The sequence below is a fragment of the Binatus sp. (SeqCode) genome (assembly GCF_050013435.1).
Lineage (GTDB): Bacteria > Desulfobacterota > Binatia > Binatales > Binataceae > Binatus.
In genome coordinates this window covers 1-57671 of record NZ_JBEKFG010000005.1, presented here as the reverse complement: position 1 = coordinate 57671, position 57671 = coordinate 1, and the positions used below count along the sequence as shown (strand labels likewise).

General features: G+C 61.0%; 56 protein-coding genes and 1 tRNA gene (1 of these 57 running past the window's edge). 30 read left to right on the top strand and 27 right to left on the bottom strand.

What is annotated here, in order from left to right; genetic code table 11:
- Together ABSB13_RS01890 and larC are read right to left on the bottom strand one after the other, a co-directional pair.
- A protein-coding gene (locus ABSB13_RS01890; RefSeq protein WP_428105035.1) for a radical SAM protein crosses the window boundary here: on the bottom strand, positions 1-164 show its start. The gene continues 490 nt to the left of window position 1, outside the view; 164 of the gene's 654 nt are visible here — the first part of the coding sequence; it begins with the start codon at positions 162-164; its stop codon lies off the left edge, out of view.
- Complete coding sequence (gene larC, locus ABSB13_RS01885) at positions 161-1354, bottom strand: nickel pincer cofactor biosynthesis protein LarC (RefSeq protein WP_428105033.1); 1194 nt, start codon at positions 1352-1354, stop codon at positions 161-163. The genes ABSB13_RS01890 and larC overlap by 4 nt, the downstream gene beginning before the upstream one ends.
- A gap of 70 nt (positions 1355-1424) precedes the next feature.
- Here larC and dksA point away from each other — a divergent pair, with 70 nt between their 5' ends.
- The 4 genes from dksA to ABSB13_RS01865 all read left to right on the top strand — a co-directional run bounded on the left by dksA (position 1425) and on the right by ABSB13_RS01865 (position 5797).
- The gene (gene dksA, locus ABSB13_RS01880; protein ID WP_428105031.1) at positions 1425-1784 is read left to right on the top strand and encodes an RNA polymerase-binding protein DksA; all 360 of its coding nucleotides are present in this window, start codon (positions 1425-1427) and stop codon (positions 1782-1784) included.
- Between the two features lie 31 nt (positions 1785-1815).
- Positions 1816-2682 carry a UTP--glucose-1-phosphate uridylyltransferase gene (locus ABSB13_RS01875; protein WP_428105029.1) on the top strand — a complete coding sequence of 289 codons (867 nt, stop codon included), beginning with the start codon at positions 1816-1818 and terminating at the stop codon, positions 2680-2682.
- Between the two features lie 22 nt (positions 2683-2704).
- Positions 2705-2777: transfer RNA gene (locus tag ABSB13_RS01870), tRNA-Ala, on the top strand.
- A 269-nt stretch (positions 2778-3046) separates the two neighbouring features.
- Positions 3047-5797, top strand: a complete 2751-nt coding sequence (locus ABSB13_RS01865) for a protease pro-enzyme activation domain-containing protein (protein WP_428105027.1) — start codon at positions 3047-3049, stop codon at positions 5795-5797.
- A gap of 433 nt (positions 5798-6230) precedes the next feature.
- Here the strand turns inward: ABSB13_RS01865 and ABSB13_RS01860 are convergent, their stop codons facing one another.
- Positions 6231-7715 carry an outer membrane protein assembly factor BamB family protein gene (locus tag ABSB13_RS01860; protein WP_428105025.1) on the bottom strand — a complete coding sequence of 495 codons (1485 nt, stop codon included), beginning with the start codon at positions 7713-7715 and terminating at the stop codon, positions 6231-6233.
- A 706-nt stretch (positions 7716-8421) separates the two neighbouring features.
- Positions 8422-9075: a Crp/Fnr family transcriptional regulator gene (locus tag ABSB13_RS01855; protein WP_428105023.1), complete on the bottom strand. Its 654-nt coding sequence runs from the start codon at positions 9073-9075 to the stop codon at positions 8422-8424.
- 429 nt (positions 9076-9504) lie between these two features.
- Here ABSB13_RS01855 and ABSB13_RS01850 point away from each other — a divergent pair, with 429 nt between their 5' ends.
- A complete protein-coding gene (locus ABSB13_RS01850) occupies positions 9505-10161 on the top strand; it encodes a Crp/Fnr family transcriptional regulator (RefSeq protein WP_428105021.1) in 657 nt (218 codons plus the stop codon).
- 483 nt (positions 10162-10644) lie between these two features.
- Entirely contained in the window at positions 10645-11109 is a 465-nt protein-coding gene (locus tag ABSB13_RS01845; protein ID WP_428105019.1) for a c-type cytochrome, read from the top strand.
- 68 nt (positions 11110-11177) lie between these two features.
- Here the strand turns inward: ABSB13_RS01845 and ABSB13_RS01840 are convergent, their stop codons facing one another.
- Positions 11178-11615 (bottom strand): hypothetical protein, encoded by a 438-nt coding sequence (locus tag ABSB13_RS01840; protein ID WP_428105017.1) that lies wholly within the window; start codon positions 11613-11615, stop codon positions 11178-11180.
- Positions 11616-11865: 250 nt separating this feature from the next.
- On the opposite strand from ABSB13_RS01840, the gene ABSB13_RS01835 reads away from it, so the two are divergent.
- Positions 11866-13368, top strand: coding sequence for a sigma-54 interaction domain-containing protein (locus tag ABSB13_RS01835; protein ID WP_428105015.1), 1503 nt, complete (start codon positions 11866-11868; stop codon positions 13366-13368).
- A gap of 21 nt (positions 13369-13389) precedes the next feature.
- Here the strand turns inward: ABSB13_RS01835 and ABSB13_RS01830 are convergent, their stop codons facing one another.
- The 3 genes from ABSB13_RS01830 to ABSB13_RS01820 all read right to left on the bottom strand — a co-directional run bounded on the left by ABSB13_RS01830 (position 13390) and on the right by ABSB13_RS01820 (position 14899).
- Positions 13390-13917, bottom strand: coding sequence for a hypothetical protein (locus ABSB13_RS01830; RefSeq protein WP_428105013.1), 528 nt, complete (start codon positions 13915-13917; stop codon positions 13390-13392).
- A 38-nt stretch (positions 13918-13955) separates the two neighbouring features.
- Positions 13956-14348: a CBS domain-containing protein gene (locus tag ABSB13_RS01825; protein WP_428105011.1), complete on the bottom strand. Its 393-nt coding sequence runs from the start codon at positions 14346-14348 to the stop codon at positions 13956-13958.
- Between the two features lie 254 nt (positions 14349-14602).
- Positions 14603-14899 carry a hypothetical protein gene (locus ABSB13_RS01820; RefSeq protein ID WP_428105009.1) on the bottom strand — a complete coding sequence of 99 codons (297 nt, stop codon included), beginning with the start codon at positions 14897-14899 and terminating at the stop codon, positions 14603-14605.
- A gap of 22 nt (positions 14900-14921) precedes the next feature.
- On the opposite strand from ABSB13_RS01820, the gene ABSB13_RS01815 reads away from it, so the two are divergent.
- The 5 genes from ABSB13_RS01815 to ABSB13_RS01795 all read left to right on the top strand — a co-directional run bounded on the left by ABSB13_RS01815 (position 14922) and on the right by ABSB13_RS01795 (position 18724).
- Positions 14922-15128, top strand: a complete 207-nt coding sequence (locus tag ABSB13_RS01815) for a hypothetical protein (protein WP_428105007.1) — start codon at positions 14922-14924, stop codon at positions 15126-15128.
- 38 nt (positions 15129-15166) lie between these two features.
- A complete protein-coding gene (locus ABSB13_RS01810) occupies positions 15167-15973 on the top strand; it encodes a universal stress protein (RefSeq protein WP_428105005.1) in 807 nt (268 codons plus the stop codon).
- Between the two features lie 44 nt (positions 15974-16017).
- On the top strand, positions 16018-17685 hold the full coding sequence (locus ABSB13_RS01805) for a bifunctional aminoglycoside phosphotransferase/ATP-binding protein (RefSeq protein ID WP_428105004.1): 1668 nt from the start codon (positions 16018-16020) through the stop codon (positions 17683-17685).
- Positions 17686-18017: 332 nt separating this feature from the next.
- On the top strand, positions 18018-18317 hold the full coding sequence (locus ABSB13_RS01800) for a type II toxin-antitoxin system HigB family toxin (protein WP_428105002.1): 300 nt from the start codon (positions 18018-18020) through the stop codon (positions 18315-18317).
- Entirely contained in the window at positions 18314-18724 is a 411-nt protein-coding gene (locus tag ABSB13_RS01795) for a helix-turn-helix domain-containing protein (RefSeq protein WP_428105000.1), read from the top strand. Before ABSB13_RS01800 ends, ABSB13_RS01795 begins: the two co-directional genes overlap by 4 nt.
- Positions 18725-18937: 213 nt before the next feature.
- Here the strand turns inward: ABSB13_RS01795 and ABSB13_RS01790 are convergent, their stop codons facing one another.
- Genes ABSB13_RS01790 through ABSB13_RS01755 form a run of 8 tightly spaced genes read right to left on the bottom strand, consistent with a single transcriptional unit; the run spans position 18938 to position 26305 of the window.
- Positions 18938-19363, bottom strand: coding sequence for a c-type cytochrome (locus ABSB13_RS01790; protein ID WP_428104999.1), 426 nt, complete (start codon positions 19361-19363; stop codon positions 18938-18940).
- 32 nt (positions 19364-19395) lie between these two features.
- Entirely contained in the window at positions 19396-20355 is a 960-nt protein-coding gene (locus ABSB13_RS01785) for a c-type cytochrome (RefSeq protein WP_428104997.1), read from the bottom strand.
- Position 20356: 1 nt separating this feature from the next.
- Complete coding sequence (locus ABSB13_RS01780) at positions 20357-21658, bottom strand: cytochrome b (RefSeq protein WP_428104995.1); 1302 nt, start codon at positions 21656-21658, stop codon at positions 20357-20359.
- 3 nt (positions 21659-21661) lie between these two features.
- The gene (locus tag ABSB13_RS01775; RefSeq protein ID WP_428104993.1) at positions 21662-22123 is read right to left on the bottom strand and encodes a QcrA and Rieske domain-containing protein; all 462 of its coding nucleotides are present in this window, start codon (positions 22121-22123) and stop codon (positions 21662-21664) included.
- Positions 22123-24042, bottom strand: coding sequence for an FAD-dependent oxidoreductase (locus ABSB13_RS01770; RefSeq protein WP_428104991.1), 1920 nt, complete (start codon positions 24040-24042; stop codon positions 22123-22125). Before ABSB13_RS01770 ends, ABSB13_RS01775 begins: the two co-directional genes overlap by 1 nt.
- Positions 24043-24053: 11 nt before the next feature.
- Positions 24054-24410, bottom strand: coding sequence for a c-type cytochrome (locus tag ABSB13_RS01765; protein ID WP_428104989.1), 357 nt, complete (start codon positions 24408-24410; stop codon positions 24054-24056).
- A 39-nt stretch (positions 24411-24449) separates the two neighbouring features.
- Complete coding sequence (locus ABSB13_RS01760) at positions 24450-24731, bottom strand: hypothetical protein (protein ID WP_428104987.1); 282 nt, start codon at positions 24729-24731, stop codon at positions 24450-24452.
- 14 nt (positions 24732-24745) lie between these two features.
- Positions 24746-26305, bottom strand: a complete 1560-nt coding sequence (locus tag ABSB13_RS01755; protein ID WP_428104985.1) for a hypothetical protein — start codon at positions 26303-26305, stop codon at positions 24746-24748.
- Positions 26306-26737: 432 nt separating this feature from the next.
- Between ABSB13_RS01755 and ABSB13_RS01750 the strand changes: the two genes are divergently transcribed.
- Positions 26738-27238: a hemerythrin domain-containing protein gene (locus ABSB13_RS01750; protein WP_428104984.1), complete on the top strand. Its 501-nt coding sequence runs from the start codon at positions 26738-26740 to the stop codon at positions 27236-27238.
- A 44-nt stretch (positions 27239-27282) separates the two neighbouring features.
- Complete coding sequence (locus ABSB13_RS01745) at positions 27283-28497, top strand: acyl-CoA dehydrogenase family protein (protein WP_428104982.1); 1215 nt, start codon at positions 27283-27285, stop codon at positions 28495-28497.
- 85 nt (positions 28498-28582) lie between these two features.
- Here ABSB13_RS01745 and ABSB13_RS01740 read toward each other — a convergent pair whose 3' ends face one another.
- The 3 genes from ABSB13_RS01740 to ABSB13_RS01730 all read right to left on the bottom strand — a co-directional run bounded on the left by ABSB13_RS01740 (position 28583) and on the right by ABSB13_RS01730 (position 33853).
- Positions 28583-29851 carry an arsenic transporter gene (locus ABSB13_RS01740; RefSeq protein ID WP_428104980.1) on the bottom strand — a complete coding sequence of 423 codons (1269 nt, stop codon included), beginning with the start codon at positions 29849-29851 and terminating at the stop codon, positions 28583-28585.
- Positions 29848-31161, bottom strand: coding sequence for an MFS transporter (locus tag ABSB13_RS01735; protein ID WP_428104978.1), 1314 nt, complete (start codon positions 31159-31161; stop codon positions 29848-29850). The genes ABSB13_RS01740 and ABSB13_RS01735 overlap by 4 nt, the downstream gene beginning before the upstream one ends.
- Before the next feature lie 190 nt (positions 31162-31351).
- A complete protein-coding gene (locus tag ABSB13_RS01730; protein ID WP_428104976.1) occupies positions 31352-33853 on the bottom strand; it encodes a cation-translocating P-type ATPase in 2502 nt (833 codons plus the stop codon).
- 301 nt (positions 33854-34154) lie between these two features.
- Here ABSB13_RS01730 and ABSB13_RS01725 point away from each other — a divergent pair, with 301 nt between their 5' ends.
- From ABSB13_RS01725 to ABSB13_RS01715, 3 genes are read left to right on the top strand one after another with little or no spacing between them, the layout of a single operon-like run.
- Positions 34155-34694 carry a pyridoxamine 5'-phosphate oxidase family protein gene (locus ABSB13_RS01725; protein ID WP_428104974.1) on the top strand — a complete coding sequence of 180 codons (540 nt, stop codon included), beginning with the start codon at positions 34155-34157 and terminating at the stop codon, positions 34692-34694.
- Between the two features lie 60 nt (positions 34695-34754).
- On the top strand, positions 34755-35045 hold the full coding sequence (locus tag ABSB13_RS01720; RefSeq protein ID WP_428104972.1) for a type II toxin-antitoxin system Phd/YefM family antitoxin: 291 nt from the start codon (positions 34755-34757) through the stop codon (positions 35043-35045).
- On the top strand, positions 35042-35473 hold the full coding sequence (locus tag ABSB13_RS01715) for a type II toxin-antitoxin system VapC family toxin (RefSeq protein ID WP_428104971.1): 432 nt from the start codon (positions 35042-35044) through the stop codon (positions 35471-35473). Before ABSB13_RS01720 ends, ABSB13_RS01715 begins: the two co-directional genes overlap by 4 nt.
- Before the next feature lie 40 nt (positions 35474-35513).
- Here ABSB13_RS01715 and ABSB13_RS01710 read toward each other — a convergent pair whose 3' ends face one another.
- The 3 genes from ABSB13_RS01710 to ABSB13_RS01700 form a co-directional block, all read right to left on the bottom strand.
- The gene (locus ABSB13_RS01710) at positions 35514-37961 is read right to left on the bottom strand and encodes a glycogen/starch/alpha-glucan phosphorylase (RefSeq protein WP_428104969.1); all 2448 of its coding nucleotides are present in this window, start codon (positions 37959-37961) and stop codon (positions 35514-35516) included.
- A gap of 188 nt (positions 37962-38149) precedes the next feature.
- Entirely contained in the window at positions 38150-38911 is a 762-nt protein-coding gene (locus tag ABSB13_RS01705; protein WP_428104967.1) for an alpha/beta fold hydrolase, read from the bottom strand.
- A gap of 91 nt (positions 38912-39002) precedes the next feature.
- On the bottom strand, positions 39003-39656 hold the full coding sequence (locus ABSB13_RS01700; RefSeq protein ID WP_428104965.1) for a glutathione S-transferase family protein: 654 nt from the start codon (positions 39654-39656) through the stop codon (positions 39003-39005).
- Positions 39657-39827: 171 nt separating this feature from the next.
- On the opposite strand from ABSB13_RS01700, the gene ABSB13_RS01695 reads away from it, so the two are divergent.
- On the top strand, positions 39828-41342 hold the full coding sequence (locus ABSB13_RS01695) for a carboxylesterase/lipase family protein (RefSeq protein WP_428104963.1): 1515 nt from the start codon (positions 39828-39830) through the stop codon (positions 41340-41342).
- Between the two features lie 133 nt (positions 41343-41475).
- A complete protein-coding gene (locus tag ABSB13_RS01690; protein WP_428104961.1) occupies positions 41476-42051 on the top strand; it encodes a hypothetical protein in 576 nt (191 codons plus the stop codon).
- 196 nt (positions 42052-42247) lie between these two features.
- Here the strand turns inward: ABSB13_RS01690 and ABSB13_RS01685 are convergent, their stop codons facing one another.
- From ABSB13_RS01685 to ABSB13_RS01665, 5 genes are all read right to left on the bottom strand, one after another.
- On the bottom strand, positions 42248-43276 hold the full coding sequence (locus ABSB13_RS01685) for a hypothetical protein (protein ID WP_428104959.1): 1029 nt from the start codon (positions 43274-43276) through the stop codon (positions 42248-42250).
- A 162-nt stretch (positions 43277-43438) separates the two neighbouring features.
- Positions 43439-44458 (bottom strand): alpha/beta fold hydrolase, encoded by a 1020-nt coding sequence (locus tag ABSB13_RS01680; protein ID WP_428104957.1) that lies wholly within the window; start codon positions 44456-44458, stop codon positions 43439-43441.
- A 19-nt stretch (positions 44459-44477) separates the two neighbouring features.
- Positions 44478-44966 carry a hypothetical protein gene (locus tag ABSB13_RS01675; protein WP_428104955.1) on the bottom strand — a complete coding sequence of 163 codons (489 nt, stop codon included), beginning with the start codon at positions 44964-44966 and terminating at the stop codon, positions 44478-44480.
- A 12-nt stretch (positions 44967-44978) separates the two neighbouring features.
- Entirely contained in the window at positions 44979-45854 is an 876-nt protein-coding gene (locus ABSB13_RS01670; RefSeq protein ID WP_428104953.1) for a TIGR03620 family F420-dependent LLM class oxidoreductase, read from the bottom strand.
- Between the two features lie 355 nt (positions 45855-46209).
- On the bottom strand, positions 46210-46662 hold the full coding sequence (locus ABSB13_RS01665; RefSeq protein ID WP_428104951.1) for a GNAT family N-acetyltransferase: 453 nt from the start codon (positions 46660-46662) through the stop codon (positions 46210-46212).
- 26 nt (positions 46663-46688) lie between these two features.
- On the opposite strand from ABSB13_RS01665, the gene ABSB13_RS01660 reads away from it, so the two are divergent.
- From ABSB13_RS01660 to ABSB13_RS01610, 11 genes are all read left to right on the top strand, one after another.
- Entirely contained in the window at positions 46689-47489 is an 801-nt protein-coding gene (locus ABSB13_RS01660) for an enoyl-CoA hydratase (protein ID WP_428104949.1), read from the top strand.
- A 47-nt stretch (positions 47490-47536) separates the two neighbouring features.
- Positions 47537-48757 (top strand): cytochrome P450, encoded by a 1221-nt coding sequence (locus tag ABSB13_RS01655; RefSeq protein WP_428104947.1) that lies wholly within the window; start codon positions 47537-47539, stop codon positions 48755-48757.
- Positions 48758-48789: 32 nt separating this feature from the next.
- Entirely contained in the window at positions 48790-50088 is a 1299-nt protein-coding gene (locus ABSB13_RS01650) for an MFS transporter (protein WP_428104945.1), read from the top strand.
- Between the two features lie 40 nt (positions 50089-50128).
- The gene (locus tag ABSB13_RS01645; RefSeq protein WP_428104943.1) at positions 50129-50611 is read left to right on the top strand and encodes a DUF192 domain-containing protein; all 483 of its coding nucleotides are present in this window, start codon (positions 50129-50131) and stop codon (positions 50609-50611) included.
- Between the two features lie 64 nt (positions 50612-50675).
- Positions 50676-51032: a hypothetical protein gene (locus ABSB13_RS01640; protein WP_428104941.1), complete on the top strand. Its 357-nt coding sequence runs from the start codon at positions 50676-50678 to the stop codon at positions 51030-51032.
- Positions 51029-51736, top strand: a complete 708-nt coding sequence (locus ABSB13_RS01635; RefSeq protein WP_428104940.1) for a hypothetical protein — start codon at positions 51029-51031, stop codon at positions 51734-51736. Before ABSB13_RS01640 ends, ABSB13_RS01635 begins: the two co-directional genes overlap by 4 nt.
- 107 nt (positions 51737-51843) lie before the next feature.
- Positions 51844-53394: an acyl-CoA carboxylase subunit beta gene (locus ABSB13_RS01630; protein ID WP_428104938.1), complete on the top strand. Its 1551-nt coding sequence runs from the start codon at positions 51844-51846 to the stop codon at positions 53392-53394.
- A gap of 168 nt (positions 53395-53562) precedes the next feature.
- A complete protein-coding gene (gene accC, locus ABSB13_RS01625) occupies positions 53563-55077 on the top strand; it encodes an acetyl-CoA carboxylase biotin carboxylase subunit (protein WP_428104936.1) in 1515 nt (504 codons plus the stop codon).
- 15 nt (positions 55078-55092) lie between these two features.
- Positions 55093-55596: a biotin/lipoyl-containing protein gene (locus ABSB13_RS01620; RefSeq protein ID WP_428104934.1), complete on the top strand. Its 504-nt coding sequence runs from the start codon at positions 55093-55095 to the stop codon at positions 55594-55596.
- A gap of 38 nt (positions 55597-55634) precedes the next feature.
- Positions 55635-57308 carry an acyl-CoA mutase large subunit family protein gene (locus ABSB13_RS01615; RefSeq protein WP_428104932.1) on the top strand — a complete coding sequence of 558 codons (1674 nt, stop codon included), beginning with the start codon at positions 55635-55637 and terminating at the stop codon, positions 57306-57308.
- Positions 57309-57453: 145 nt separating this feature from the next.
- Positions 57454-57671: pyruvoyl-dependent arginine decarboxylase (locus ABSB13_RS01610; RefSeq protein ID WP_428104930.1), on the top strand; the 218-nt coding region annotated here is incomplete at its 3' end.

The following is a 57671-nucleotide window of genomic DNA, read 5'->3' as shown; positions in this document are numbered from 1 at the left end:
ATCGGCATCTGGCGGCCTTCGTAGAATGCGTACTCGGTGTCGCACCATTTGCATCGCAGGTTGCATCCGGTTAGCCGCACGAACACGCATGGACGGCCCGCGTGCGTGGATTCGCCCTGGATGCTGTAAAAGATTTCGTTGATATGCAGGCGTTCGGAGCTCATTTTTCGCCGCGATGCGCCGGTCCGCGTGCTCGTGCGGCGTCCCGCGCTTCCTCGATCACGACGCGCAGCGCTACCTTGTGCTCCGCGGCGATTCGCCGGCAGTCATCGTACTCCGGCGAAATCGTAGTCGGCTCGCGGCCATGCGCGCCCGATGTCTTGACGCGAACCTTGCCCCATCGCGTCTCGACCTCGTGAATCTCGCGATGTAATTTCAGCCGCTCGACGCCGTGGAACCGCAGTCCGATCGTCGAGGTCTCCGCAAAGATAATCTCCGCGATCGCGTCTCGGCGCGCGGCCTCGGCGATCACGCCCAGGGTTACCGCCGGGCGGCTCTTCTTCATCATCGTGGGCGTAATCGTCACGTCGCGCGCGCCTGCGGCGAACAGGCGACTCATCACATGGTCGTAAATCTGCGGGCTGAGATCGTCGATATTTGCGGAGATCTCGATCATCTCGTCGCTGTCGAACGCGGCCCGCTCGCGCCCTAGCATCAGGCGCAACACATTGGGCCGATCTTCCAGCTCGCGCGCGCCCGCGCCGTAGCCGATTTTCTCGACTTCGAACCCAAGCGGGATTGCCGCCGGACGCGCCAGCGCGCGGACCACCGCCGCGCCGGTCGGCGTGACCATCTCGCGCGCACCATCGCCGATTTTCACCGGGAATCCCGACAGCAGCTCCATCGTCGCCGGCGCCGGCACGGGAATGACTCCGTGCTGCGTGCGCGCGAATCCGCCGCCCATCGGGAGCACCGACACGATCACGTCGCCGACGCCGAGATGCTCGAGTCCCCATGCCGCGGCGACAATGTCGATGATCGAATCAACCGCGCCGACTTCGTGAAAATGAACGCGGTCGGGTGTGATGTTGTGAATCTTCGCCTCGGCCTGGGCAAGCACTTCGAAGATCGAGATCGCGCGATGCCTGACGGTCGCGGCGAGGGTAGATGCCTCGATCAGCGCGCGAATCTCGCCGAAATGACGCTGCGGCTGCGGCTCCGTCACGGCGACATCGAACTTGAGCGCCGAGATGCCGCTTGAGATTATCCGCCGGGTCGAGAGCCGATAACCTGCGATCGGCACCGACTTGATCGCGCGCTCGAACTGGTCAAAATCCGCGCCGCAATCGAGGATTGCGCCGACAATCATGTCGCCGCTGAGACCGGAGAACGCGTCGAGATAAGCCGTTTTCATCCCGCAACCTTTACATGGTAGCAGGGCGTCGATAGAATCAAAAACTCGGCTCGTGACGGACAATTCAACCGTGAGGCAAAGAGACCTCAAGCTCTTCAGAAAATTGCTCGAAGGCCGCAAACGCGACATTCTCCAGGAATCGGAGCGCGCGGTCGGCGCCATGAACAATGAGTCGGAAGAGGCCTGCGCAGACCCGACCGATCGGGCCGCGCTCGAATCGGATCGCAATTTCCTGCTGCGGATGCGCGATCGCGAGCGCAAGTTGCTCAGCAAAATCAGCGAGGCGTTCGCGCGACTCGAAGACGGTTCGTACGGGCGATGCGAGGAATGCGGCGGCGAAATAGGGTTCGAGCGGCTCAAGGCGCGCCCCGTCACCACGCGTTGCATCGCATGCAAATCCGCACAGGAAGAGCGCGAGCAGAAGATCTGAGCACGCCTCCAACCCGGAAAATCCCACTGCTATGAAAGTAAAAAAGGCGGTTATCCTTGCGGCCGGAATGGGCACGCGGATGCTTCCGTCGTCGAAGGTGATCGCCAAGGAACTTTTGCCGGTGGTCGATACGCCGGCGATCCAGGTCGTCGTCGAGGAGGCGGTCGCCTCCGGCATCACGGAAGTCATTCTCGTCATCAGCCCCGGCAAGACCACCGTCGCCGATCACTTCGAGCCCAACGCGGAACTCGAGCGCTATCTCGAAGCCCGCGACAAACGCGACATCCTCGAACTGGTCCGGCGCAGCAACCGTCCGGCCAGGATTACGATCGCCGAACAGCAGCGTCCGCTCGGGCTGGGCCATGCGGTGCTGCAAGCGCGCGAGGCGGTCGGCGACGAACCGTTTGCCGTGATGCTCCCCGACGACATTTTCGATTGCCCGCGGCCGTGCCTGCGCCAGCTCCTCGATGTGGCCGAGACCCGTGACGCGCCGGTGGTCGCGCTGCTCAAGGTCGCACGCAGCGAGCTCTCGAAGTACGGCATCGTCGATCTGAAAGCCGTCGGCGAGCGGACTTACGAACTGCGTGGGATGGTCGAGAAACCGGCGCCCGAAAAAGCGCCGAGCGAATTCGCAATCATGGGCCGCTACGTGCTGACGCCCGATATCTTCGAACTGCTGGCCGCGGGCAAGCCGGGCGCTGGCGGCGAAATTCAGTTGACCGACGCGCTGATGGCGCTGACGGGGCGCCGCAAGATTTACGGCTACCAGTTCGAGGGCGTCCGCTATGACCTGGGCGATCGCGTGGGGTTCATCTCGGCGCAAATCGGCTTCGGATTGAAACGCGCCGATCTGGCCGAGAGGTTGCGAGCTTACTTGAAGTCAGTTATCTCACAATAGTAATTGCGTCTCGATCTTGGATGGGGCAGTAGCTCAGCTGGGAGAGCACTACGTTCGCAACGTAGGGGTCGAGGGTTCAAATCCCTTCTGCTCCACATTTCAGTCTCCAGATTTCTGGAGATGCCAGAGAATCGATCGAAAAGCGCGCGTGTGCGCGCGATTCGCGATCACGCGCGGACCCAGAGAGCGCCTTGGTCGGCGCAAATCGGCAGAATCGGGCAAAACCTATCCGGGCGCGATTTGGCTGGGTCCGCGGATCCTCGCTTTAGATTCGCTATTATTCCGGGCATGCATTTCATAGCCTAAACGCCCGCGGGGGACGTTGGACGTGGAGATGCGGGACTCCGCGGCCGGGGGGAACGAGATGAAATCATCCAGAGTTCGTTCAACCTATCGTATGCGCGTGGTGTTGGGATGCGGGATTCTCCTCGCTGCGATGGCGGGCTACTGGCAGGTTGTCGGCGCGCAATCACAACCCCGAGCTTTGATTACTGAACCGGTCAGCGACACCAAGCTGGTCACGCTCACGGGTAATGCGCGTCCAGAAGCGAATGCGCGCTACGATCGCGGGCCGGTCGCTGACACCTTTCGGATGGACCACATGTTCCTGGAGTTGCGACGCTCTCCGCAAGCGGAGCAGGCCCTTCGGCAGTACATGGAACAGCAGAGCGACTCCAAGTCACCAAACTATCACCACTGGTTGACCCCGCAGAAAATCGGACAGCGTTACGGTTTGGCGCCTGAAGATATGGCGACGATTACGGGTTGGCTGCGATCGCATGGCTTCACCGTCAATCTCGTTTATCCCAATGGCATCGTGATCGACTTCTTGGGTACGGCGGGCGAGGTGCGCAAGGCTTTCCACACCTCGATTCATCGCCTTGACGTGGATGGTAGGCAACATATCGCCAACATGAGCGATCCGCGGATTCCGGCCGCGCTGGCGCCGGCAGTGGTCGGCATCGTCTCGCTGAATGACTTCAGGCCGCATCCGATGCATACGAAGACGAAAACCGACTTCTCACCGGGCGGCGCTTGCGGTCCGTTAGGCGCTCCGTGCGAAGAGGTCGTACCCGCGGACCTGGCAACCATCTACAACTTGAATCCGCTCTTTTCCGGCGGCATCACCGGACAGGGCGAGACGATCGTGGTGGTCGAAGACAGCGACGTCTTTAATGCTGAGGATTGGAACACCTTTCGCAATGCGTTTGGTCTTAGCAGCTCCTTCCCGAACGGGAGCTTCCGCGAGTTCCAGCCGCAACCACCCAGCGGCCCGGACAATTGTAGCGATCCGGGCGCCGTCCCAGACGTTGATGTCGAGGCGATCATCGATGCGGAATGGGCCAGCGCTTCGGCGCCCAACGCGACCATTGTCGTGGGCTCGTGCGCGGACGTCTCTACCGGCCCTTTTGGGACGACGTTGGCTTCGGGAGTTTTTGTCGCACTTCAGAACATTCTCAACGGCGCGCTTAGCCCCAAGCCGGATGTTGTGAGCGTCAGCTACGCTGAATCGGAGGTAGTTAACGGCGCAGCCTCCAACGCCGCCATCGACTCGCTGTATCAGACGGGAGTTGCGGGAGGCACCTCAATTTTCGTTGCCGCGGGCGATTCCGGCGCTGATGCCAATGACTTAGATAGGCAGCCTCCTCCCTGGGCGGGGGAGTACGGAATCAGCGTCAGCGGATTTGCGTCCAGCCCGAATGACGTGGCGGTGGGTGGCACCGATTTCGCTGACTTTTTAACCAGCACAAGCTCCACTTACTGGAATGCGTCGAACGGCACCAACGGCGGCTCGGCGACGTCCTATTTGCCGGAAATCCCGTGGAACGATTCCTGCGCGAGCGACCTCTTGTCTGGCTTTATTGGCACGGTTTCAACCTATGGCCCAAGCGGCTTGTGCGAACTTGCTTTGTTGGGACCCGGTATCTGCACGGCTAACCAGGAGCCCTATGGGTGTTGTGATGGGCTGGGGAGCGGCATTTGTCCCCAACCCGAGTTTTCACTGGAAGTCGTAGGCGGCGGCGGTGGCCCAAGCTCCTGTGCGAGCGGAGCGCCGTCCACGACCGGCGTGGTAAGTGGGAGTTGTACAGGATGGACCAAGCCTGGTTACCAATCGGTTTTTGGCAATCCGAGCGACGGCGTCCGCGATCTTCCCGACGTCGCCTTGTTCGCCGCCGACGGATTGTGGGGACACTGCTACGTGTTTTGCAATTCCAACCCTGCAGACCTGAATTCATGCGCGGGCGACACCGACACGTGGCCCTGCGCGGGCGGGACGTCGTTTGCTTCGCCGATAATGGCCGGCATCCAGGCTCTGGCCAATCAGAAGGCTGGCGGCGATCAAGGCAACCCGAATACCACCTACTATTCGCTCGCGCGCGCTGAGTATGGCTCGAGTGGCAACGCCAGTTGCGAGTCGAGCCTGGGCAACGAAGTTTCAAGTTCGTGCATCTTCTACGACATAACCCAAGGCGATAACGACCAACCATGCTTTGTAGGCGACCCAGACTGCTTCGCTGGCGGATTACCTACCTACGAAGTCGGAGTCGGCGTGCTGTCCACCTCGAACTCATCGTTCCAGGATGCATTTGCAGCGAACGCCGGATGGGACTTCGATACCGGCATCGGGACCGTCAATGCCACCAATCTCGTGATGGCATTTGCCTCAAGTAGCGGCACGCCGACGGCAACCTCAACTAGCGGCACGCCGACGCCAACTGCGACGCCAACTGCGACTCCGTCGGCAACAATGACTGCAACTGAGACCCCAACGCCGACGGCGACTGCGACGCCTGGTGGCGGGCGCATCTCGGTGAACCCGAAGAAGGTCAAACTCAACGCGTCGCCAGCGGCTACGGCGTCCGCGATTATCACTATTGGCAACACCGGGACTGGCCCACTGACGGCCAAGGTAACCGCACCGAAACACGCCCCACCATTCACAGAGGTTGAGGGAGGAAGCGGGATCCTGATCGGGCCGGGTTTGAACCACCAGGTGATAATCGTGTACACGCCGATGAAGGAAGGATCGAGGACCGATCAGATCTCGATCACGAGCGATGATCCCACGCATAAGAAAGCGATCAAGGTGAAAATCACGGGCAAGTCGAAATAGGGGCCGTTTGATACGCGCGCGACGAAGTGCTTGAGGCGAGCCGATAAGACCGAAATGTACTTGAGCCAATCATCGCTCTCGATGGGGCCTTAGCCTTGGATCACGGTCGGCCCTTCGTGCGCTTTAGATTGGCGAGGCCTCGACCAGCTATCTCTGTGCGGCTTCCGCCCTCCAAAGAAAGATTCCGAAGTTCAGTTGAGCACTCATTTGATAACCAGGGCAATGCCGAATGCTCCACGCCCGCCATTTGGGGCTGGAAACGTGATCTGACCGTAGCCGTCGCCTCTGGCTCAAGAGGCCTGGATACCCTTGTCCCGCGATCACAGTGACCGGCAGCGTCAGGTTGCTCAAGCTTCCGCTCAGCATTGCGGACGGAAATTTCAAGAGAGTGAAGCCCGCTAAAGTAGCCCGATCGTGGAGACTCGATCCGTGCCTATCTGTTCTTCGGCGCTTGCCCCTTTCCCGACAGGTCCACCGACTGCTGCTCCGCATTGTCGATGATCATCAGGGTGGCAGTAGACGATACGGCGGCGGTCGGCGCGAACGTAACTTCGAAGGAGCACCCATCGCCTGGGGACAGGTCCGATACACTGCAGCCATTCGTCACGCTGAACGGACTGCCCCCTCCACTGAGCCCTAAAATCGTCACCGTAATACCGGGCGTCTTCTTGCCCCCTTTGGGATTGCGCACGATGACATGTTTGGGTCCCTTATGCTTCCCGACCTCCACGGTGCCGAAATTTAGCGACTTCGGTCTGATCTCGAGTTTGACCGGCACCGGCGTGGGCGTTGGTGTGGGCGTTGGCGGAACGCCGTGGCCTATTGCGTAAAGACGATTTGGGCCAAAAGGACACACGTTGATGTAGACCGTTCCGTCAGCGCCGATCGCCGGCGCTCCCTCAACAAGCGAAAGGCCGACGGGGAACTTCCACTTAACCGACCCATCGGGATTTACCGCATAGATCTTTCCGTCGTTGGTCCCGACATAAACAGCGCCATCGGCTCCGATCGCGGGCGAGGAGATTACCGCTTGGTTGAAGCCCCCAGTATCGTCGGGAATGACTTGCCACCGGAGACTGCCGTCGGGGTGTAACGCCCACAAGCTGAGTCCGTCTCCAAAATAGATTGTGCCATCGGTCCCAATTGCCGGCGAGGACAGCACCCAGTAATTCGGTGACTGGAACCGCCACTTCAAGGAACCGTCCGGATTGATGGCGAACAGGTAGGCGATACTATGTGGATAGCCATTGGTGTATTCGGAACCGACATAGATGGTACCATCTGGCCCTACTGCCGGAGAGGACTCCACGTCGCCAGGCGTCTGAAACGCCCATTTCAACGTGCCGTCTGGGTTTACCGCGTAGAGGTTGTAGTTAGCGGAACCGAAGTAAATCGTTCCGTCGGCACCGATCGCCGGAGAGGACATCTCATTGGTTCCATCAAATCCTTCCGCCAGCACCCACTTCGTCGTGCCATCGGGGTTGATCGCATACAGCTTGCCGTCATCGCAGTAAATGTAGATTGTCCCATCGGAACCGATGGCAGGAGAAGACTCGCATGAAAAGCTGGTTTGGAAAGTCCACTTCAGCGTCCCATCGGGGTTAACGGCGTACAGATAACCGTCTCGAATATCGCCCTGTGAAGGAGCGTAGATGGTTCCATCGGCTCCGACCACGGGTGAAGAGTCCATTGGCCAGGGGGTTACAAAAGTCCACTTCAGCGTCCCGTCCGGATTAAATGCGTAGAGGTTGTCGTCTCCGGGAGTTGAATAGATCGTTCCATCTGCGCCAAGTGTGGGCGACGATAGCGGCGCAAAAAAAGTGCCTCCCGGGTAGACAAACAACCATGTCTGGACGCCGTTGTTAGTGCTGGTATCGACCTGGCTTTGGCCGGTGTGCGCGGAATCGTGCCGAAACACAGGCCAAGGGGAAGACGCCAGTTGTGCACGTGGCGCGCTCGTCGACACTATGAGCAAAGCGCAAGCGGCCAAACTCAAGGATACGATAACGCCAATCCGTCCTATTTTTTGTTGGCGTTTAATTGGATTTCCCCGCCTGCGCGGTTGGAGCCTGCGGTCGTCGCAAGCGCAGCTTACTCTCGACTCTGCAATCAAACCGTCAGTTCATAATCAGTCTGTTGTCCACAGAAATAGCGCGGCGCCAGAGGCTAAGCAATCCAATGGCGGAGGAACGGCGGGTGGCCACTACGTAAGACGAGATCATAGCCGCGTATAGAAAAGATGCTGAGGAAGATGGCCAAAAATCACGCCCTGGCTGCGACCTTGGGAGAGAAACATTCAAGGCGAACGCGTGGCGATAATGCTCTCTCCAGCAGCGCTGTTTTAATCTTTTGCAAATTAGTCGCCAACTCCGCGGACAATTTTGCGATGAGAAGGCGAAGTGGGGGTCGCCAGTTCAAATCCACTCTGCTCCACCATTCAATCTCTGGATTTTCGGACGTGTCGGAGAATCGCGCGAAAAGCGCGCGTGTGCGCGCGATTCCAGATCGTGCGCGGACCCGGAGAACGCCTCCGACGGCGCAAATCGCAAGAACCCCGCAAAACCTATCCGCTCGCGATTTTGCTAGGTCCATCCTAAGACTGACCTCGCGCCGAACCGCTCGCCTTATTCACGTCGCGGATCGACCCGCAAAACATGCGGCCCGGCCTGAGCATTCATGGAATCGAGAAGCTTGGCGACCTGCACGACCATCTGTCGTCCCTGGCGAATGACGAACTTTTCGCGCTCCAATCGCGCCAGATGCTCGGTCACTCTGGGCCGCGAGGCGCCGACCAGGTTGGCGATGTCCTTATGGCTGAAAGATACGCGCAGCAGCGTGCCGCGCGATTCCTCGACTCCAAAGTCCGAGCACAGCTCCAACAGCGCAACGGCGATTCGTTCGTGCAGGCCAAGGTTCAGGAAACTCGAGCTGCGCAGCAGGAGGCGGTACCACTGCTTCAAATCGTTGCTGTGAAATTGCTTGAAGGCGGACTCGGGAGCATTTGGGGTAATGCCGCCGAAGTCAGCCCAGCTCACAGTTCCAACGCGGCAATCGTTGTAAGCCTCGCATTGAAAACCAGACTGACTGAGCGGCAGCGCTGGGAATTCCGGAATCGGTCCCGGCGCCAGCATCGCCACCGTGACACGCTCGTCGCGCGCGTTGCGGCAGGTGATGCGCGCAATTCCTGCCAACAGAATGTGGGCACTTTGCGCCTGCGCAACGTCGCGCAGAATTAACGCGTGTCGTTTGTAGTCGGAAAGCGACAGCGCACTTGCCAAAAGTTTGAGCTCAGACGGAGAAAGCCACGACAAAACCTTGAGCCGGCTTAGTCTGTCGAGGTCTGTTTCGCGGGAAGCTCTTTTCTCATTCAAAATCGCACCGCCCAGATCGGGCGTATACACCGTTGGCGCTTACAACGGATAAGCCTGAATTTGGAGCATGTTCTAGGCCAAATAAAGTTACGTTCAAGGCCGATTCTGTTACAAAAGGAACGACTCCTCCGTTGTTTTCTCGCACCGATTGTCGTTACATCCGGCGACTGCGCTCGACGGCTGCGATTCGACGGACGCAAGTTAGACTTAAGGGACACCGAGATCGCTTCAATTTTTCCACCCATGGCACCACGCTCGTCACGCGGCAGATACATCAGGCAAAGGGGGGCCAGGCCTCCTCAACCTCGCGCAGTCAGCGCTCAAGATTTAGGGAAATTGAAAGGGCTGGCGGGTCTTTCCTTACGCAAATTGGAAGCCTTGCGTGCCAGGATGAGGATTCGGCAGTTTTCCAGACACTCGATCGTCTATAAGGAGGGGGAATCAGATGAAGCCGTGTACATCGTGCTCTCGGGAATCGCCCGGCTTATCTGCCTCAATCGAAAAGGGGAACGCAATCTGCTCGAGGTGCTGGGACCCGGCGACGTGATCGAGATTCCGTCATTATTGCCCGATATCCATCATAAACTCACCTGCGAGACGTTCACGGATTGTCAAATCGGTTTAATAAGCCCAACCGCGCTCGTGGAGGGCATCGTTGGCATTCCATTCCGCGAGTTTAACGAGGCGCTCAATTTGACGGTCGGCCGATGGTGGACGCTTCTGGAGCGCCATTCAAACTTTCTCAGTCAAACCGTTCGAGAGAAAATCATGCTCGCCTTGCTCGACCTCGGCCGCAAGTTCGGTCAGCGAGACGACCACGCGATGATCATAGATCTGGGTCTAAGCGGTCAGGACATAGCGGACCTGGTGGAGTCCTCGCGGCCGAAAGTGAGCGAGTGCCTCAAGAGTCTCGTTGCTGAAGGCGTGGTGACGCGCGAACACCGCCGTTTCATCATCGACTCGGTAAAAATTCAGGCTAGCCTGCGATCCTGACGTTTGTCGCTACCAAAAAGAGGATCTGAACCGCGGCGGTCGGCCTTCGACAATCGCCTGGAGGAGTCTGGTTCGACAGATCGCTAAGCCGAATCAGCCGTCCGACCGTTAGGGTGAAAATGCGAGGCGAATTCTCGACAAGAAGATTCTCTCCAGCACTGCTGCTTTTATTTTGGTCCGAATACCTCGCCAGATTCGCAGACGATTTCCCCGATCAAAACTGAATGAGGGTCGGCAGTTAAAATCCAGCTTGGGCCACATTTCTTCCGCTCATAAACAAGATGTTTCCGGGCTTTTGGGGTCGGCGGGCAAGCATAGATCGAGGAATCATGCCGCCGATCGCGTCACCTGGTGGTGCCGTTGGCGTCATGATTCGTGGGCGTCTCTCGCGTGGCGTCGTAAGGTTGCTGAATAGACGCAAAGCGCGCCTAATGAGCTGCGTGTAATGGCGATTTCAAATGACCACAGAAAGGACCCCGCACCATGACGGGCCGATATAATCGCATCGCGATTGCGCTCCCAGGCAGAGTACTCACGGCATTGGCGCAGGCGTCGGCCGGGTTCCTGTTGCTGACGCTGGTGCTCGCGACTAGCGCCCGGACCGCCGCCGCGCAGTCCGGAATCCGGGATTACCAAAATTACTGCGCCGAGTGCCATGGGCTTACCGGTAAGGGCGACGGCCCCTCCCGCTTGAGCATTCCGATGAACCCGCCGCCGAACGACCTCACTCAGATGGCAAGGAAAAATGGCGGGAAATTTCCCTTCGATGAGGTCGTGGACTCAATCGACGGCCGCAAGAATATACCGTCGCACGCGCGGCTCCAGATGCCCTTTTGGGGGACAACCCTTCAGAAGCCGGGCCAGGAGTTCACGCCCGAAAGCGATGCCGAGGTGAAGAGAAGAATCGAAGCGATGGCGCGATTCGTCGAGAGCATCCAGCAGAAGTGACGCGAGCCGCGAGTGCTTATCCATTAGCGCCGTCGCGCGCAGCGCCAGGCCGGCGCTTATTTGGCGGCCTAATGAACCGCGTGCTCGAACGAATGCAAAACCCTGAGCGTGCGTTCTCGATCCATCGGCTTCGAGGTGTAGTACTGGACGCTATATGCACGCGCTTGCCGTTCGGTCTCGGGACTGTGATTCGCGGCGATGTAGGCAACGAGTGCATGGAGGGCGTGTTTGCGCACTTGGTCAAGCAGCCAGGCGCGGGTCGATTCCTCGAGAGCTTCGTCGTCGATTACCACCATCTTGACGTCCGGCTTGAGCAGGAACGCGTGCCCGTCATGCGGATCGGCAAATTTCGCAATGACCCAGGCATCGCTCACGCCCTCGGCGATTATCTGCACGACCGATTCGTCGCGCGAGAAAACTGCTATCGCCCCGCGCTTTCCGCCCGTGGTTCCTGCCGGGTCCGCCTGTGAGGCAAGCGCAAGCCGGGGTCCAGACTTGCGGCTCACTTTGCCCTCCGAGGAGCTCGATGCGAGCTTCAGTCGTTTGTGCTGCTGGAGCATTGATTTGTCACGCTGGCAACCTGACATCTCTGCTCTTGCTTGAAACATGCCAACGCGACTGCCCGGGCAAAACGCCGCTGAAATCCGACGATTTTGGTTTTTGAGGCAACATATGTTAAAAAAGAATTGTCCCCGCTGAGTGCAGTTTTTAATCGGATTGACGCCTTTCGAGCCATTTGACCCGGAAACCTGACGAATGAAGACAAACACCAACGCACCGGCTCCTGCTGCTCTGCCCAGCGGCGGGCCGCGCTATTTTCACCTGCTGTGGGACACGGAACTCGACGAGCTGCGTCCGGTCCTGGAGTCCGTCCAGAAGCATCGCAACCGCGTGCTGGACCACTGGTATCAGCTCTACGTGCTGCACTTTGCCGACAGCCGCGCGCTGACGAAGACGGAATTCATGGAGATTTACGGCAGCGAACTCGATGCCACGCTGAAGGATTTACTCGGCAAAGACATGGACGGCTTCGCCGCCAACGTCGCACGAATCGGGGAACAGCTCGCCGAACGCGGGGTGCCATTCCAGGAATTGATCGTCTCGATCCACCTTTTCGAGGAGAGCGCGGCCACCGCGTTTCCTACCTTCCCGCCATTAACGGGGCGGACCTACCAGGCGTTCGACAAGCTAAGTCACATCCGGATCGTCGTGCTCGCCGATACCTACTTCCGCTCGAAGACCGCCGTCTCCGGAGCGCGAATAATGGCGCTCGAGCGCGAAGCCGCGACGCTTCCAAATCATTCTCGCAGCCGGTTCCACGGGATGGTCGGCGCCAGTGCGGCGATGCGCCAGCTGTACGACCGGGTGGAGGCGGCCGGCGTCACGCGCGGCACGATCCTAATCGTCGGCGAGAGCGGCACGGGCAAGGAGCTGGTAGCGCACGCCATTCATGAATGCGGCCCGCAGCCGGGGGCGCCGTTCGTCGCGCTCAACTGCGCGGCGGTACCCAAGGACCTGATCGAAAGCGAGCTATTTGGATACAAGCGCGGCGCGTTCAGCGGAGCGAACGCCGAGTACCTGGGGCTGTTCCGCGCGGCTGACGGCGGAACTCTGTTCCTGGACGAGGTCACGGAGATGAGCGCCGACACGCAGAGCAAGCTGCTGCGCGCGATTCAGGAGCGCTCGGTGCGTCCGGTAGGCTCGACCAGAGAGATTGCAGTGGACGTGCGCCTGATCGCCTCGACCAACCGCGATCCCCAGGAGGAGGTGAAGGCCGGCCGCCTTCGAGACGACCTCTACTACCGTCTGCAGGCGGGCGTCATTCATATACCGCCGCTGCGGGCGCGGCTTGAGGATGTGGCGCTGCTGGTCGAACATTTCATCGAGCTCTTCAACGCACGGCAGATGCGGGGAGTTCCGGTCACGGGGGCAGAGGACGAAGCGATCGAGGCCATGCGACGGTATTCGTGGCCGGGCAACGTGCGCGAACTTGCCAACGCGATCGAGAGCGCATTCACGTTCAGCCGCTCGCCCGTGATCCGATTGCAGGACCTGCCGGCATCGATCGCCGGTTCGCACGCCGCCGAACGCGAACCCGTCGCCAGGGTAAATCCGGTCGGCAGTTTCGCCGATGCCGAGCACGCCCTTATCCGCCGCGCGCTCGATGCGACTGAAGGCAACAAGGTGCAGGCTGCCAAGCTGCTGAAGATCTCCCGCAAGAAGCTCTACGCCAAGATCGTGAAGTACGGAATCGAGTGATCAGGCGCGCGACGCACGCGTTTACGCTTCCCAGACGGCCGTAAGGGCGCCGTCCTGGTCAGACCAGTTGTAACGCGCGCGTCCGCCGAAAGCTTTCTGCAGTTCGCGGGCGATACGATGCGCCAGCTTTTGCGACGTGGTCAGGACCTCGAGCGTCGCGCCATTCCATTTGCTGGAGACAATCCGCCGCTCGGGTTGAGTGAATTCGGCGCGCCGTTCGACGTTGGCGATCCGCGCGCGGATCGCCTCCAGGTTTGAGCTTGCGTTCGAGCCGCGCACCAGCACCCGCCCGAAGTATTCGCCGCTTTTCGCCTGCTTGCACCCCGGGCAGATAGTCCATGCCGCCGCGTTGATCAGTTTGGCGGGGAGCGTCCGATTGCGCCGCCAGGTTTTGGCCGTATAAATGCTCCCACAGACGTCGCAAACCGAGGGATCTTTGGGTGGGCGCTGCTTCTGCGCGACAGGCGGGCTCATGTCGGAGCGCGTGCCGCGGCGGTCGAGGCTGCGGGTGAGTCCCTTGCGGGGAGTGTTACCGGTGGTCTGCTTCATTCGATGCCTCTTTGCGATTCGCTGCTCCTTGCGTGCCCTTAGCCGTTCATGATCTTGCTGGTTCCCGCAACCACCAGCAGGAACGCCCTCAGCAAATCGCTCGTGGTGACGATGCCGACCAGCTTGCCGTCGGCGACGATCGGCAGTCCACCGATCTTGTGCTTCAGCATCAGCCGGGCCGCGTCTTCCACCGTACTATGCGGCGCGACGGTGATGAGCTCGGTGCGCATCGCCGCATTCACCCGCGTCGATCCCAGGTAGCCCATGTGCTCGCGTATATCGCGCTCGGTGAGGATCCCGACCAGCCGCCCGCCCTCCACCACCGGCAATCGCCTGAACCGGCCGTCGTCCATGACGGCCTTGGCGTTCGCCAATGTGTCATCAGGATTGATTACGATGGGGTCCGGGGTCATCAAGTTGACAATCTGCATCCTTGTCCTCCGAAGAGTCAGTTGATGAGCGTGCAATTCGCTTGCCATCGGCGGCTAGGCGTCGATGCTATGGTCTGCAATGAAGGTGCGGGCTTTTGTGAGCTGGACAGTAAACGCTCCCCGTCTCATCCTGCCCATCAGCCGCATCGACGTTTGCGAAATGACGCGAAGCGATACATCTTCGCGATCGATGCTGCGCTTCCGCAGGCTGAGTATCTGCGAGAGCAACGCGGCTCTTGAGGGACGATCAGGAGCTATTGCGGTTTTGGTTGTTGTTTCGAGCCGAGCAGCTTTTGAACTTGCTGCTCTGCCTTGTCACGCATCTTATGCATGAAAGAGGTCTTTTTCTTCTTGGGATGAGCGGCCTTGTGAGCCGCCGGCTTCCCGGTCTCGGCCACTGCCGGTTTATTCGTCTCGCCACCGGACGGAGCGCTCTGGCTTGCGCCGTTAGCGGACGGGATTACTACTGAATTCGGCTGAGCCTGCGCCGACAGGGCGGGCGCTAGCATTAACAGGGCCGCGGCAAACGATATTGAAGCGATGAGTTTCATAAATTGACCGTAAGATACCGTCGTGAACAGCAAGACGCTCGGAACCGATAAAGGTTACGGAGTGGCGAGAGCATCTCTTGACGGCTATAAGCTCGCTGAAGAATGCTTTAGCATGGAAGTGTCTGAGTGCTGCGATCGGATGCAGGTCATCGCGGTGCGCGATCGAATCGTCATTGCGAGCCGCGAAAATCCAAAACCGGGGATGGCACGGCATTCGCTAGTCCACTGAGTATCGCGCCGCGCCTGACCTCGAAGGAGCATATTTTCATGGCATACCCATTCCGCAGAATTCTTTGCCCGGTGGACTTCGACGATAACTCGATGCAGGCGCTCGATACTGCCGCGGATTTCGCCCGCGAGAGCGACGGCACCGTGTTTGTCTTGCACGTGGTTCCGATGATCCTCGCGCCGACGGGGATGCCGATCTATGTCGACCTCTACAAGGGGCAGGAAGAGACTGCCCGCGCCAAGCTGCTCGAGATCGCACACAAGCGACTGGACGGACTCAAGTACGAAGTTCTGACCCATACCGGCGAGCCGGCCGGTGCCATCTTAAACGCCGAAAAGAAAACCAGCGCCGACGTAATCGTAATGGCCACGCACGGGCGCCGTGGCTTCAAGCGCTTTTTCCTTGGCAGCATCGCCGAGGTCGTCTTGCGCGAATCCATGTGCCCGGTGGTGACCGTGCGCTGCACGCCCGCGCAAAGCGACCTGGTCGGCACCTGGATGACGAAAAATCCGATCACCGCGACTCCGCACGAGAAGCTTGCCTCCATCGCAACCAAGATGCACGCGGGAGGCTTTCGATGCGTGCCGATCCTCAATGAAGGCGTCCCGGTCGGAATTGTGACCGACCGCGACATCCGCCAGCACACCGGCCTTTTGGATCAAACCGAGGCGTGCAAGGCGATGAGCGAAACGCTGATAACTGTCACGCCATCGACCGATATTCGAGAGGCTGCGCGCTTGCTGCGCGACCGGAAGATCGGAGGGCTGCCAGTGCTGGAAGACGGCAAGCTCGCCGGCGTGATAACCACGGGCGACGTGCTAGAGGCGCTGACCGCGCGAGTCTGAGCACGGCGGGCAGGCGGGAGCGATGCGCGGACCCGGGTGAAATGATGGAACCATGCGGGACGCCGAGGCCTGGCGGAGATCGCGCGGGCGGTGTCGCGGCGCTGGTCGAGGCAATGATGCGGCCGGAGTTCTACCCGGACTCGCCCGCTCGCGTCGAACTCAAGCAGACGCACATATCTTACGTCTTTGTCGCCGGAGAAACGGTTTTCAAGGTCAAGAAGCCGGTTCATTTTGCATTCCTGGATTGTTCCAGGCTCGCGCGCCGGTTCCACTATTGCATCGAGGAGGTGCGCCTCAACGCGCGTCTTTCGCCAAGTGTGTACCTCGGCGTGTTCGCGATTCTTAAGCGTGCGGACTGCTTCGTGCTCGGACCCGAGGTTCGCGTCGAGCATCCCGAAGCCGTCGAGTACGCGGTCAAGATGCGCCGGCTGCCCGAAGACCGCATGCTCGATCGGCTGCTCGCCGCGGGCCAGGTGGATAGCCGCACGATTCGCGCTATTGCGGCGCGTATGGCGCAGTTTCATGCGAGCGCGCCGTCGAATCGTGGATGGGCCTACGGTTCAGCCGCGGCAATCTGGCGCGGCGTGATCGGGGACATCGCGCAGAGCCGGGATTTTATCGGTCGCACGCTTCGCCAAGACCAATTCACCGCGATCGACGCCTTCTGCCGCGCCTTTATCACGGCTCATTGGCGGCCATTGAATGAGCGGGCGCGCGAGGGCCGGGTGCGCGAAGGCCACGGCGATTTGCGCGCCGAGCATATCTGCCTTGTGGGCAACGAAAACGAAATCGATGTGATCGATTGCGTCGAGTTCAGCGAGCAGTTGCGCTACGGCGACGTCGCTTCGGAGATCGCATTCCTGGCGATGGACCTCGAGCGGCTCGGCGCGCCTGGGTTCGCCGAAGAGTTGGTCGAGGACTACGCGGAGATCACCGGCGACGAAGAGCTTGCGCTGTTCGTTCCGTTCTACAAGTGCTATCGCGCATGCGTGCGCGGCAAGGTCGAGAGCCTGAGAAGCCTCGAGCGCGAGGTTGGCGCGGCGGATAACGAGCGCGCTGGGCAACTCGCGCGGAGTTACTTCGAGCTCGCGTGGCGCTATGCCCGTGGCGCATCGCCGGCTCTGATCGTAGTGTGCGGGCTTTCGGGCACCGGCAAATCGACCGTCGCCCGCATGCTCCGGCATCGCAAGGGCTTCGAGATCATCAACTCGGACCGCGTCCGCAAGCGCCTGGCAGCTGTCTCCGCACACGAGCACGTCCGCGCGGATTACGGAGCCGATATATATTCCGACAGGTTTACGACAATCACCTACGACGCGATGCTCGACGAAGCGGAGAGCCTCCTGAGCGAGGGCCGCGGAGCGATTCTCGACGCGACGTTCAAGGCGTCCGCCAAAAGGCAGCGCTCCCTGGCGATAGCGGCGCGCCACGGCGTGCCGGTGCTTTTCGTTGAATGCGTCGTCAGTGAGGACGAAGCGATACGCCGGCTGGAGCGGCGCGCGTCGATACACGGTGAAGTCTCAGACGCTACGCCGGAGGTGTACCAGCGCCAGCGCGCCGAGTTCGAGCCGCTTGGCGAGATTGCGGCGCGCAACCACCTGCGCATCGATACCACCCGGCCGCGCGAATGCCTTGTCACGGAAATCGACGATGCGCTCGAACCCCTGCTGCATCGTACGCCCTGCGAACCTGGCAACTCAGGCGCCCGCTGAGCCCGCCCGCGCGCAGCGTTATCGCGCCGCCATTCGGCGATCCTGAATCATGTTGAGGAAATGAGTACCCGAAAATCCCGGGTCAGGCGCACGAGTTCTTTCCCGCTGCGCTCAACACTCGTCGGAACGATCTCGCGATGCGGCCGCATTTCCGCTCGCGCCCGGCCGCCTCTGCGCCACCGCCGTTTGCCGGTCCCGCGACCGCCTGCTAACTCACTGTCCATGAATATCCGCCACGCCGCGGTGAGAGCCAAAAAGCGCAAGGCGAAGAAGTAATAAAATTCATCGCAATTTGAGTTGACATCTATCTCATCCTGAGATATATTCTCGACATGCGGGTTGTCTCGGAGAAGGCGCTCAGGGACTTCGCGCAACAATACCCCGATGCTGACGCGCCGCTGCGAGTATGGTGCAAGCTGGTAAAAAGTGGAACGTATTCAAATCTGGCCGAGCTGAAGCGAACCTTCGGATCGGTGGACTACGTGCCGACCGGCAAGGGCGATTTCTACGTTTTCAATATTGCTGGTAACAAGTACAGGCTGATCGCAGCGATTCACTTCAACAGGCAAATGCTGTTCATCCGCTACATCTTGACCCATGCAGAATACGACAGAGGTGGCTGGAAAAAATGAAAAGTCGGACTACCACTCGAACCCTAAAGAACCCGGCCGCATTCGCTCCGCTCCTCGCGATTCACAGCGCCCGCGAATACGACACGGCCGTCAATCAGCTCAACAAACTGGTTGACGAGATTGGCGACAACCCGCGGGACCCACGTTACCGCTTCATCGAAACGCTGAGCGTGCTGATCGAGGCATACGACGTGGAGCATCATGCTTTAGCCGACGCCTCCGGGCTCGAAGTGCTCAAGTATCTGATGGAGGAGCACGACCTGACGCAGTCTGATCTGCCCGAGATCGGCAGCCAAGGCGTAGTATCGGAAGTGCTGCGCGGAAAGCGCGAACTCAATGTGCATCAGATCAAAAAACTTGCCGCGCGGTTTCACGTCTCGCCGGCGGCGTTCCTGCCGACACCCTAAATGATGGCAGTCGGAGAGTTGGACGGCGTCAAATTGCAAGCGATGCCAAGATCAGAAGGTTCGAAACCTGCACCGCTCAAGCAAAATTAAATAGGGTAATTTACCCTAGTTGCATTGCGCCGAATTAAGACACTCGCGGATTCAAATTCAACCACTCAGTCCCGAATTAAGACAGCACCGGGGCTGGCGGGCCGCGCCCGCATCATTGCAGCGTTATCGCATCGCAGTTCGGCGATCCTGAATCATGTTGAGGTAGGCAATAATTTTGCCGATCACTTCACCGATCCCGTATTCGCCCCTTTCACCCTGGCCAAGCTCGTAAAGGCGCTCTCCCCATACCGGCATCTCGTGAGTCCCATGCGCCCTGGGTGTATCTCGACCGTCTATCAGTTCGGCTATGCGATGCGCCGGCAGCGGCACGCCATATTTGTCGCCGAGCTTGCGCAGACTTGTCGGCGGCGTGGACAGGCTCTTCGCCACCGGACCGTCTCCGAGACCGTCCAGACCATGGCATGACGCACAGTAGCGAAGGAAATAACGGTGCCCGTCGCTCACGTCATTGCCCGCAGACAGCGCGGGCTGCGCGACGGACAGCGCGGCGCCTAGCGCAAAGATTGACGCCAACAATTTCAGCTTCATCGATTCACCAAACGATATTTAACTCGGAATACTCAACGCGCGATAGGCGTCGCGGCCGGAGCCGGAGTCGCGCTTGAGGCAGGCGACGGCGACGGTTGCATCGCCGCTGCGGCCAATTCCGGATCCGGGATGTATTCCGGGGGATACGGCAGCCGCCGCCAGCTGAGCAGAAGCAGCGTCAGCGCTCTCGATTCCTCGGGCTTCATGTTGAAATCGGGCATCTGCGTGTTCGGCGTAACCACGCTCGCCTGCGTCAGATGCTGCACGTTCCAATTGAACATCGTGCGTTCGCCGTTGACGTGCGCGAAGCTCAGCAACTCGGGGTTTTTGTCGCCCTCGTAGGTCAGCTCGGGTCCGGTGTTGCCGCCGCGCCCTTCGACGGTATGGCAGATCAGGCACTTTTTCTTGACGATGAGCCGTTTGGCGAGATTGATCTCGTCCATCCCCGGCGTCGCGGCATCACGGCGATGGCAAAAGTTGCATCGCATCTGCATCATCTCGTTCATCGTGAGCCCGTTTCGCTCTGCCAGCGCGCGCGAGAGCATTGGATCTTCCCATCCCTTTCCCCCTTGATGAGATCCCGCGAGAGTTGTTGCCGATCCGTCGCCGCCGTGGCATGGCGTGCATCCGAAGCGCTCGAATTCATGCTTCGCGAGCCAATCGTTCATCGTGTGCGGCTTCAGCGGCTCGGCGATCGTGGCCGGAAGAACCGAAGACCATTCGTAGCCGAGATGGCACGTGATGCAGCGATCGGTGACGCCAATCTTGGGTATCCAGATCTGTTTGATGCCCTCGCGGAAGTCGCGCGCGTCTTCGACTTTACCGTAGTGGCTCAGCAGTTGAGGAAACTCACGCTGATAAGCTCCCCAATCGGTGCTGAACTCAAACCAGAAGCCAACCACGACCAGCCCGAAGAACAGGACCGACATCGCGACCATCCAGCCGAAGTCCTTGGCCTCGAACGATTCGTTCTTGTTGCCGATTTCAGCCATTTCAGTAAAGCCGCGGCATCTCGGGGCGCGGCTGTCCGGGCCAGTAGATCCGCCAGTAGGGACCGCGCAAGTAAACCCCGACCACGATCAGCACGATGATCGCGAGCGTCGCCAGCGCGAAGGTTACGTTCTGCCGCCTGCGCTCGGGGGCGAGCCATCGCCCCTCGGTCCGAAGTGACGAACGATCGATGAACGGCCATAGCGTGAGCACGGCGAGCAGAAATCCGGGCAGCAGTATTCCGCCCAGCAACGCGCCGCTGACGGTAAACCCGCCCATGCGAACAGTTGTTGAAGCGACCAACTCCTGCAGCCAGACGAAATACCACGGCGCTTTCGCCGGATTGGGCGTCACCGATGGATTGGCGAGACCCTCCAGCGGCGCATTGAACATCAACGCGGCCAGCAGCGTGATGTTGAACACGACCAGGAAGACCAGCGCGATTCGCCGCGACATATTCGGCGACGAGAAAACCTGATCGGACTCTTCGAGACCGGTCGAACTCATCACCTGCACGGAGGTGCCCGGCGTAATCCCGAACAGCGAGTAACTTTTGGTCTTGGGAGTCGCCTTCGGCGCCATCGCGCGCTCATGGCGGACGCGCTCGATCGCCGCGAGACCGCCGTCCTTGCGCACGCGCCACATGTGATAAGCGAACAGCACCAACGCGAAGACCGGCAGGAAGAAAACGTGCAGCACGTAAAAACGCAGCAAGGTCTGCTGTCCGATCTCATTGCCGCCAAGCAGAATGAATTGGATAGTAGGTCCGACCACCGGCGCTTGCTTCGCGATGCTGGTGCCCACGGTGATCGCCCAGAATGCGAGCTGGTCCCACGGCAGCAGGTAACCGGTGAAGGACAGAAGCAATGTCGCGAGGAAAAGAATTACCCCGACCACCCAGTTGATCGCGCGGGTGCCGCGGTACGCGCCGGTGAAGAACACTCGCGCCATGTGGATATAAACAACCGCAACCATCCCCTCCGCCGCCCATCGATGCTGATTTCTGAGCAGGCGGCCGAAGCTGACGGCGTATTCCAGATCCTTGATACTTCCGTAGGCGCGCTCGGTGGACGGCACGTAATAGAACATCAGCATCACGCCGGTGACGGTCAGGATCATCAGCAGCGATGCCGACGCGGTGCCGAGCCAGAAGGAGTAGTTCCAATCCATGCTGGCGCGCGCGACTTTGGCCGGGAACCAGTGGAGCCAGAAGTTCTTGACGATTGATTCCGACGATTCGCGCTCGCTGTCAGGCGACCACGCCCACAAAGTCTTGCGCCAGAGCGCCTTGATCTTATCGCCCACGGATCAAGCCTTGCCTTTTCCGCCGACGAGCAGCCTGAAGTCGCGCGCAACGTCGGTGGCGCTGTCAACTTCGAGGAACCCGTCGGGCGAAACGGTCGTCGCAAACCAATCGAGAGGACGTGGCGCAGGGCCCGAAATCACCGTGCCGTCGGGATTAAAGCGGCTGCCATGGCACGGACAATCGAACTCGGTATCTTTCCACTGCACTGTGCATCCCAGATGCGTGCAGATGGCGGAGATGACGTGGAACGCCTCCTTTTGACGAATCACAAACAGGCGGTGCGCTTCGACAAAGGTGTAGCCGTCGGGGTAATCGTTGGGGCGCTTGAGTTTGAAGCGGCTGGGCGGCTCGTAGAGCACGTTGGGATAGAATGCCCTGCCGGCAGCGCCGATCTGGCCAAGGAAGGCGGCCAACACCGAGCCTTTGCCGATGAAGCGCAGAATTCTTCGCCGATCGCTGTCCATCAGACGGCCGTCTCTTCGAACTGAAAGCGTTCCATGGTAATCGCCGAGGTCGGGCACCTGATCGCGCACAGGCCGCAACGGATGCATTTGGTCTCGTCGTAGAGAAAAGCACTGCGCGTCGGCGCCTCCGTCATCACGCCGGCAACCCGCTCCTGATCGGCGATCTCGCCGGCGGGGGCGAAATGCAGGCAATGCTCCGGGCAAATGTCCACGCATCGATTGCACAGAATGCATGCCGAGCCGTTGTAGATCGGATGGATATGGCAGTAGAGGCATCGCTCGGCCTGCTCGTGCGCGTCGCCCGGACTTAACACGGACTCGACTTCGGTGATTCCGGTGCGGCGCGAGAGCGGGACCAGCGGAACCTCGCGAGGCTTCTGCTCGTAACGTTCAACCATCGTGTAGCTGTCGGTCGGCAGCTCCTCGATGGTGACGTGCATGCGCGGCTGGCCGAGCGGTATCCCGCGGAGATAGGCGTCGATGCCGCGCGCGGCGACCTTGCCGTGCTGTGCACAGGTGATCAGCAGGGAAGGTGGAAAGGCCGCATCGCCGCCTGCGAATACGCCGGCGATGCCGGTTTCGAGAGTGACCGGGTCGATCTTGACAGTTCCGGCGGGCGTGATGGTGACACCATCTTGCGGCTTGATAAACGACAGGTCCGGCGCCTGCCCGATGGCGAGGATCACGCCGTCGGCGTCAACGACGCGGCGATCGTTTTCGTCAAATTGCGGCCGGAAGCGGCCCGCTTCATCGAATACCCTGACGCATTTGACTAATTCGATTCCGACCGCATGGCCGTCGCGGCTGACGATTCGCTTGGGGCCCCAACCGGGGAGAAAAGTGACGCCCTCGTCGCGCGCGATATCGAGTTCCTCGCGGCCCTGCGCGGATTTCATCGCCGGCATCTCGGGCTCGGACTCAAGACTGGCGACCGTAACTTCGAGCGCACCGCGCCGCGCCGCCTCGCGCGCCGCATCGAGTGCGACGCGCATCGTGCCGGCCGCGACGCTCTGTTCTTCCTCCTGCGACATGACGAGTCCGGGCAGGAGGGTGCGAACCGCGGTTCGGGCCGCATCGATGGCGACCAGGCCGCCGCCTATAACGACCACCTTGCCGCCGAGCGGAACGCGGAAGCCGCGATGGATATTGAGCAGGTAGTCGATCGCCTTGATCACGCCGTCGGTATCGACCCCCTCGATCGGCACCGCGCGGCCGCGCGACGCTCCAACGGCGAGAAAGATAGCTTCATAGCCCTGCTCTTTGAGTTCTTGAACTCCGAAGCCGGGTCGAAGCGGCGTCGAGTAGCGAAACTCGACACCCAGCGCTTCGATCTCGCCGACCTGGCAGTCGATCACGTCGCGCGGAAGACGGTAGGCGGGAATCCCGTAGCGAAGCATCCCGCCCGGATGCGGCATCGCCTCGAAAACCGTGACGCTGTAGCCCATCACGGCCAGATCGTGTGCGCATGCGAGCCCGGCCGGACCCGCGCCGACGACTGCGACTTTGCGCCTGGGCGCGCCGGCGTCGGGCCGTGCGCCGAGAATATCGAGATGACCGGGAGTGACGCTGCCGCCGCCGGATGGTCCGGCGATCATGTCACGGATGCCGCGGGCCGAGAGTGCTTCGGGGCCGAATTGCTCGGTGAGAAAGCGCTTGAGCGCGCGAATCGTCACGGGCGCGTCGATCTTGCCGCGGCGGCACGCGTCCTCGCATGGCGCGCCGCAAGCGCGGCCGCATATGGACGCGATCGGATTGGGCGATCGCGCAACGCGATATGCTTCGGCCAGGCGTCCTTCGGCGACCAGTTGAACGTAGCGGCCGGCGTCGGTTTTGACCGGGCACGCTTCAAGGCACGGCACGTTCTTGCGAAACCACCACAAGTCGCGCGGGATCGCGTCAATCAAATTTCCATCGGGCATCGAGGTCGCGCTTACTTCTTGCAGAAGGCCCTGACGTAAGCGACGAGGTCGTGGATCTCGTCGTCCCCGAAACCGGTGCTCCACGCCTGCATATCTTTGCTGAGACCAACCGAGGCGCCGCCGTTCTTGATCGCGTTGAACAGGGTCTCGTCGGTAATCTTGCCCATCGTCGCGCAATCAGTGAAATTGCGAGGCTTGGTGGCAAGGGTAGCCGCGGCAGCACCGTCGCCTTGGCCATCGGTGCCGTGGCACTTCATACAAAACGTATTGTAGCTCTGCTTGGCGGCAGCCATGTCGGCCGCGCGCGCAGGCACAAACGCGCATGCGATGATCGCGCACACACCAATGGTCGAGATAAGTCGGTTCACGTTGTCCTCCGGTTCAATGTTCGCGCCGCCGAGGGCGATTCAACGGGCCTTGAGGTATTCCACCAGCGCCCTGGTGTCGCCGGCCGGTAAATTTCCCAGCGTGCGCATATGCATGATGATCAGGTCCCACTCATAGGGCGCCTTCTCGGATCCCGGTCGCGCATTATGGCAGGTGTTGCAGTAAACCGGCCAGAGTTGGGCGCCCTCCCGAAACAGGCGTCTGTGCTCGGCCGGGGAAAGATTCTCCTGAGCCGAAGCGGGAGCGCCGACAAATCCGATCGTTAGAGTCGCAAGTACGATTGCCGCGAATATTTTTCTCATGGCCATGACTCCGCTCAGAATCCGATCGTGAATTGGCTGAGGAAGGCGCGATCGTTGGGAATTGGACCCGCGGGTGTCACCGCGCCGCTGGGTGAGACGAATGCTCCTCCATTTTGCGGCAACTCGAGGTCGAATTCGTTCTGCCAAACGATCGATGGTGCGATCCAATAGTCGAGAGCCAACGCGACTTCGCGAGCGTGTGGCGCGTAGGTGGCCGGCGACCCGTTGATGCCGAAATCGGGAACCAGACCGGTCTGGAAGCCGCCCTGGCCGACGCCGGTAGCGGCCTCGATGTCGTCGCTTGCAACGGCGCGCTGGTTGACTCCCGAATAGCGCACCAGCGGCTCAAATCGATGGAGATAGCCGTTGAGCTTGTCGGGGAAGCACGGGACGTTGAGATCGTTCAGGACGTAACCGGCTTGCACGTACCATCCCTGGCGATTGTCAGAGCCCATACCGTCGGGCATCTGACGGTACGATTCCATCCATTCTCCGCGGGCCTGCAAGTTGCCGATGAAGTAGTTGAAATCGACGCCCCATGAATTGTACCAATTTCCATTTGCCCACTTGCCGTTGTAGGTGGAGGCTCCGAGCTCGAGGCGGCCCATTTGAGAATCTACCGGGAGCGGATAGATGCGAAAACGCGCGCCGATCGATTTGCCGTTGGTCTGGCTGTTGGCGACGGCGGTTGGACTCGAGAGCGCGGCGCCGAGGACGTTGGAGCTGAAATTGGGGCCGTTTCCGCCCCAGACGGTGTAGTCGAAATCCTGACCGAGCGCGCCGAATTGCATGCCGCCGCGAAGCTGGACTCCAATCTCCCCCGGCGGAACCACGGGCTCAACTCCAAACGGCAGCGGCGCCGTGACAAACCGGTTCACCCACATCGGGCTCTGGTTCTCGTACCAGTCACCGAACGGCTGATCGAAAAGCCCGGCCACGACCGTCATATAGTCGTTAAGAAAAATCTGAAAATCAGCGGTCGACAGATCGGCTCCCGTCCCGGTACTTCCAAACGCGGTGCTGATCACGCCCTCGAACATGATCCAGTCAGTCGGGCGATACAGAAACATCGGCTCCCAATCGAAAAAGAACGAATTCTGCGATACATGAGAAACGCCGTCGAGGCCGCCGCTTTGCTGGTCATAGATGAAGCTGCCGCCGGCGGCACCGGCCACGGTGAACGAGTGGGTTCCGAGGTATCGACTAACCGCATCGCCAAACTCCGACGCCGCGATCGGCGCATCGACCTTGGTCTGCAAAGTCTGCACCTGGGCGTTAGTCTGCTGAAGCTCGAGGGTCGTCTCCTTGAGCTTCTGATCCGTGGCGTGCAACTGCTCAGTGGTGGCCGCGACCTTTGAATCCTTCGTCTCGAGTTGCTGAACCTTGATCTCGAGCGAGTGAATTACTTCGCGGTCACGCTTGCGCTCCTCGCGCAACTGACGCATCTCGCTTTTGATTTCCTTGAGATCGGCGGCGCTGCCGTCGCTGTCGGCCGCGCGCGCCAGACCCACCCGTGATAACGCCACGAGGCCAAATGCGAGGAGAAATATCGAGAAAATTCGTCTGGCTGGCATAATTCCTCCAATCGGCGCCCAAGTAGTCGGCGCATTCGTCGCGGAGCAACATTTGTGCCCAGAAGATCAGCCGTCCCCTGCTGAACATCACGGCCCATCGGCCAATATCTCCGGGAACTTCTGGCATAAATGATCGGATGGCCGCAAGTATCGCTGCGATCAATGATGAGACGGCCTTATGCGCTTGGTTATGCGGAACTAGATCTTTGCTTATTTCAGTCGAAAGCACGAAATGTCGACGCTGTTTCGTCTCGATATCGAAATCGTGAAATCCGTCGATTTGATCCGGTAGTGTCGCCAAGGGAAACAGGCTGTGTGTTCAACGGATACAACGGCAGGCAGGGGTGGGTGTTGAAAAGCTTGAAATCGAAAACGACGACTGATCCCAAATTTTCAACATCCTGCTAGAGTCAGTTTGCAATCGTGAGGACGATGAATATGACTACCGCCAAGAAGCCATTAGCGATCGGGGCCGAAAAGGCCCCCGGCACGGGCCAGATCAGAAAACTCACGGAAGAACTGGACCGTGAACAATACCGGCTGGGGATGCGGCTGCTGGACGCGGCAGTGGCAGGCGCCATTTTGGGCTTCAAGCCGTCGGATCGCGAGATGCGTGCGCAGGCGCAGCGCTGTTGGGAAACTCTCAAGCCGCGACTCAATCAGCATCTGTTGAGCGAAGATGAAACAGTGCTGCCGTGGGCGGAACTTGCCGGCGGCCTTGCTCCCGAGGTGATCGAGCGAATCAAGCAGAGCCACCTCGAAATGCGCTCGCTGATAGCCAAGCTTAACGGAGTGTCGTTCGAGAAAGATGCGGATAAAGTTGTGGCCGTGGCCGGCAAAGCTCTATGTGTGCTGGCGGTGAAGCTCGACGATTTGATCGATAGCGAGGAAATGCGCCTGTTCCCGGCGCTCAGAAGAATGTTGTTCGCGTAGCGCAGGACCAGCTGCCGGCAGGCGGCTTGCAAACGTCTAGTTCGGTGGACTTCGACTACACACCAGAGCAGGAGCAATTCCGCAGCCGGCTGCGCGCATGGATGGAGGCGACGGCGTCGGAACTATTTGGCGATCTGGTCGAGTCGCCAAGCGTAACAATCGAGAGCCTGCTCTACAGCCGCGACGACGAACTCTGGCAGAAGATCCTCACGTACCATCGGCGGTTGCACGACGCCGGGTATCTCGCGCTTCACTGGCCGAAGAATTGGGGCGGGAGCGAAGCCGGGGTGGTCGAGCAATCGATTTACCAGGACGAGGCTTTGCGGCTCGGGCTGCCGCTGTACGGCGCGAACAATTTCGCGGTCGATCGGATCGGCCCGACGATAATGCTGCTCGGCACCGAGGAGCAAAAAAAACGCTACCTGGCGCCGATGCTCACGGGCGAAGAAATCTGGTGCCAGGGATACTCGGAACCTAACGCAGGTTCCGATCTGGCGGGACTTCAGACCCGCGCGGTGCTCGACGGCGACTCGTTCGTGGTCACCGGCGAGAAGGTATGGACCAGCAACGCGCATCGCGCGGCTTACCAGGTACTGCTGGTCCGCACCGATCCGGCCGCGCCCAAGCATCGAGGAATTTCGTATCTGCTGGTTGATCTGCGCAGTCCGGGAATCACGATCCGGCCGCTCATGCAGATCACCGGCGAGATGGGATTCAACGAGGTCTTTTACGACGGCGTGCGAGTGCCGAAGCAGAACATGGTCGGCAAGCTGAACGAAGGGTGGCAAGTGTCGATCGCAACGCTGATGTTTCAGCGGGCGTCGGGCGGAGTGCGTCATCCGGTGGAACGCACGATGGGCGAATTGATCGCGCTGGCGAAGACCGTGGCTTTTGACGCCGTGCCCGCGTGGAGCAACCCGTACATCCGCCAGAAGCTCGCGCAATTTGCCGCGGAGGCGCGATGTATCCGGCTCGGCCGTTATCGCGCGATGACCGCACAGCTCAAGGGGCGAGTGCCCGGCGCGGAGAGTTCGATCGGGAAACTGTGCGCGACGGAACTCAGCCTGCGCATGGCGATGTTCGCCGACGAGATGCTCGGTGCTTACGCGAATCTGGAGAGCGGGTCGCGTGGAGCCGTCGAAGGTGGCAAATGGGCCAGCCGGATACTCGCCGCGCGGGAGTTTACGATCGCGGGCGGCACCAGCGAAATCCAGCGCAACATCATCGGTGAGCGCGTGCTGGGCTTGCCGAAGGGCTGACGCCGCGCGTGCCGAACGCGCGCCAACCGACGGCGATCGCCGCCGCCAATATTGCGATCCCCGAAAGGTTTCGGCGCTGGACGGACTAGCGAACGGAGCCGGTGACCAGCAGTCCCGCAATCGCGAGAATCAAAGCCGGCGGCATCACCAACGCACCGAGTTTCAGAAAACTCCAGGCGCTCACATTCTGATTTTCCCGCCGCAGCGCGGACAGCCACAGGATGGTTGCCAGCGATCCGGTAACTGACAAATTCGGTCCGAGGTCCACCCCGATGAGCACTGCGCTGGCGACCTGCCGCGGTACATGCGCAGCAGACACAACCGAGCCTGCCAGCAGACCGGCCGGCAGGTTGTTGACCAGGTTGCAAATCAGGGCCAGAGTCACGCCCGCTATCCAAGTCGTCACCATCGCAGAGCGATCTGCTCCTATCTGCAGAATATGAATGAGCGCTTTGAGCACGCCGCTGCGATCAAGCGCCTCTACCAGCACGAACAGACCGGCCACCAGCGGCAAGATTTCCCAGGAAGCGTCCTTCATCACACTCCACGGTGACTGGCGCTTTAGAAAAAGCACTACGGCGGCAGTCGCGACTGCGGCCACAAATGTCGGCAGTCCAAGGTCAACGCCGAAGCCGGAGACAAGCAGCAGCACGATTCCCGTGCCCACGATGCCACAAGCGGTCATGCGGCCGCCGCTGGACAGGCCAGGTACATCGACCTCAGCGGCCATTACCTCCTGCCGCAGCGAATCGCTCTGCGTGAACCGCAGGACAGCATAGGTAACCGCGATCGACAGGATCGATGGCAACGCGAATCGCCCGAGCCATTGCAGCAGCGGCGGCATGTGGTCGCGGAAGATGATCAGGTTGGCTGGATTTGAGATCGGCAGGACGAAGCTTGCCGCGTTTGCTATAAACGCGCAGATCAACAGGTAGGGCAGCGGGTCCTTCACCTTGGCGGCCTTGGTCGCGGCGAACACGGCTGGCGTGAGGACGACCGCAGTAGCGTCGTTCGACATAAAAACTGTAACTACTGTGCCGACGCCATAAACCAGCGCGAACAGCTTCGCCGCGGAGCCGCCCGCCAAGCGAGCGGCTCGCCCGGCCAGAAAGTCAAACAAACCCTCTTTGCGCGCCAACTCCGCCAGCAGCATCATGCCGCTCAGAAACAGGTACACATCGGTCCCCTTGGCGACCGCTTTCAGCGCGTCGCTCCATGGCAGCAGACCGAACACGATCAGCATGACCGCGCCGGTCACAGCCCAGGTCGCCTCGGGCAGGTTCCAAGGGCGGACGATCACACCAAGGGTGCTCAGCGCGGCGATTGCCCAGATAGTGTCATTGGCAATCGTCAACGCTTCGCCACCGACGTCGGCGCGTGAGCGCCGGCTTTCCAGTCAAGGGTTTCGGGCATGAAGAGCCACAGGATCGCAAAGGCCGCCGCCGCCACGGAGGCCAGGAACAGAAACCCGGCTCGGTCACTGAAGTGGTGAACAATAGATCCGGCGATCGTTTGACTTAGAGCCGCGCCGATTCCCACGGCCGTTGCGATCGCGCCGAGCGTAAGATTAAACCGCCCGGTGCCACGCGTCAGGTCGGCGATCACCAATACGGAAACGACGCCGAAAATGCCGGCGCCGATGCCGTCGAGCACCTGGATGCCGACCAGCAGGTAGAGGTTGTGGGTGAGGGTGTAAAGGACGCCGCGGATCGGCAGCACTCCGAATCCTACGAGCAGCAGGGGCTTTCTGCCCCATGAGCCCGCACTCCGGCCTGCCCGTGCCGCGAGCAGTGTGATCGTGAACTGCGTTGTCACGACACAGGCGGACATGAACATCATCGAAGTGCGACCCTTGCCTTTCGCCAGCATCTCGCCGAGCAGCGGAAGCATCGCTGCGTTGGCGAAATGAAACATGACCGCGCAGCACAGGAAGATCATCAGCGGGTGATCCTCGATCAGTTCCAGGACACTTGCCGGATTTCGATCATCCTCGCCGTCCCTGGCTCCCCTGGCCAGTTCGTAGTCGATCTCGTCGGGGCGGATGAGCAACAGCGACAGGATCGTCGGGACTGCGAGAACCGCGACAAAGAAAAAGACGCCGCGGTTCGAAATGAAATAACCGATCAGCCCCATCATTAGGGCGGCGACCACGTTGCCGGCCGAATTGAATGCCTGGTTTCGTCCTTGGCGGAGATTGAAGAGTCTATGTCCCACAATCCCAAGAGAGATTGCGGCGATGGCAGGCATGAAGAAACTGGACATTGCGCCGATAAGCACTTGCGCTGTCACCACCGGCCAGAACGACGGAAAGAACGCAATGAAGAGAGCGCCGATAGCCAAGGCGGCCACTCCCGCCGCAATCAGCGCTCTTTTGGACTTGAGCCGGTCCACCAAAGCGCCGGCCGGTGTTTGCGATGCGATACCGGCGATTCCTCCAATCGTGAGTGCAAGGCCCACGCGCTGCTCGTTCCAGCCATAGCCGGCAAGGTAGATCGCGAGGAACGGCCCCACACCGCTTTGCACGTCGGCGAGCAGGAAGTTGAGCCAGTCGAGTCCGCGCAAGCTCCGCGCGGAGGGCCGCCTGTCCGGGTCCGAGTCGCGAGTAACGATAGTTGGCCTATCGTCCGCTTCGGACACTGTGGCGCGCGGCGGTCGTCGCGTCATTCGAGAAGCTCTTCAGGTTCGGCAGAGTTGCGCATCGCCAGCCAGTTGCGGCCCAAGTGAGCATGGCATTGGGCAATTGTACTCCGCCTGAATGCAAAGGATCGAATGCGACCGGCTAGAAAGGATGATGCGGCGATGTCTCGGTTAGCGCATGGCGACAATGCCCGGTCACAGACGTGATCGACAAAACCTATCTGACGCTGCGGGTGCCGAACGCGCGCCAACCGACGGCGATCGCCGCCGCCAATATTGCGATCCCCCAATCGGCGGGAGCAATCGGGCGGATCATCAGCAGCTTAGCCAGCGGCGGCGTCAGCATGAATGCCGGCAGACTGGCGGCTACGGCAAAGATCACAAGCCAGAATCGCCGCTGCTCCGGCGCGCGAACCCGCCACCATCGACGGGTCCCTGCGTACTCCGCCCAGACCAGAAACAGGCTCCCCACCACGGCGACGACCATCGCGACGCTGCGGGCGTAGTTCTCGCCGTCGCGGAGTCGAAGCGCGAAGAGCGCAAGCGCCATCACCGTCAGCAGCGCCCCGGATAAAGCCGCACGGTAAGCGGCGGGTCGCTCGACGATCGGCGCTGAGGGAGGACGCGGCGGCCGCCGCATCACGTCATCGACGGCGGGCTCGCCCTCGAAAGCGAGCGCGGAGACCGGGTGTACGATCATCTCGAGCCACACCAAATTCACCGGCAATAGCAGCAGCGGCAGGCCGAAGACCGGCGCCAACAGCGTGAGCGATACCAGCATCACCTTGAAGCCGACCAGGTAAAGGAAGGCGCGCTGAATGTTGTCGAGCAAAATCCGGCCTTCGCGAATCGTTGCGACCATCGCGGAGAAATCGTCCTCGAGCAGCACGATGTCCGCAGCCGCGCGTGCGACCTCCGTTCCGCGCCGGCCCATCGCCACGCCAATGTCCGCCCGGCGCAGCGCCGGCGCGTCGTTTATCCCGTCGCCGGTCATCGCGACGACTTCGCCCGCGCGCCTCAGCGCCTCGACGATCGCATATTTTTGTTCGGGGCGGATGCGCGCGAAGATGCTGCAGCGGCGAACCAGCCCTTCGAAGGCCGGCTGGTCAACGCTGTCGAGTTGCGCGCCGGTGACGATGCCGTCGTCGCTGTGCGCGATTCCGGCGGCGTCGGCGATTGCGTGCGCGGTGAGCGCGTGGTCGCCGGTAATCAGCTTGAGTTCCACCCCGGCGCGCTGGCATTGCGCGACCGCGTCGGGAACCGCGGCTCTCAGCGGATCGCGAAACCCGAGCAGCCCGAACAGACGAAGCCCGCGCTCGTCCGACCCGCGCACGCCGTTGAATCCGCCCGGCCGCGCATCGCGGCCGGCCACGGCAAGCACGCGCATTCCGCGCCCCGCCATCTCGGCATTGGCGCTCTCGGCGCGAGCGAAATCCGCCTGCGACAGATCGCAATGCTCGATTATCCCTTCCAGCGCGCCCTTCGCCACGATTCGCTGTGCGCCCCCGGCGCCGTCGCCGCTGCTCCAGACGTGCGACATGTGTTTGCCGACCGGGTCGAACGCGTAGTCGTGCTCCAGATGCCATCGCGAGTGAAGCGCATCGACGTTGATCCCGTGCTCCGTGCAATGGGCGAGAATCTTTCTCTCCATCGTGTCGGCGGCTTGAGGCTCGCAGGCGAGCGCGGCCGCCTCGAGCAACGCGTCCTCCGGCATCTCCGGCCCCAGCGGCAGATGCTCCTCGAGCACGAACTCGCCGGCCGTCAGAGTGCCGGTCTTGTCGAGGCAGATGACGGTGGTTGAGCCGAGCGTCTCGACGCTGGCCAGGCGGCGCACCAGGACTCCGTGCTGGCTAAGGCGATACGCTCCGATACTCAGGAACATCGTCAGCACCAGCAGGAACTCTTCGCCAACGGCGGACATCGCGAGGCTGACCGCATACAGAAACGCCTTGCCCGCCGGCGCGCCGCCGAGCATGCGCACGACAAACAGCAGCGCCGAAACGGTAATCGCCACGCCGACCATCCAGCGCACCATGCGCCCGGTCTTGCGCTCAAGCGGGGTAGGACGCGGGCCGACCTCCGCGACCAGGCGCGCCAGGTCGCCATAGCGGGTGCGCTCCCCGGTCGCCGTTACCTCGGCAAACCCCTGGCCCTCGAGCACGCGCGAGCCCGCATACACGCGGCTGTCCTCCGCGGCATCCGGCATGGCTCCGGGTGTTTCGCACGGCCGCTTCGAAACGGGTTCCGCTTCGCCGGTGAGCTGCGATTCGTCGAGCGCGAGATTGGAACTCGAACGCACAACCGCATCGGCGTGAACGATGTCGCCCTCTTTCAGCGCCAGCAGATCGCCGGGGACAAGGTCCGCGGTCGCAGCCTCGGTCTGGACACCGCTGCGAACCACTCGCGCCCGCGGCGCGACGACGCCCGCAAGCTTCTTGAGAGCGGTGCGCGATCGCGCCTCGAGGATTACATCGACGGCAAGCACCGGAACGATCGCTGCGAACAGGACGTACGCGTCGGTCCGCTCGCCCAGCGCGTAGTAAACCGCGCCGGCCGCGGCCAGCATTAATGCCATCGGGTCCGCGGCGGTTCTGAGAAACGCCAGGATTGCGGCGCCGCGCGATGCGCGCACCAGGCGGTTAGGCCCGTACCGCTTCAGGCGCCGCGCCGCCTCGTCGTGACTCAGGCCGCCGAGCGGGTCGGCGGCCGCGGCTGGCATTTTTATCGCCCCTTTCAATGCAACCTGATCGTCTTTTCGAACTTTCTTACTATTGCAATCCGCCTGCCAAATAAGTTGGCTTCTCAGCGGCAGTCAATTGGCGCGGTCGGATACACGTCAGCGCCTCGACGCTGACGCAAACGGTCTGCAACGCGGTGCGCGCCCGATTTTTGATGAAAATGTTCGGCAGGTTACCAATCTCCCGTGGCACGAGTAGTGAACCAATTGTATGTGTATTCTTATTCGCCAGCAGCGCAAATAAATGCCGCCTCATAGCGGATGGCGCCGGAGAGTCATAGTCATGCTGATCCAGGAACTGAGCAGGCAGGAGAGTCTGGACCTGCTGGCCCGTGCGCATCTCGGCAGACTGGCGTGCGCCCAAAAGACTCAGCCATACGTTGTGCCGGTCTATTTCGCCTACGACAATGAGTACCTATACAGCTTCTCCACCGTCGGGCAAAAGATCGAGTGGATGCGCGCCAACCCCAAGGTCTGCGTCGAAGCAGACGAGGTGGTAAGTCCGCAGCAGTGGGTGAGCGTGATCGTCTTCGGCCGCTACGAGGAACTGCCAAATATCCCCGAATGGCGCGGCGCCCGCGAATACGCCCGCAAAAAACTGCTGGAACGCAACGCCATCTGGTGGGAGCCTGGTTACGCGAAAACGATACTGCACGACACAGAACGCCCGCTGGCGGCGTTCTTCTACCGCATTCACATCGTGGAGATTACCGGCCACCGCGCCACCCCTGAGCCGGTGGCGCCGGGTGGCGCAAGGTCGTCGATGACCGGCGCGATCGGCGGCGAATGGCTGCAAAAAATTCTGCGCCCGGTCCGGAAGTAAACTCCGGAGATCGCCCTTCGCCATAGCGCGATGTGACCACATTGTCTATAATGTGGTCTCATGAAAGCATCAGTGCGCGAGTTCAAGGCGCGGCTATCTATGTACCTGCAGAAGGCCGACAACGGCGAGGATGTGATAATTACCTCGCGTGGCCGGCCCATTGCGCGGTTGCTGGCGCTGGCTACGGCGGCCAGCCCGGAGCCGGCCGCCTCGGAACTCCAGCGGCGTCTGAAGCGGATCCCGGGCATGCTCGCGGCCAGGGATGGCAAGCCTCGTGGGTCGTCGCGTCCAATCATTATCGGCCGAGGCCAGAAAGCGGTTGCTGAGTTGGTGCTCCAGGAGCGGAGGTGATCCTCTACCTGGACACCTCCGCTCTCGTGAAGCTCTACGCGCGAGAGCTGGGCAGTACCGAGGTGAAGGAGGCGGTGGCTCGGGCGGATCTGGTTGCGACAAGCCTCGTCGCATATGTCGAGACCAGGTCGGCGTTGGCGCGAAAGCATCGCCTGGCTGACATCGACGACGCTGCCTTGCGGCGGCACAAGCGCGAATTCGAGCGCGACTGGACCCGGCTCAATCGGTTACCGGTCGACGCCACGACGATCCGCCGTGCGGGGGATCTGGCGGAACAATATCGCTTGCGCGCCTACGACGCGTTGCACCTTGCAACGGCCGATTTGCTCCAGGCGGCGATTCGATCGTCGGTCAGCTTCGCCTGCTTCGACGATGCGCTCAGCGGCGCCGCGGCGATGCTGGGCTTGAGGCTGATTGCGGACGCCTGACCGGTTGCTTCGCGCGCGGCTCGATTCGGCGCCGGTCAAGTCATGATTGGCCGAGATGCCATATCTCGCGAGCGTATTCCGCAACCGCACGGTCGCTCGAAAACGCGCCAATCCGCGCGAGATTGAGTATAGCCTTTCGCGTCCAGATCTCCGGATGTTGATACTCAGTCGATACCTCTGACTGGATATCAATATACGAGCCGAAATCCGCCATCAGGAAATAGTCATCGCGGTTGACCAGCGCGTCGCGAACCCATCTGAACAGCCCCGGCTCGCCGGGACAAAAGCGATCGGACGCCAACTCGTCGAGCACCCGCTTGAGTCGCGGGTCAGCGTCGTAGTAGGCGCGCGGCTGGTATCCACCCTTCAACGTGAGATCCTCAATCTGATCGGAGGTCAGGCCAAAAATGAATATATTTTCCGCACCGACGGCTTCGCGAATCTCGATATTCGCGCCATCGAGAGTTCCCACCGTCAGCGCGCCATTCATCGCGAACTTCATGTTGCCGGTGCCGGATGCTTCGCGGCCGGCGGTGGAAATCTGTTCGGAAACGTCGGCAGCCGGAATGATTTTTTCCGCGAGCGAGACCCGGTAATCCGGCAGGAAGGCGACCTTGATCAATTCCCGTGTTTTCGGGTCGTTGTTGATCACCTGACCGAGGTTGTTGATCAACTTGATGATCATTTTCGCCGCCCAATAGCCGGGCGCCGCCTTGCCCGCGAGCAGGTAGCTGCGCGGCATCGGCGGTTCGACGCCGTCATCGACGAGCCGCAGGTACTGATGCACGATTCCCAGCGCCATCAGGAGCTGGCGCTTGTATTCGTGGATACGTTTGGCCTGTATGTCGAACATCGCGGCGGGATCGACGTCCACCTCGGCGAGCCGATTCACGATTCTCGCCAACCGCTCCTTGTTGGCGCGTTTGATCGCCCTGAAGCGCTGCTGGAACTCGGCGTCGTCCGCGAATTTCTCGACCGCGCTCAGCTGCCCGAGGTCTATAGCCCATCCCTCACCGATCGTCGCGTCGAGCAGGCTTGCCAGACCCGGATTCGCCATCGACAGCCATCGCCGTTGCGTGACGCCGTTGGTCTTGTTGCTGAACCGCTCGGGCCAGAGTTGATAAAAATCGGGCACCAGGCGCGTCTTGACAAGTTCCGTGTGCAACTTTGACACGCCGTTCACCGAATGGCTGCCGACGATCGCCAGATGCGCCATGCGGACCTGGACTTCGTAGCCGTCCTGGACGATCGATAAGCGCCTGAGGCGTTCCGGATCGTCGCGCGAGACCGACTCCACGTCCGCCAGAAAGCGCCGGTTGATCTCGTAAATGATTTGCAGATGGCGCGGCACGACTCGTTCCAGCAGGCTCACCGGCCATCGTTCCAGCGCTTCAGGCAGAAGAGTGTGATTAGTATATGCGACCGTGGCGCGCGTAATCTCCCACGCCATCGCCCATTCCTGATCGTACTCGTCGATGAAAACGCGCATCAACTCCGCAATAGTCAATGCGGGATGAGTGTCATTGAGCTGAATAGCCACTTGCGACGGAAAAGTACTGAAATCTTCACCGCGAGCGACGAATCCGCCTACGATATCGTGCACCGCGCAGGCCACGAAGAAATATTCCTGCAGTAGCCTGAGCTCGCGGCCCGCAGCCACCGAATCGGATGGGTACAGCACTTTCGAGATGGTCTCCGAAAGCATCTTCTGCTCGACGGCCTTCATGTAATCGCCGGCGTTGAAGATCTGCATATCGAATTCATCCGACGCGCCGGCTGAATACAGGCGGACAAAGTTCACCGTGCGTCCGCCGTATCCCGCGATCGGCAGATCGGACGGCACGCCGACCAGCACGCGCCGATCCACCCAGGCCGGATTGTATTCGCCGTTGCGATCGATGCGGTGGTCGATTCGCCCGTAAACCGGAATCCGGCATGACTGCTCGGGGCGCGCCACCAGCCACGGCGAGGTTTCGCGCTGCCATGCGTCGGGCCGCTCGACCTGGTAACCGTCGCGAATCTCCTGGCGGAACAGCCCGTACTCGTAGTTGATGCCATACGCGTAGCCGGGCAGATCGAGGGTCGCCAACGAATCGAGAAAACATGCAGCCAGCCGGCCCAGGCCGCCGTTGCCCAGCGCCGCGTCGGGCTCCTCGTCGAACAGGATCCGCAGGTCGATTCCGTTCTCGGCCAGAAAATCGCGGCAGGTGTCGATGATGCCGAGGTTGTAGAGATTGTTTTCCAGCGAGCGTCCGATCAGAAATTCCAGCGAAAGATAATAGAGCTTCTTGGAATTGTTGCGATCGAAACGCAAACGCGTCGCCAGCATCTTTTCGACCAGCATGTCGCGAACCACCAGCGCCGTCACGCGATACCAGTCATGCTTCGACAACTCGCTGCGCCGCTTGGCCATCGAGAACCGGATGTGATGATCGACAAGCTTGTCGAACAGGTTGCGGTTGATTTCGGAAAGTGGAGGAACAGCCATTCTTGAATCGGTCCCGTGGGTCCTCGAGGAATCTCGGAGCAGCCTCCTGGATGATCAATCAGGTTTGCAAACTTGTCGCCAATCAGATCGTGGAACCGATCTCGGCAACCCATACATAATGCCGGTTCGCGGCACCGTTCTCCAGCCAGTCACCGGCAAAGAAGCGAACTGACGCTTGACGATTGCGGCTATGCGGTCACGCGATCGAGGAATGCGCGCACGGCGGCGTTGAACGCGGCGGGCTGATCGATATTGGCGGCGTGACCCGCGTGCGCGAGGATCACTTTTTCCGCGCCGGGAACTTTTGTTGACATGTAATCGGCCGACGGCCGGAACTGCTTGTCGTTTTCGCCGACAAGCACCAGCGTCGGCACCGTGATCGCCGGCAGCGATTCGATCACGCGGCCGTCCTTCTGCGCCAGCATCCCGCGCGCCGCATGCGCAAGCCCTTGCGCGCTGCGATGGCGGGCAACGCTCACTTCGGCGCCGGCGCCGGCGGCAGCGAGTCCTTTTTTCTCGTACGCGACTGCCATGCTTTCGGCGAGCCGGTTCCATCCCTCGCGCCCGTCGTCTTTCCGATAGCCCGGGCCGGTGTCGAACAGCATCAGCGCCAAAGTGCGCGCGGGATGGGCCAGATGAAACGCCAGCGACATGAAGCCGCCCAGCGACAAGCCTGCGATCACGGCGCGATTCGCGCCGCAAGCGTCGAGTACTGCGCCCATATCCGCGATGGTGGCCTCGTGCGAATAGAGCGCCGGATCGTCGGGCGAGTCGGAGCGGTCGTGGCCGCGCATATCCCAGGCGATCAGGTGGTAGCGGTCCGACAGCGCATCCATCTGACCCTCCCACATGCGCGCGCTGGCGCTGTAGCCGTGCGAGAGCAACACGGCGGGCCCGGCGCCGCGCTGTTCGTAGTAGATGCGCACGCCGTCGCGATCGAGATAAGCCATAGTCAGTTCATCCTCGTGCCGTGACGATCGCGGGAGCATCGTGGCGGATACCCCCGCTTTTTTGGCCGATAAAAAATCGCGGGACGAATCCCTAGTGCATGCCGCCGCCGCGCTGCATCACAGCCAGCGCTTCGCCCATCTCGGCCAGCCCCTTCTTTACCGACGGGCGGGTCTGGACGTGGGTCCACCATGCCGCGAGCTTCGGATGTCCGTCGAGCGGTATGACCCCGAACACGGGCATCAGGGTGGTCACGAAGAACATCGTGGGCACCAGCGCACAATCGGCGAGCGTGAAGTTGGCGCCGCAGGCGAAGCCGCCGCCCGCGAGCATCTTTTCGAGCTGGTCGAGCCGGTTTTTGAAGTCGGCCACCTTTTCGGCGATGAGTTTTTCGTCGCGAGTTTTCGGATCCATCTGGCCGAACAGCGCACGCAGGGGAGGCTCGAGGTAGAGGTCGTGGAATCGGGTCAGGATTCGCACTTTGGCGCGGTCCTCGGGGCTCTTGGGAAGCAGCGGCGGAGTCGGGTACTTGTCCTCGAGGTACTCGTTGATCACCTCGGACTCGGGGATGAGCAGGCCGTCGACGTCGAGCGCCGGGGTTTTACCGAGCGGATTGATCTTCGCGTATTCGGCGGAGTGGAGATCGCCGCCGGGAATCGGCGCCATCTCGATGTTGAGTCCCTTTTCGTAGATGACGAGCCGGCACTTGGTGGCAAAGTTCGAGAGATTCATGTTGTAGAGCTTCATCGTCGTCGATTCCTCGCTTGCAGAAGGTTCAAACTCGCTTATCGCAGACGACTGCGCGGCGCGCAAGCCGCTCCTACCGGCCCGGCTGGAACCCGTGGAGGCCAAAAAGGATCTTGCGGTAAGGAGGCCGTCTGTGCATATGTTGCAAGTTCCATTGGGGATTCAGAACGGATGACGAACAGCGAGACGGCGAACCAGCGGCTCGAGGGCTGTGGCGTTATTTCCAAGCTTGCCCTCGGATTGGCCGCTTTCTGCGCATTTACGCTGGGCCCGGTAGTGACCGCATCGGCCAAGACGGCGTCATACCCAGAGCCGTTTGCTATCGCTCAAAGCGGAGTGGTGCTCGGCACAACGGTTAATGGCGTCGACGAATTTCTCGGCATCCCGTACGCCACACCTCCCGTGGGGCCTCTGCGCTGGCTGCCGCCAGAGGCTTTCGGGGAGTTTGCGGGAGGAACTTTCGAGGCGACTCAATTCGGCAATGAGTGCACGCAGCCCGGACCGACTGGCAGCGAGGATTGTCTGTACCTGAATGTTTACACGCCGTCCGGTTCCGAACCTGGCAACGCGGTAGAACAAGCCGGCGACGAGACGACCGCCGCAAGCAAGAAGCCAAGCGGCCTGCCGGTGATGGTTTGGATTCATGGCGGCGGACTTACGGCCGGCGGCGGCGACCTTTACGACCCTACTCCACTCGTGAACCAGGGAGGAGTGATCGTTGTCACGATCAACTACCGGCTGGGAGTGCTGGGATTCCTTGCCCAGGCCGCGCTCGATTCCGAAGGCCATGAACGTGGCAACTATGGGTTGATGGATCAGCAATTGGCGCTCAAGTGGGTTCAGGAGAACATCAAGGCCTTTGGCGGCGATCCGAAGAAAGCGACGATGTTCGGTGAGTCCGCCGGAGGGCAGAGCGTATATTGCAATCTTGCGTCTCCGACCGCGAAACATCTGTTCCGCGGCGCGATCGCCGAGAGCGGATCGTATACAGACTTCCAGGACTACTTTCCTGCTATCGTGCCAATAGAGACTGCAGAGACAACCGATGGCTTCGCGCCGTCGGGCAGTTCCGTCGCGATAAGTGTCGGATGCTCCAGCCATGATGAATATAGGTACTTCGTAGCTGGTGAGTACGACTTAGCGGGGAATCCTATCCTGACCTTCGGTGAATACGCGGATGCAGTCACTGCGCTGTGGACAACGGAATTGGAACCGTACGTATTGGAATACTATCCCTATGCCAGTTACCCTAGCGGCGATCTGGCATTGGCTGCCTCGGGTACCGACGGAGTCTTCAGCTGTCCAGCGCGCAATGCGGATCTGCTATTGTCGAAATTCGTGAAGACCTATGCCTACGAGTTCAATGACGAGAACGCGCCTCCGGGCACCGTAACAGGGGTAAGCTTTCCGCTGGGCGCCTTTCACGGCGCGGAAATTCAATACCTAATGCTTGTAACAGGGGACGTTTTCCCATTTACGACCGACCAGCAGGCACTCTCCGACGCGATGATCAGCTACTGGACGCAGTTCGCGAAGACTGGCAACCCAAACTCGGCTAACGAGCCGACGTGGCCGAAGTACAGCAAGTCAGCCGATGAGTTCCAATCGTTGGTCCCGCCAGCGCCGATGGTCGAGTCCAGTTTTAACGCCTTTCACCAGTGTGATTCGTTCTGGAACCTTTTCTGAGCCAGCCTAACCCCTAACCCCTAACCCCTAACCCCTTCCCATAGTGGATTATCCGGAAGTGGACGGATAGCGCCTCTACCGCTAGGCTATTCCTTGGCGGCGGGAGAGGTAATCTCACCGTCAGGGGGTCGGCATGTCGAAAATCGGTGCGTGGCTTAACGAGCCGGAGTTTAACAGATGGTACTTCAAGTGGAGCCTGTTCGATTGGATCCGCGCAGGTGTCGCAGTGATTGCGATCAGGCTAATTCAGGCCATCCCGTTCCAAAATACTGCGCTCGGCTTTTTGCTCGGAGTTCTGGCCGTTGTGATTGTGGCCGTGCTGTTTGGAGTAAGGCAGCGAAGCGCTGAGTTCCAGCCGTTGATCGTCATTGAGTCGCCCGCTGGCGGCAAGGTGCCTCTATTCAAAATCGTCAAGGGATTCGCCTACCCATCGGCAGCCCTAGTTCAAGTGCTGATTCTGGCCGGTAAGGCGAATGATAGGCGTTGGTTTCCTCAACCCGATGCCGAAATATCGCGTTACGGGTGGACTGCAAAATGCCGATTTGGTGATGCGTCAGCGCCGGTTACGGGATGGGACTTTGATTTCTGTGCGGTAATTCCTAGAACCAGAATCAATGACACAGTGAAGGACATTCCGGCTGACGCTGTCGTGAGCCAGATTATCCACGTCTCTTTGGATCGCCGACTTGTCGATGAGGATCTCCCATAGTTGAAAGTGGCAAATCTAACTGCACGGGTTCGCTGGCGACGTTCTCAGATAGCTGAGACATTCACCAGTGTGATTCGTTCTGGAACCCAATCTGAGCTAGCCTAACCCCTAACCATTCCCATAGGGGATTATGTTGGGCTTAACACCCACGCTTTTGGTGGGCATGATTTACGTGACAGGCCGGTGTTTTAGCGGTTTAAGAATATCTCCAAAAGTTTTCGTCGCCGATGGGCCAAAACGTACCTCCCGGATCGGACCCGACGCCGACAGCATAGCGGCAGGCGAAGCCGAAGAAATGTTCCTTGGAAGAGATACCGTCGTATCTCACAAAGCCGAATACAACCAAGTGCCTCTTACCTTCAACGACGAGCATTCGATTCTGTTCGGTCAATTGGCCGCCTTCGAGGAACCGCTCACTGGCGCGGTCTTCGGTGGGCGGAAGAATCCATCCACGCGAGGGTTGCGGCAATGGCCCATAATTGAAGGGAATCGGAATTTGACCTACCATCGCGAACCGGATCAACGACTGCGTCAGGAAAGCGGGGCTCTTGCCGTAGTTCTTTATCTTGAACGTAAGGCGCAGCGTTCGCGGCATCGTCAACTGTTGATGTTCCGGAAGTGCTGCGAGAGATTTTTTCTCGCCTTCGATTCTCTCCTTGAATCCTTCCATCTTGAAATCCTGCACAATGATGTGTGGACGCTCAGCGCCAACGCGCGCCCTTTCTCCAGTATCGGCGCTCTTCGTGGCAGCGTCGGCGGCTTGTTGAGTAGCTATGAGAGTCGCAGTCAGCGTTCCTGTTTGCTGTTGCGCGGCTTCCGCGCTTTGCTGCGCCGCTATCGCGGCAGTCTCAGCCAACTTTGCCTGACGATTGATCGCCAGCAGCGTGAAGAAAGCGATTACCGCATAGACCGAAGTGACGCCTGCCAATATCCAGTCGGTGAGACTCGGAAGGAGTCTTTCGCGCTTGGATTTTTGCTCCTGCTGATCGGATGCGGAACTGCTCACTACACCAGCCGGTGTTGGATTGATTGGGGCCAGCCGCACCGGAGTCTCTGTTTCGCCGCGCTGGCTTGGTGCTGCTTTCTGTTCGGGCAAGCCTTTATTTATTTCGGCCCTTGGTGGAACTGGTGATGGTAATGGACTTCCGACGACGCTGTTTCCGGCGCTTAGAAATAATGCCGACGCTATCAGGATCAACGCCGATAATGGCTTTGAGAGCTTCATGGAACGTCAGCGGATGGAGTGATGCCAGTTTTGCTTTTGGCATAATACTACCTGTCGCGGGAATGGCAATCGGAATTGTCCGCCCATGTCCACAACTAGATGACTGGCTTTGTCCGGCTGAGGCCGACGCCAGTGTGCCGACCGCAGCGCGCGTGCGGACTGCTAGCGGCCGCCTTCTTCTTGCTTGATTACGAAGATCAGCGACTCGGCGAAATCGTCAGGATGCTCGAGTTGCGGGTAGGCGCCGGAGGTCTTGAAGACGACCGTGGCCGAACCGGGCATCGCAGCGTGCATCGCCTCGCCCTCGGCGGCCGAGAAGAACGGATTTTTCGCGCCCCAGATTATGATCGTGAGCGTGTTGAAGACCTGGCCGATTTTGGAGCGGATGTGCGCCTCGTCGCGAGGCACGGAATCGATCATTTCGGTCTCGGCCTGAAGGTCGTTGCCGAGTTCACCCATCATGCGCTGGTAAATGAATTCGGGCATCGGGGGCAAATCGAAGAAGCTCGCCTCGACCTGCGCGCGGATCGCGTCGGGCGTCGTCGGCAGCATCCCCTTGCGAAGTTTTTCAGCGCCGCGCGCACCCACCAGACCGCCCGACACCAGGACCATCCGCTCGACTTTGTCGGGATGCTCGACGGCGTAGTAGAGCGCGACGTCGGCGCCGAGATCGTTGCCGACCAGGTTGACGTGATCGAGCTTCATCTCGTCGATCATCTGCGCGACCGCCTCGGCTTGGTACGCGATCGAATATTTGACCTGCTTGTGATCGGATGAGGCGAAGCCGGGCAGGTTGGGCGCGATCACTTTGTAGTGCGCGTCCGCCACCAGCGGCATGATCCCGCGCCACACCAGCGCGGCGTTCGGACCTAGCCCATGAATCATCACGACCGGCTCCTGTTCCGAGTAGCCGCCGGTGATCAGGTAGGTGATCAGCCCGTCCTTCAGCGCAAGATCGTTCTCGGCTACCCCGGACCATCCCAGCCGCGAGATCTGAATCCATCGCAGGACATCGATGGGCCGCAGGTACATCGCAGCCGCGAAAATTCCGAGAAAAATGGCGGCGAGCGGGCCCGCGATATTGATCCAGGTATGGCGGCGGACTTGCGGAGTGAGATTCTCGGCGCGAATGTCGGCTTCGGTCGGCGTGCGGGCTGGTTGCGATTTGACTGGCTCAGCCACTGCGCTTGATCGAGGCGCGCTATTTCCCAGGCGGCGGCGCGGGGGCCACGGCCGAGGTCGTGACGCCGTCGGAAGTCGCGGATGCTGCCGCGGACGCGGCGGGCGACGCGGAGGCCTGCGCGGCCGGGGCGCCGCCCGAAGACGCAGACGCAGAGGCTGAGGCGCCCGACGGGGACGCGGCCTTGCGGGCCGACTTCGTCAGGTGCGAGGCCCGGCGCCCGTGACTTGCGGCGGCGCGGTCTCGTCGCATTTGATCGAGATGATCGGCGACGCGGTTGATTTCGCGGGTCGCGTCTTCAACCGCCCTAGTCGCGCGTTCTGCCGCCTCGGTCGCCTTGTTTGCGGCCTCGGTTGCCTGGGCCGCAGACTGTTCGGCATGCGCGGCGGCTTGATCAGCCTTGGCGGCCGCGGCTTCGGCCTGCGCGGCCTGCTGCGCGCCTTGCGACGCGCATCCAGCGACCGCGATCGCGAGGACCAGGACCGGCAATCTGGAAAACAGTTGGCGCATCGACGACACTCCTCAGCGCTGAGCGAACGCCGCAACCGTGCGAAGGTCGGGCAGCGGCGAGCCGTCGGCCCGGAGCGGCAGGAGGCAGACGTGAGAGGCGCCGGCCTTGAGGTGCGCGTCGATGCGATCGCGAATCTTGTCCTCGGCGCCCCACGCCACGATGGCATCGACCAGCCGATCGGAGCATCCGTTTTCGAATTCCTTGTCAGCCCATCCCAGCGCTTTGAGATTGTTGGTGTAGTTGGGCAGGCGTGGAACGTAGGTCTTCATGTACTCGCGCGCCGCGGCGCGGGCTTTGGCGGCGTCGGTTTCCAGGATGACGGCCTGCGCCGCGCATAGCATCGCGTTCGGCCCGATTTGTGCGCGTGCCTTTGCGGTGTGCTCGGGCGGAACGAAGTAGGTGTGCGTGCCGTTGGCCTCGGCCGCCGACAGCGCGAGCATCTTGGGATGCAGCGCGGCGAGCACCACGGGCACCGGCTCCTTGGGCGCCGGCGCCAGGTAGAGCGCGTTCTTCATCTTGGGCAGATACTCTTTCATGTAGCTGTAGGGCTTGTCGTAGTTGTGGCCGCGCAGGTTGGTGACGAGCGGCTTGTGACTTACGCCGATGCCGAGCAGGAAGCGGCCGCCGGAAAGTTCGGCGACGGTTTTCGACGCAGCCGCCATCGTAACCGCGTCGCGAGCCCAGATGTTCGCGATGCCGGTTGCGATGGCGAGGCGATCGGTATGGCAGAGCAGGTACGCGGCGTGCGCGAACGGCTCGCGGCCGACGGCCTCGGGGATCCAAAGCGCCTTGTAGCCATTCTTCTCGACCAGTTTGGCGAACTCGGCGGTGTCCGCCGCGGGCATCGCGTCAAGGAAGAACCATATTCCGACTTTTCCAATATCCATGACTCTAGTAAGTAACGCGTCCGGGAAAAATGAACAAGGCAAGTGCAGGGCTGAGCCCTGCACTCTAATCACCTGCGCGGTGGGCGGCAGGGGGCAGGGGTGACCCCTGCACTCAGTGTTAAGGCCGCGCTCCGTTGTCGCGCGCGGGGTCTTGATACTGGCCAGCCGTGCCAACGCCCGGGCGTGGCCCATGCGCCTGATATTAAAACAAAGATGCGGCCTGACGGCCCGTTAGAACTTTTTTTTGTGTCATCCTGAGCGTAGCGAAGGAACCCGGATCCGGGATTCTTCGCTGCGCAGACTCCGCTCTGAATGACACGGGCGGTCGCGCGGCAGGGGTGCCCCTGCACCCGAGTCAGGAAGAAAACGAGCCAGTGCCCGGGACAGGTGCGAGGAACTTCACATAGATGAGTTCCGGGTCGCCCTCGTCGAGATTCTCGATGTAGCCGCTTTTGACGAAGCCCAATCGATCGCACAGCCGCTGCATCGGCAGGTTCGACTGATTGGTCGAAGTGAATAACTTGCCGGTCTGACAATCGAGCTCGGCCGCGCGCATCAGGGCGCGGCCAAGTCCGCGGCGGCGGAAATCGGGATGCACGATCAGCAGGCGCACGAAAAATTGCTCGAAGAAGCTTTCATCGGCGATGACGAAGCCGCGCACGACTACGTCGACGCGCGCGACTGCGACGCGGCCGTTGGCGCAAGCCTCGCCGATAAATCTGCGCCGTGGGGCGCCGGCATGGACAGTTTCGTCGAGCGCGCAAATGTGCGCAAAATCCTGACTGGAAGCCCGCTCGATTATCGTCATGATTCTCGCCAGAGGTACCAATATCCGTGAACGATGAAACTTCAGTCGATCCGTTGATAGTTCGCCGCGAGGCTCCGCTTGGATGGCTGGTGCTGAACCGGCCGCAAGTCCGCAACGCGCTCAATCTTAGGACCTGGCAGCGGATTGCGGAAGGTGTCGCGGAACTGGCGAGCGACGACGCGGTTCGCGTGATCGTCATGCGCGGCGGTACGCCGCAGGCGTTTATCGCGGGCGCGGATATCTCGGAGTTCCCGGCGCTGCGATCCGATGCGGCGCAGGCGCGTGCGTATCGCGACGCGCCCAACAATGCAATCGCGGCGCTGGTCGAATGCCGCAAGCCGATCGTCGCGATGATTTCCGGGGTATGCATCGGGGGCGGCGTGCAGGTCGCGCTCGCCTGCGACATCCGGATCGCGGCGCGCGGGACACGCTTCGGGGTTCCCGCCGCGCAGCTTGGACTGGCGTATCCGCTGGAAGGCGTCATCATGCTCGCGCATACGGTGGGCCCCGCCAACGCGCGTGATATCCTGCTGTCGGCGCGGCTGTTCGACGCGGAAGAGGCTCTGCAGATGGGGTTAATCAACCGCGTGGTCGATCCCGAAAAGCTCGAGGAAAACGTGCGCGACTACGTGCTCAAGATGGCGAGCAACGCGCCGCTGACGATGGCTGCCGCCAAGCTGGCGATTGGCGAGAGCCTCAAGGATCGCGAGGAGCGCGACGTGAAGGCGGTTTCGGCGATGGTCGCGCGATGCTTCGACAGCGAGGACTATCGCGAGGGCGTGCGCGCATTTCTGGAAAAGCGCCGGCCGAATTTCAGGGGCCGCTGAGCAGCCGGATTTATCGGGTCGAATCGAGAAGCGGAGGTGATCTGACGATGAGCGAAACAACCGCGCCCGGGGCGTCGCAGAATTTCTACTTCAATCCGTGGGACGAGAACTTTCGCGCCAATCCGTATCCGCATTACAAGCCGTTGCTCGCAGGTCCGCCGCGCATTATCGATTTGTTCGGGCCGGTCGCGATGGTCACTCGCTACGCCGACGTGATGGCGGTGCTGCGCGACCATGCGCACTTCTCTAGCGAGCGGCCGCGCGATCCCGCCGAACCGCGCAACGAGGGACCGTTTGCCGGCGCACGCACGATGCTGTTTTCAGATCCGCCGACGCATACCCGGCTGCGCCGCCTGGTCTCGCGTGATTTCACGCCGCGGCGAATCCGCGAGCTCGAACCGCGAGTCCGCGAGATCGCGAAAAATCTCATCGACCATGCCCAGCGCAAGGGCGAGCTCGAAGTGATGAGCGGGTTTGCCAACGCGCTGCCGGTGATGGTTATCGCAGAGATGCTCGGCGTGCCGCCGGACCATTATGAACGGTTCAAGCACTGGTCCGACACGGTGGTATCGGGCGAAAACACTCTGCCGGGGACTCCGCTGCCGGAGGGATTTCATACGGCGGTCAAGGCGCTGCGCAGCTATTTCGCCGAGGAGATTGACCGGCGGCGCAAGCATCCCGGCTCCGACCTGATAAGCGCGCTGGTCGCCGCGCACGACGACGCCGAAGCGATGAACGCCGACGAATTGCTGGCGTTCGTGCTGCTCCTGCTGCTGGCGGGCAACGAGACCACGACCAATCTGATCGGCAACGGGATGCTTGCGCTCGGGCGCAATCCCGCGCAGATGAATCTGCTGAGGCAAAGGCCGGAGCTGATGGCCAGGGCGATCGAGGAGATCCTGCGCTACGACGGACCGGTGCAGTCCACCGTTCGCTACACGAAGGAAGACATAAATCTGGGCGGGACCAAGCTGCCGGCCAACCAGGGATGCTTCGTAATCCTTGCCGCGGCAAATCGCGATCCCGCGCAGTTCGAAGATCCCGATCGTTTCGACATCACGCGCGAGCCCCGCGACCACGTCGCGTTCGGCGAGGGAATCCACTTCTGCATCGGCGCGCCGCTGGCGCGGATGGAGGGTGCGATCGCGATCGGCGCGATGCTCGAGCGCTTTGGGCGGCTGCGGCTGAAAGATCCCGCGATGAAACCGGCTTACAAGGGGTCGTACTTTCTGCGCGGTCTCGAGTCATTGCCGGTCGCGATCGATTGAATCCCGACGATCGATCCCGCGCCGCGCCGGATTTGAAATCCGAATCCGCGGCTGCGCCTGAGGAAGCGGGCAGGAGTATCCACCTTGGGCTGTTCGGCAGGACGCCGCCGTTCACCAGGCGCCAACGCCGGGTGTTCTTGATCGCGTCGACAGCGGGATTTTTCAACGACTACGATCGCGCGCTGTTAAGTCTGGCGCTCAAGCAGGTCCAGGCGGGGCTCAAGATCGCGGAGTCGCAGCTTGGCGCGGTGCTCTCGATGATCCGGCTCGGCTACCTGCTGACCTTGCTGCTCACGCCCTTTGCCGACGTGTTCGGGCGCCGCCGCCTGCTGCTCTACACGGTGATGGGCTACACGGTTTTCACCGGCCTGAGTGCGGTCGCACCGGGAGAGCGGACGTTCGTCATGTTCCAGATTGTCGCGCGCGCGTTCGCGGGCGCCGAAGCCGCGGTCGCGATGGTGATAGTGGCGGAGGAAGTTGACGCGGCCCATCGCGGATGGGCGATTGGGCTGCTCGGCGCGGTATCGTCGAGCGGCTACGGCCTGGCCGCGATCGTGTTCGCGTTTATCAACGTAATTCCATACGGATGGCGCGGGCTGTATGCGATCGCGCTGGTGCCGCTGGTGCTGATTATTCCGCTGCGCCGGGTGCTGCCTGAAAGCGCGCGCTTCGAGAAGGAGAAACTCGAAGGGCTGCGGCCGGTGAAGGTCTGGCAGCCGCTCGTGCAGTTATATAGCGCGTACCCGGGACGGCTCATGATGATGGTGTCGGTCGCGTTTCTTGCCTCGATGGGCGCCAGCGCCGCGGGCCTTCTGTTTCCGAAGTTTCTGCAGGAGACGCATCATTGGTCGCCCGCCAACGTCTCGTCGTTGTTTTTCTTCGGAGGAGCGCTGGGAATATTGGGCTCGATTATTGCGGGCCGCCTGAGCGACCGCTATGGCCGGCGCGTGATGGGCGCGGCGTTCATGTTCCTGTCGCCGATCCTGACTATCTGGATGTACACGGCGCCGGGTTGGTCAATTGTTCCGGCATGGATACTGGAAGAATTTTTCGACATCGCGGCGATCACAATCCTCAATGCGTACAGCGCGGAGTTGTTTCCGACCTCGTATCGTTCGACGGCGGGAAGCGCGCTGGCGGTCGCGGGCACGAGCGGCGGCGCACTGGGGCTGTTGTTCGAGAGCGTGCTGTTCAATATCACCGGCTCGCACGCGCGAGATGTCCGCTGCCTGACGGTCTTCTGGATAATCGCGCCGGCGATCATCTGGTTCCTTCCCGAGACCTCGGGACGAGAGCTCGAGGAAATCTCGCCCGAAGCGAATCCGATTTGATTTCGCGGGGCTCATCGACGCGCTAGATTTGCGCCTGAGCATGGGAGCAACGTTGCATCGCCGCTTGCCCGTCCGATTCGGCCCGTTTGCGATCGTGGTCGTCGTGCTCGCGTTGCTCGGATGCGCACGCGGTCCATGCGTCACGATAGTCGGCGCTGACGGCACGCCGCGCGCCACGGTTGCGGTCGAAGTGGCGAACACGGCGGCGCAGCGCGAGCTCGGCCTGATGTATCGCAAGCATCTCGACGATAATGCGGGGATGATCTTCGTTTTCCCGGATGCGGCGACGCGGAAATTCTGGATGCACAATACGGTGATTTCGCTCGACATGATTTTCGCGGACGCGGCGGGCCGGGTGCTGGGAATCGTCGCGAACGCGGAGCCGTTTTCCGACAAGCCGGTCGGCGTCGAGGGCGACGCGGAGTATGTGCTCGAAGTGAACGGCGGATTCTGCGCGAAAAACGCAGTCAAGGCCGGCGACCGATTGGATTTCTCGGGATTTTCAACCCACGCCTCGGAATAGCCTTTCCCATCGGTGTGTATCTCAAACTTTGACAAGCGGTCTTCGAGATCGGTAACCTCAAATTGTGAATAAGAGAATTCTGATCACCACGCCCTTCCCGTCTCTGGACGACGTGGCAAGAGAACTCGGCATCTCGAAGTCGCGCCAGAAGAAGATCGAAAAGTTGGTGGAAGGAATTATTGCATCCGACACATCTGAGCCGCGTGTACTAATGCGCAGAGGACTGGACAGCCGCCATCGTGACATCGACGGAACTATCGAAAAGAAGCGCGATGACACCTTAGTACGGACCTTAAGGAAGGAATATGGACCTGAATTTGCGCCGGGCTATCGGAGTGACGCAAAGCTTGGGACCGTTAAAAGGCGGGAAGGTGCCGACTCGTTGAGTGAATTACTCAAGCCTCGCAAGCGAAGAGCTTGAGCAAGCCGGATTCCAAAAGAGGGGGCGCGAATAAAGCCATTCCTCGAACCGGCCGTAAGAGGCTGCGCTCTTCAAGGGGCACAAGGATACAACCCTCCGCATTTCTGAACGTCCCATACGACGAACAATATGAGCCCCTGTACCTCGCCTTCATCGCGGGCTTGTGCGGCTTCGGCCTCGTTCCTCGCGCAACTCTCGAAATTCCAACCAGCGACCGCAGGCTGGACCGAATCGTGAAGCTGATGCGTAGCTGCCGATATTCATTTCACGATCTTTCGCGAATCCAGGTCGATCGCGAGAAGCCGCGCACGCCCCGATTCAACATGCCTTTCGAGCTGGGACTCGCAGTAGCATGGGCAAAGATTGCCAGCCCAGCACATCGATGGGTTGTACTCGAAGAGGTTCCTTATCGCCTTACAAAATCGTTGAGCGACCTGAATGGTACCGATCCGCTCATTCATCACGGCAACGCCGAAGGTGTTCTCGAAGCGTTGTCGAACGCGCTTTACAGGAACACCAGGAGTCCCAATTTCAACCAGCTGGAAATGATCTATCGCGACTTGAAGGCGGCAGCATCGCAGTTCAGATCGGGCAGAAAAGGCGGCAGCCTGTTTGAAGCACGTGCGTTCAAGTGGCTGGTGCTGGCGGCTCAATCGCTTGCTGAGAAACAGGTGGCACCATTGATCCGTCGCAAGCGCGCCTGACGACCCGCTTTAACCCGCCGCGAACATGCGGTATCTATGCTTGCCGGTGGCGCGTGACGGGCGCTTGTTTGCCGGGCGTCTATCCAGCTTGATTGCGGTTGTGAAAAATGGGCCTTAAAGAAAATCTCGAACGACTTCAGCAACTCACCCGCGAGGCGGAAGCGGCCGGCGGCCATGATCGGCTCAAGAAGCAGCGCGCACAGGGCCGCATGACCGCGCGCGAGCGGGTCGAGTTTCTCCTCGACCGCGGATCGTTCGTCGAGATCGACAAGTTCAAGACGCATCGAATCACCGACTTCGACATGGCGGAGAAAAAAATCCCCGGCGATGGCGTCGTGACGGGCTACGGCACGATCGACGGGCGGCAGGTGTGCATCTTCAGCCACGATTTCACGGTCTTCGGCGGCAGCCTGTCGGGCGCGTTCGCGGAGAAGGTCTGCAAGGTGATGGACCTCGCGATGAAGACCGGATGCCCGGTGATCGGGCTCAACGACGGCAGCGGCGCGCGAATCCAGGAGGGGGTCGTGTCGCTGGCGGGCTACGCGGATATTTTTCTGCGCAACGTAATGTCGTCGGGAGTGATCCCGCAGATTTCAGCGATCATGGGACCGTGCGCCGGCGGCGCGGTATATTCGCCGGCGATGACGGACTTCATCGTGATGGTGCGCGATACGTCGTACATGTTCATCACCGGGCCCGACGTGATCCGGGCGACCACCCACGAAGAGGTCACGATGCAGGAGCTTGGCGGCGCCGATACGCATAGTCAGAAGTCGGGCGTGTGCCATCTCGAGGCCGACGACGACGCGGGCGCGCTCGCGATGATCCGCGAGCTGCTTTCATACATGCCGTCGAACAATGTCGATGACCCGCCCTTCGTCGCCAGCGCTGACGACCCCGCCCGCTGCGACGGCGCGCTCGATTCGATCGTCCCCGAAAATCCCAACAAGGCTTACGACATGGGCGAGATCATCGGGCGCGTGGTCGATGACGGGCAGTTCCTGGAAGTGCAGAAGGACTACGCGCACAATATGCTGATCGGGTTCGCGCGGCTCGGCGGCTACTCGGTCGGCGTGGTCGCGAATCAGCCGGCGTTTCTGGCGGGATGCCTCGATATCGACTCGTCGGTGAAGGCGGCGCGATTTGTGCGCTTCTGCGACGCGTTCAATATTCCAATCGTCACGTTCGTGGATGTGCCGGGTTTTCTGCCCGGTAGCTCGCAGGAGTTCGCCGGAATCATCAGGCATGGCGCGAAACTGCTCTACGCTTTCTGCGAGGCCACCGTGCCGAAGGTGACGGTGATAACCCGCAAGGCTTACGGCGGTGCGTACGACGTCATGTCGTCAAAGCATATTCGCGGCGATTTCAATTTTGCGTATCCGAGCGCCGAGATCGCCGTGATGGGACCCGAGCAGGCGATCAACATTGTTTTTCGCAACGAGCTCGCCAAGGCCAAAGACGCAGTCGCCGAGCGCGCGCGGCTGGCCGAGGACTATCGCAAAACTTTTGCCAATCCGTTCAAGGCGGCCGAGCTTGGCTATATAGATGAAGTGATCATGCCGCGCGACACGCGTCCCAAACTGATCGGCGCACTGAAGGCGCTCGCGAACAAGCGCGACAAGAATCCGCCGCGCAAGCACGGCAATATTCCACTTTGAGCAACAGCGTCCCGAGCAGCACTGGCCCCGCGCGACAACGGAGCGCGGTCTTAACACTGGGTGCAGGGGTCACCCCTGCCGCGCGATTAGCTCGCGTGGGCCGGATTCAGTATACAATTTGGAGAGCGTGAGCCCGGTCTGAAAGACGGCCGGAGCCGGGGAAGATTGATGTTCAAGCGGATTCTAATCGCCAACCGCGGAGAGATCGCGGTACGGATCATCCGCGCATGCCGCGAGTTGGGAATCGAATCGGTCGCCGTCTATTCGGACGCCGATCGCGCCGCGCTGCACGTGCGCGAGGCCGATCACGCCTACCCGGTCGGCCCGGCGCCCGCGGCCCAGAGCTATCTTAACACCGCGAAAATCCTTGAAGCCGCGAAGTCTTCCAGGGCCGATGCGGTTCATCCGGGTTACGGCTTTTTCTCTGAACGCGCCGCGTTTGCGCGCTCGGTGCAGCGCGCCGGACTGACCTGGATCGGGCCGCCGGCGGACGCGATCGAGCGGATGGGCGACAAGGTCGAGGCGCGCAAGTTGATGTCGGCGGCGGGAGTGCCGGTCGTGCCGGGCTCGCCGGGGACGCTGGAGACCGAAGCGGAAGTAGCCGCGTTCGCGAAAAAAATCGGGTTTCCGATCATGGTGAAGGCGGCCGCGGGCGGCGGCGGCAAGGGACTGCGCTTCGTCGAGAACGACAAAGACCTCGCATCAGTAGTGCGCACGGTCGCCAGCGAGGCGAAGTCGTCATTCGGCGACGGGCGCCTTTACGTCGAGAAATTTCTGAAGCGACCGCGCCATATCGAAGTGCAGCTGCTCGCCGACGCGCACGGCAACATCGTCCATGTCTTCGAGCGCGAATGCTCGATTCAGCGGCGCCATCAGAAGGTCGTCGAGGAATCGCCGTCGCCGTTCATCACGGCGAAGATGCGGGCGGAGATGGGCGAGGTCGCGGTGCGCGCGGCCAAGGCGGTGAACTACGTCAGCGCGGGAACGATCGAGTTCCTGGTCGACGCGGAGCGCAACTTTTATTTCCTCGAGATGAACACGCGCATCCAGGTCGAGCATCCGGTTACCGAGCTGGTGACGGGCGTGGACCTGGTGCGCGCGCAAATCGAAATCGCCGCGGGCGCGAAGCTGCCGTTCAAGCAAAAGGATCTCACGCAGCGCGGATGGGCGATCGAGTGCCGAATCTATGCGGAAGATCCGGCGGCCGGCTTCGCACCGGCGCCGGGAAAGATCGAGACGCTCAGATTTCCCGACGGTCCGGGCGTGCGCAACGACGCGGGCATTTATGCGGGCGCCGAAGTGCCGGTGTTTTACGACCCGATGATCTCGAAGCTGGCGGTGTGGGGCGCGGATCGCGAGCAGGCGCTCGACAGGATGCGGCGCGCGCTCGGCGAATTCGTAATTTCCGGCGATCTGCGCACCAACCTCGACTTCCATCGCTGGATAATGACGAATCCCAGGTTTTTGAAAGGTGATTTCGATACCTATTTTATCGACCGCGAGTACCATCCGAATGAAAACGGCGCCGCGCCGCGCGGTGCGGAGCTGGCGGCGATTTTTCTCGCGGCGATCGCAGCGCAAAAAAACACCAATCACAGCAACGGCGCCGGCGTGCAGCCGGCGGCCGCGCCGAATGCATCCGCATGGCGGATGATCGGCCGGCTTGACACGCTGCGGAAATAGCCGGGACTCTTATCGATGCGATACCTCGCGACGGTTGGCGGCCAGGAGCACGAAATCGAGATTGAAGAGCTCGCCGTGGACTCGTTCGCGATTCGTTTCGGTGAGAATCGTTTCGAAGCCGATTTGCGCAGGGTCGGCCCCGGGTCCTTTTCGGTGATTATCAACAATCGCTCGTTCGATTTTGACGTGGCGCGCGACGGCGAGGAGACCGTCGTCGCATCGCGAATCGGATCGACGCGGCTCACAGTCGCCGATCCGGCGCGACGGACGGCGCGTGCGGCCGGCAAGCGGCGCGAGGTCAGCGGCCGCGTGGAAATAAAATCCGCGATGCCGGGCCGGATCGTCAATGTGCTGGTCGCGCCGGGAGACGAAGTCAAGGCCGAACAGGGAATCATCATCGTCGAAGCGATGAAGATGGAAAACGAAGTCAAAGCGCCCAAGGCCGGCAAAGTCGTGGAAGTGAAGGTGGTCGCGGGCCAGGCGGTCGAGAAGGGCCAACTGATGATGGTCATCGAGTAGGCGAGGCGGCAGGACTGGACTGGCAGAGGCAGGTTACGATGCCTGAAGACGATCGCAAAATCGCGTCCGCCCGCAAGGATTGGGAGGAACGCAAACTCAATCCTTCGCTGAAGCGCGGCGCCGAGCGCAAGCCGAAGTTCGTCACCAGCTCGGGAATCGAAATCAAGCGGGAGTACGATCCCGAAGACCTCAACGACTTCGATTTTGTCAGCGAGCTGGGCTTCCCCGGCGAGTATCCGTTTACGCGCGGCGTGCAGCCGACGATGTATCGCGGACGGCTGTGGACGATGCGCCAGTACGCGGGCTTCGGCAGCGCGGAGGAATCCAACCGCCGCTACCGATACCTGTTCGAGCAGGGTCAGACGGGGCTGTCGGTCGCGTTCGACCTGCCCACGCAGATGGGCCGCGACTCGGATCATCCGCTGGCCGAGGGCGAAGTCGGACGCGTCGGCGTGCCGATATGCTCGCTGGCCGACATGGAGACGCTGCTCGCCGAGCTGCCGCTCGACAAGATTTCCACCTCGATGACGATCAACGCGACCGCGTCGATCCTGCTGGCGTTGTACCTGGTCGCGGCGGAGCGCCGGGGGGTGGGCTGGGACAAGGTCAACGGCACCATCCAGAACGACGTGCTGAAGGAATACGTCGCGCGCGGGACGTACATCTATCCGCCGCGCGGCTCGATGCGGATCATCACCGACATTTTCAGTTTTGCGACGAAGGAAGTTCCCAACTGGAACACGATATCGATCTCCGGCTACCACATCCGCGAGGCCGGCTCGACCGCGGCGCAGGAACTCGCGTTCACGATTGCCGACGGGATCGCATACGTTGATGCGGCGCTGAAGGCGGGGTTGGAAATCGACGCGTTTGCGAGCCGGCTGTCGTTCTTCTTCAACGTGCACAACAACTTCTTCGAGGAAGTCGCGAAGTTTCGGGCGGCGCGGCGGCTGTGGGCGAAAATAATGAAGGAGCGCTTCGGAGCGAAGGATGAACGCTCGATGATGATGCGGTTTCATGCGCAAACCGCGGGCTCAACCCTGACCGCGCAGCAGGTGGAGAACAACGTCGTGCGCGTGACGATGCAGGCGTTGGCGGCGGTGCTGGGCGGAGCGCAATCGCTGCACACCAACTCCAAAGACGAGGCGCTCGCGCTGCCGACGGAAGCCTCGGTGCTGCTCGCGCTGCGCACCCAGCAGCTTATCGCGCACGAGTCGGACGTGGCGGACACGATCGATCCGCTCGGCGGTTCGTACTACGTCGAACGGCTGACGACCGAGCTCGAAAAAAAGGCGGTCGAGTACCTGTCGAAGATCGACGACTTTGGCGGCGCAGTCGCCGCCATCGAGCGCGGCTACATGCAGCGCGAAATTCAGAACGCCGCATTTATTTATCAGCGCGAGATTGAAACCAGGCAGCGAATTATCGTAGGGGTCAATCAGTTCACCGGGGGCGGCGAACCGCCGGGGGAAATCCTGCGGGTCAAGCCGGAGCTCGAGGCGAAACAGAGGGCAGGCGTTGCGCGCGTGCGGGCAGATCGAAACTCGCAGACGGCGACCAAGGCGCTCGCGCGGGTCGAGGCGGCGGCGCGCGACGGGCAAAATCTGATGCCGCCGATAATCGATGCGGTGCGCGGATGGTGCACGCTTGGAGAAATTTCGGACGCGATGCGCAAGGTGTTCGGCGAGTACATACCGGTGAATACGGTGTAGTATGGCATTGCGCGGGCGGAATCATCTCGAGCAGAGCGCAGTCGCAAAGGGGGCGGCGCGTGGCGGATTTCGCGGGCGTCGCAAAGCAACTGGAATTATGACAACTAACCGCGGCGAACCGCGCAACCGATCGGAGAGAAAATAAATGGGGCCGATCCCGAAGGGGACATTTTTGACCAAGGGTGTGGGCCGGCACCGCGAGAAGCTGACTTCTTTCGAGCTGGCGCTGCGTTCCGCGGGAATCGCCGAGTTCAACCTCGTGCGCGTCAAATCGATTTTCCCGCCCAACTGCAAACTGCTCAGCCAGCAGGAAGGCTTGAAGTACCTGACGCCGGGGCAGATCGTTTTTGCGGTGATGAGCGA

Excerpts from the sequence above, each read along its gene's own strand:
- ABSB13_RS01615 (WP_428104932.1), top strand. The coding sequence starts at position 55,635 with ATGCCTGAAGACGATCGCAAAATCGCGTCCGCCCGCAAGGATTGGGAG.
- ABSB13_RS01665 (WP_428104951.1), bottom strand. The coding sequence starts at position 46,662 with ATGACGATAATCGAGCGGGCTTCCAGTCAGGATTTTGCGCACATTTGC.
- ABSB13_RS01770 (WP_428104991.1), bottom strand. The coding sequence starts at position 24,042 with ATGCCCGATGGAAATTTGATTGACGCGATCCCGCGCGACTTGTGGTGG.
- ABSB13_RS01845 (WP_428105019.1), top strand. The coding sequence starts at position 10,645 with ATGACGGGCCGATATAATCGCATCGCGATTGCGCTCCCAGGCAGAGTA.
- ABSB13_RS01875 (WP_428105029.1), top strand. The coding sequence starts at position 1,816 with ATGAAAGTAAAAAAGGCGGTTATCCTTGCGGCCGGAATGGGCACGCGG.
- ABSB13_RS01685 (WP_428104959.1), bottom strand. The coding sequence starts at position 43,276 with ATGAAGCTCTCAAAGCCATTATCGGCGTTGATCCTGATAGCGTCGGCA.
- ABSB13_RS01760 (WP_428104987.1), bottom strand. The coding sequence starts at position 24,731 with ATGAGAAAAATATTCGCGGCAATCGTACTTGCGACTCTAACGATCGGA.
- ABSB13_RS01720 (WP_428104972.1), top strand. The coding sequence starts at position 34,755 with ATGAAAGCATCAGTGCGCGAGTTCAAGGCGCGGCTATCTATGTACCTG.
- ABSB13_RS01620 (WP_428104934.1), top strand. The coding sequence starts at position 55,093 with ATGCGATACCTCGCGACGGTTGGCGGCCAGGAGCACGAAATCGAGATT.
- ABSB13_RS01830 (WP_428105013.1), bottom strand. The coding sequence starts at position 13,917 with ATGAAGCAGACCACCGGTAACACTCCCCGCAAGGGACTCACCCGCAGC.
- ABSB13_RS01865 (WP_428105027.1), top strand. The coding sequence starts at position 3,047 with ATGAAATCATCCAGAGTTCGTTCAACCTATCGTATGCGCGTGGTGTTG.
- ABSB13_RS01820 (WP_428105009.1), bottom strand. The coding sequence starts at position 14,899 with ATGAAACTCATCGCTTCAATATCGTTTGCCGCGGCCCTGTTAATGCTA.
- ABSB13_RS01805 (WP_428105004.1), top strand. The coding sequence starts at position 16,018 with ATGGAACCATGCGGGACGCCGAGGCCTGGCGGAGATCGCGCGGGCGGT.
- ABSB13_RS01655 (WP_428104947.1), top strand. The coding sequence starts at position 47,537 with ATGAGCGAAACAACCGCGCCCGGGGCGTCGCAGAATTTCTACTTCAAT.
- ABSB13_RS01800 (WP_428105002.1), top strand. The coding sequence starts at position 18,018 with ATGCGGGTTGTCTCGGAGAAGGCGCTCAGGGACTTCGCGCAACAATAC.
- ABSB13_RS01725 (WP_428104974.1), top strand. The coding sequence starts at position 34,155 with ATGCTGATCCAGGAACTGAGCAGGCAGGAGAGTCTGGACCTGCTGGCC.
- ABSB13_RS01795 (WP_428105000.1), top strand. The coding sequence starts at position 18,314 with ATGAAAAGTCGGACTACCACTCGAACCCTAAAGAACCCGGCCGCATTC.
- ABSB13_RS01670 (WP_428104953.1), bottom strand. The coding sequence starts at position 45,854 with ATGGATATTGGAAAAGTCGGAATATGGTTCTTCCTTGACGCGATGCCC.
- ABSB13_RS01750 (WP_428104984.1), top strand. The coding sequence starts at position 26,738 with ATGAATATGACTACCGCCAAGAAGCCATTAGCGATCGGGGCCGAAAAG.
- accC (WP_428104936.1), top strand. The coding sequence starts at position 53,563 with ATGTTCAAGCGGATTCTAATCGCCAACCGCGGAGAGATCGCGGTACGG.
- ABSB13_RS01730 (WP_428104976.1), bottom strand. The coding sequence starts at position 33,853 with ATGCCAGCCGCGGCCGCCGACCCGCTCGGCGGCCTGAGTCACGACGAG.
- ABSB13_RS01645 (WP_428104943.1), top strand. The coding sequence starts at position 50,129 with ATGGGAGCAACGTTGCATCGCCGCTTGCCCGTCCGATTCGGCCCGTTT.
- ABSB13_RS01785 (WP_428104997.1), bottom strand. The coding sequence starts at position 20,355 with ATGGCTGAAATCGGCAACAAGAACGAATCGTTCGAGGCCAAGGACTTC.
- ABSB13_RS01735 (WP_428104978.1), bottom strand. The coding sequence starts at position 31,161 with ATGACGCGACGACCGCCGCGCGCCACAGTGTCCGAAGCGGACGATAGG.
- ABSB13_RS01630 (WP_428104938.1), top strand. The coding sequence starts at position 51,844 with ATGGGCCTTAAAGAAAATCTCGAACGACTTCAGCAACTCACCCGCGAG.
- ABSB13_RS01835 (WP_428105015.1), top strand. The coding sequence starts at position 11,866 with ATGAAGACAAACACCAACGCACCGGCTCCTGCTGCTCTGCCCAGCGGC.
- ABSB13_RS01825 (WP_428105011.1), bottom strand. The coding sequence starts at position 14,348 with ATGCAGATTGTCAACTTGATGACCCCGGACCCCATCGTAATCAATCCT.
- ABSB13_RS01775 (WP_428104993.1), bottom strand. The coding sequence starts at position 22,123 with ATGGACAGCGATCGGCGAAGAATTCTGCGCTTCATCGGCAAAGGCTCG.
- ABSB13_RS01700 (WP_428104965.1), bottom strand. The coding sequence starts at position 39,656 with ATGAAGCTCTACAACATGAATCTCTCGAACTTTGCCACCAAGTGCCGG.
- ABSB13_RS01695 (WP_428104963.1), top strand. The coding sequence starts at position 39,828 with ATGACGAACAGCGAGACGGCGAACCAGCGGCTCGAGGGCTGTGGCGTT.
- ABSB13_RS01810 (WP_428105005.1), top strand. The coding sequence starts at position 15,167 with ATGGCATACCCATTCCGCAGAATTCTTTGCCCGGTGGACTTCGACGAT.
- ABSB13_RS01710 (WP_428104969.1), bottom strand. The coding sequence starts at position 37,961 with ATGGCTGTTCCTCCACTTTCCGAAATCAACCGCAACCTGTTCGACAAG.
- ABSB13_RS01790 (WP_428104999.1), bottom strand. The coding sequence starts at position 19,363 with ATGAAGCTGAAATTGTTGGCGTCAATCTTTGCGCTAGGCGCCGCGCTG.
- ABSB13_RS01705 (WP_428104967.1), bottom strand. The coding sequence starts at position 38,911 with ATGGCTTATCTCGATCGCGACGGCGTGCGCATCTACTACGAACAGCGC.
- ABSB13_RS01755 (WP_428104985.1), bottom strand. The coding sequence starts at position 26,305 with ATGCCAGCCAGACGAATTTTCTCGATATTTCTCCTCGCATTTGGCCTC.
- ABSB13_RS01675 (WP_428104955.1), bottom strand. The coding sequence starts at position 44,966 with ATGCGCCAACTGTTTTCCAGATTGCCGGTCCTGGTCCTCGCGATCGCG.
- ABSB13_RS01690 (WP_428104961.1), top strand. The coding sequence starts at position 41,476 with ATGTCGAAAATCGGTGCGTGGCTTAACGAGCCGGAGTTTAACAGATGG.
- larC (WP_428105033.1), bottom strand. The coding sequence starts at position 1,354 with ATGAAAACGGCTTATCTCGACGCGTTCTCCGGTCTCAGCGGCGACATG.